At 70.5% G+C, this 55,956-nt stretch carries 52 protein-coding genes and 1 tRNA gene (1 of these 53 running past the window's edge); 25 read left to right on the top strand and 28 right to left on the bottom strand.

Features of this window, described 5'->3' with window-relative positions:
* From rho to ACIBCK_RS28525, 7 genes are all read right to left on the bottom strand, one after another.
* Nucleotides 1-868, bottom strand: partial view of a transcription termination factor Rho gene (gene rho, locus ACIBCK_RS28495; protein ID WP_399394792.1) — the 5' portion only. 1,205 nt of this gene lie to the left of the window's left edge; 868 of the gene's 2,073 nt are visible here — the first part of the coding sequence; the start codon lies at nt 866-868; its stop codon lies beyond the left edge, outside the window.
* 372 nt (nt 869-1,240) lie between these two features.
* Nucleotides 1,241-2,158 (bottom strand): homoserine kinase, encoded by a 918-nt coding sequence (thrB, locus tag ACIBCK_RS28500; RefSeq protein WP_399394794.1) that lies wholly within the window; start codon nt 2,156-2,158, stop codon nt 1,241-1,243.
* Nucleotides 2,159-2,426: 268 nt separating this feature from the next.
* Nucleotides 2,427-3,485 carry a threonine synthase gene (thrC, locus tag ACIBCK_RS28505; protein WP_399394796.1) on the bottom strand — a complete coding sequence of 353 codons (1,059 nt, stop codon included), beginning with the start codon at nt 3,483-3,485 and terminating at the stop codon, nt 2,427-2,429.
* 6 nt (nt 3,486-3,491) lie between these two features.
* A complete protein-coding gene (locus ACIBCK_RS28510) occupies nt 3,492-4,784 on the bottom strand; it encodes a homoserine dehydrogenase (protein WP_399394798.1) in 1,293 nt (430 codons plus the stop codon).
* Nucleotides 4,785-4,922: 138 nt separating this feature from the next.
* Complete coding sequence (gene lysA, locus ACIBCK_RS28515) at nt 4,923-6,314, bottom strand: diaminopimelate decarboxylase (RefSeq protein WP_399394799.1); 1,392 nt, start codon at nt 6,312-6,314, stop codon at nt 4,923-4,925.
* A gap of 85 nt (nt 6,315-6,399) precedes the next feature.
* Entirely contained in the window at nt 6,400-7,707 is a 1,308-nt protein-coding gene (nrtL, locus tag ACIBCK_RS28520; RefSeq protein ID WP_399394801.1) for an ArgS-related anticodon-binding protein NrtL, read from the bottom strand.
* A gap of 253 nt (nt 7,708-7,960) precedes the next feature.
* The gene (locus ACIBCK_RS28525; RefSeq protein ID WP_399394803.1) at nt 7,961-8,479 is read right to left on the bottom strand and encodes a PleD family two-component system response regulator; all 519 of its coding nucleotides are present in this window, start codon (nt 8,477-8,479) and stop codon (nt 7,961-7,963) included.
* Between the two features lie 160 nt (nt 8,480-8,639).
* On the opposite strand from ACIBCK_RS28525, the gene ACIBCK_RS28530 reads away from it, so the two are divergent.
* Nucleotides 8,640-8,711 (top strand) — tRNA-Arg (locus tag ACIBCK_RS28530).
* Between the two features lie 305 nt (nt 8,712-9,016).
* Here ACIBCK_RS28530 and ACIBCK_RS28535 read toward each other — a convergent pair.
* The gene (locus ACIBCK_RS28535) at nt 9,017-9,412 is read right to left on the bottom strand and encodes a hypothetical protein (RefSeq protein ID WP_399394804.1); all 396 of its coding nucleotides are present in this window, start codon (nt 9,410-9,412) and stop codon (nt 9,017-9,019) included.
* A 10-nt stretch (nt 9,413-9,422) separates the two neighbouring features.
* Entirely contained in the window at nt 9,423-10,160 is a 738-nt protein-coding gene (locus ACIBCK_RS28540) for a hypothetical protein (protein WP_399394805.1), read from the bottom strand.
* A 339-nt stretch (nt 10,161-10,499) separates the two neighbouring features.
* Between ACIBCK_RS28540 and ACIBCK_RS28545 the strand changes: the two genes are divergently transcribed.
* Nucleotides 10,500-11,081: a dihydrofolate reductase family protein gene (locus ACIBCK_RS28545; RefSeq protein WP_399394807.1), complete on the top strand. Its 582-nt coding sequence runs from the start codon at nt 10,500-10,502 to the stop codon at nt 11,079-11,081.
* On the opposite strand, the gene ACIBCK_RS28550 is transcribed toward ACIBCK_RS28545, so the two are convergent.
* From ACIBCK_RS28550 to ACIBCK_RS28560, 3 genes are all read right to left on the bottom strand, one after another.
* Complete coding sequence (locus ACIBCK_RS28550) at nt 11,069-12,424, bottom strand: DUF1254 domain-containing protein (RefSeq protein WP_399394808.1); 1,356 nt, start codon at nt 12,422-12,424, stop codon at nt 11,069-11,071. The genes ACIBCK_RS28545 and ACIBCK_RS28550 overlap by 13 nt on opposite strands.
* Nucleotides 12,425-12,588: 164 nt before the next feature.
* The gene (locus ACIBCK_RS28555) at nt 12,589-12,858 is read right to left on the bottom strand and encodes a type B 50S ribosomal protein L31 (protein ID WP_399394811.1); all 270 of its coding nucleotides are present in this window, start codon (nt 12,856-12,858) and stop codon (nt 12,589-12,591) included.
* Nucleotides 12,859-13,432: 574 nt separating this feature from the next.
* On the bottom strand, nt 13,433-14,413 hold the full coding sequence (locus ACIBCK_RS28560) for a Ku protein (protein WP_399394813.1): 981 nt from the start codon (nt 14,411-14,413) through the stop codon (nt 13,433-13,435).
* 69 nt (nt 14,414-14,482) lie between these two features.
* On the opposite strand from ACIBCK_RS28560, the gene ligD reads away from it, so the two are divergent.
* Together ligD and ACIBCK_RS28570 are read left to right on the top strand one after the other, a co-directional pair.
* Nucleotides 14,483-15,370 carry a non-homologous end-joining DNA ligase gene (gene ligD / locus ACIBCK_RS28565; protein ID WP_399394815.1) on the top strand — a complete coding sequence of 296 codons (888 nt, stop codon included), beginning with the start codon at nt 14,483-14,485 and terminating at the stop codon, nt 15,368-15,370.
* A gap of 127 nt (nt 15,371-15,497) precedes the next feature.
* Nucleotides 15,498-15,926 carry a nuclear transport factor 2 family protein gene (locus ACIBCK_RS28570; RefSeq protein ID WP_399394817.1) on the top strand — a complete coding sequence of 143 codons (429 nt, stop codon included), beginning with the start codon at nt 15,498-15,500 and terminating at the stop codon, nt 15,924-15,926.
* A gap of 51 nt (nt 15,927-15,977) precedes the next feature.
* Here ACIBCK_RS28570 and ACIBCK_RS28575 read toward each other — a convergent pair whose 3' ends face one another.
* On the bottom strand, nt 15,978-16,784 hold the full coding sequence (locus ACIBCK_RS28575) for a nuclease-related domain-containing protein (RefSeq protein ID WP_399394819.1): 807 nt from the start codon (nt 16,782-16,784) through the stop codon (nt 15,978-15,980).
* 264 nt (nt 16,785-17,048) lie between these two features.
* On the opposite strand from ACIBCK_RS28575, the gene ACIBCK_RS28580 reads away from it, so the two are divergent.
* The 7 genes from ACIBCK_RS28580 to ACIBCK_RS28610 all read left to right on the top strand — a co-directional run bounded on the left by ACIBCK_RS28580 (nt 17,049) and on the right by ACIBCK_RS28610 (nt 23,640).
* The gene (locus ACIBCK_RS28580; protein ID WP_399394820.1) at nt 17,049-17,396 is read left to right on the top strand and encodes a hypothetical protein; all 348 of its coding nucleotides are present in this window, start codon (nt 17,049-17,051) and stop codon (nt 17,394-17,396) included.
* A gap of 114 nt (nt 17,397-17,510) precedes the next feature.
* Nucleotides 17,511-18,101, top strand: coding sequence for a class F sortase (locus ACIBCK_RS28585; RefSeq protein WP_399395314.1), 591 nt, complete (start codon nt 17,511-17,513; stop codon nt 18,099-18,101).
* A gap of 101 nt (nt 18,102-18,202) precedes the next feature.
* Complete coding sequence (locus ACIBCK_RS28590) at nt 18,203-18,964, top strand: hypothetical protein (protein ID WP_399394822.1); 762 nt, start codon at nt 18,203-18,205, stop codon at nt 18,962-18,964.
* Complete coding sequence (locus tag ACIBCK_RS28595; protein ID WP_399394824.1) at nt 18,961-20,262, top strand: ATP-binding protein; 1,302 nt, start codon at nt 18,961-18,963, stop codon at nt 20,260-20,262. Before ACIBCK_RS28590 ends, ACIBCK_RS28595 begins: the two co-directional genes overlap by 4 nt.
* A 130-nt stretch (nt 20,263-20,392) precedes the next feature.
* Complete coding sequence (locus ACIBCK_RS28600) at nt 20,393-20,755, top strand: SH3 domain-containing protein (protein WP_399394826.1); 363 nt, start codon at nt 20,393-20,395, stop codon at nt 20,753-20,755.
* A 63-nt stretch (nt 20,756-20,818) separates the two neighbouring features.
* Entirely contained in the window at nt 20,819-22,183 is a 1,365-nt protein-coding gene (locus tag ACIBCK_RS28605) for an FtsW/RodA/SpoVE family cell cycle protein (protein ID WP_399394828.1), read from the top strand.
* Nucleotides 22,180-23,640 (top strand): penicillin-binding transpeptidase domain-containing protein, encoded by a 1,461-nt coding sequence (locus ACIBCK_RS28610; RefSeq protein ID WP_399394830.1) that lies wholly within the window; start codon nt 22,180-22,182, stop codon nt 23,638-23,640. The genes ACIBCK_RS28605 and ACIBCK_RS28610 overlap by 4 nt, the downstream gene beginning before the upstream one ends.
* Before the next feature lie 37 nt (nt 23,641-23,677).
* On the opposite strand, the gene ACIBCK_RS28615 is transcribed toward ACIBCK_RS28610, so the two are convergent.
* Entirely contained in the window at nt 23,678-24,784 is a 1,107-nt protein-coding gene (locus ACIBCK_RS28615; RefSeq protein ID WP_399394832.1) for a ferritin-like domain-containing protein, read from the bottom strand.
* A gap of 185 nt (nt 24,785-24,969) precedes the next feature.
* Here ACIBCK_RS28615 and ACIBCK_RS28620 point away from each other — a divergent pair, with 185 nt between their 5' ends.
* From ACIBCK_RS28620 to ACIBCK_RS28635, 4 genes are all read left to right on the top strand, one after another.
* Nucleotides 24,970-25,908, top strand: coding sequence for a diiron oxygenase (locus ACIBCK_RS28620; RefSeq protein WP_399394834.1), 939 nt, complete (start codon nt 24,970-24,972; stop codon nt 25,906-25,908).
* A 59-nt stretch (nt 25,909-25,967) separates the two neighbouring features.
* Nucleotides 25,968-26,696, top strand: coding sequence for a TetR/AcrR family transcriptional regulator (locus ACIBCK_RS28625; protein WP_399394836.1), 729 nt, complete (start codon nt 25,968-25,970; stop codon nt 26,694-26,696).
* Between the two features lie 33 nt (nt 26,697-26,729).
* A complete protein-coding gene (locus tag ACIBCK_RS28630) occupies nt 26,730-27,008 on the top strand; it encodes a hypothetical protein (RefSeq protein ID WP_399394838.1) in 279 nt (92 codons plus the stop codon).
* Nucleotides 27,009-27,158: 150 nt separating this feature from the next.
* Nucleotides 27,159-28,319, top strand: a complete 1,161-nt coding sequence (locus ACIBCK_RS28635; RefSeq protein WP_399394840.1) for an NlpC/P60 family protein — start codon at nt 27,159-27,161, stop codon at nt 28,317-28,319.
* Nucleotides 28,320-28,418: 99 nt separating this feature from the next.
* On the opposite strand, the gene ACIBCK_RS28640 is transcribed toward ACIBCK_RS28635, so the two are convergent.
* From ACIBCK_RS28640 to ACIBCK_RS28660, 5 genes are read right to left on the bottom strand one after another with little or no spacing between them, the layout of a single operon-like run.
* Complete coding sequence (locus ACIBCK_RS28640) at nt 28,419-29,654, bottom strand: styrene monooxygenase/indole monooxygenase family protein (RefSeq protein ID WP_399394842.1); 1,236 nt, start codon at nt 29,652-29,654, stop codon at nt 28,419-28,421.
* Between the two features lie 33 nt (nt 29,655-29,687).
* Entirely contained in the window at nt 29,688-30,317 is a 630-nt protein-coding gene (locus ACIBCK_RS28645; protein ID WP_399394843.1) for a GTP-binding protein, read from the bottom strand.
* Nucleotides 30,298-30,699 (bottom strand): DUF742 domain-containing protein, encoded by a 402-nt coding sequence (locus ACIBCK_RS28650; protein ID WP_399394845.1) that lies wholly within the window; start codon nt 30,697-30,699, stop codon nt 30,298-30,300. Before ACIBCK_RS28650 ends, ACIBCK_RS28645 begins: the two co-directional genes overlap by 20 nt.
* Nucleotides 30,696-31,229 (bottom strand): roadblock/LC7 domain-containing protein, encoded by a 534-nt coding sequence (locus tag ACIBCK_RS28655; RefSeq protein ID WP_399394847.1) that lies wholly within the window; start codon nt 31,227-31,229, stop codon nt 30,696-30,698. Before ACIBCK_RS28655 ends, ACIBCK_RS28650 begins: the two co-directional genes overlap by 4 nt.
* An 8-nt stretch (nt 31,230-31,237) precedes the next feature.
* Nucleotides 31,238-34,015, bottom strand: coding sequence for a nitrate- and nitrite sensing domain-containing protein (locus tag ACIBCK_RS28660; protein ID WP_399394849.1), 2,778 nt, complete (start codon nt 34,013-34,015; stop codon nt 31,238-31,240).
* A 356-nt stretch (nt 34,016-34,371) separates the two neighbouring features.
* On the opposite strand from ACIBCK_RS28660, the gene ACIBCK_RS28665 reads away from it, so the two are divergent.
* The gene (locus ACIBCK_RS28665; protein ID WP_399394851.1) at nt 34,372-35,217 is read left to right on the top strand and encodes a hypothetical protein; all 846 of its coding nucleotides are present in this window, start codon (nt 34,372-34,374) and stop codon (nt 35,215-35,217) included.
* A gap of 150 nt (nt 35,218-35,367) precedes the next feature.
* Here the strand turns inward: ACIBCK_RS28665 and ACIBCK_RS28670 are convergent, their stop codons facing one another.
* Nucleotides 35,368-35,880 carry a MarR family winged helix-turn-helix transcriptional regulator gene (locus ACIBCK_RS28670; protein WP_399394852.1) on the bottom strand — a complete coding sequence of 171 codons (513 nt, stop codon included), beginning with the start codon at nt 35,878-35,880 and terminating at the stop codon, nt 35,368-35,370.
* A gap of 279 nt (nt 35,881-36,159) precedes the next feature.
* Between ACIBCK_RS28670 and ACIBCK_RS28675 the strand changes: the two genes are divergently transcribed.
* Nucleotides 36,160-37,002, top strand: a complete 843-nt coding sequence (locus ACIBCK_RS28675; RefSeq protein WP_399394854.1) for a lysozyme — start codon at nt 36,160-36,162, stop codon at nt 37,000-37,002.
* A 72-nt stretch (nt 37,003-37,074) separates the two neighbouring features.
* Here the strand turns inward: ACIBCK_RS28675 and lon are convergent, their stop codons facing one another.
* Both lon and ACIBCK_RS28685 read right to left on the bottom strand, forming a co-directional pair.
* Complete coding sequence (gene lon, locus ACIBCK_RS28680; RefSeq protein WP_399394855.1) at nt 37,075-39,498, bottom strand: endopeptidase La; 2,424 nt, start codon at nt 39,496-39,498, stop codon at nt 37,075-37,077.
* 117 nt (nt 39,499-39,615) lie between these two features.
* Nucleotides 39,616-40,368, bottom strand: a complete 753-nt coding sequence (locus tag ACIBCK_RS28685) for a rhomboid-like protein (RefSeq protein ID WP_399394857.1) — start codon at nt 40,366-40,368, stop codon at nt 39,616-39,618.
* A 164-nt stretch (nt 40,369-40,532) separates the two neighbouring features.
* Between ACIBCK_RS28685 and ACIBCK_RS28690 the strand changes: the two genes are divergently transcribed.
* The 5 genes from ACIBCK_RS28690 (at nt 40,533) to ACIBCK_RS28710 (ending at nt 47,532) form a co-directional block, all read left to right on the top strand.
* Nucleotides 40,533-41,237 (top strand): spermidine synthase, encoded by a 705-nt coding sequence (locus ACIBCK_RS28690; RefSeq protein WP_399394858.1) that lies wholly within the window; start codon nt 40,533-40,535, stop codon nt 41,235-41,237.
* A gap of 65 nt (nt 41,238-41,302) precedes the next feature.
* Nucleotides 41,303-42,043, top strand: a complete 741-nt coding sequence (locus ACIBCK_RS28695) for a response regulator transcription factor (RefSeq protein ID WP_399394859.1) — start codon at nt 41,303-41,305, stop codon at nt 42,041-42,043.
* 13 nt (nt 42,044-42,056) lie between these two features.
* A complete protein-coding gene (locus ACIBCK_RS28700) occupies nt 42,057-43,142 on the top strand; it encodes a sensor histidine kinase (RefSeq protein ID WP_399394861.1) in 1,086 nt (361 codons plus the stop codon).
* 259 nt (nt 43,143-43,401) lie between these two features.
* On the top strand, nt 43,402-47,202 hold the full coding sequence (locus ACIBCK_RS28705; protein WP_399394863.1) for a multifunctional oxoglutarate decarboxylase/oxoglutarate dehydrogenase thiamine pyrophosphate-binding subunit/dihydrolipoyllysine-residue succinyltransferase subunit: 3,801 nt from the start codon (nt 43,402-43,404) through the stop codon (nt 47,200-47,202).
* Between the two features lie 147 nt (nt 47,203-47,349).
* Nucleotides 47,350-47,532, top strand: a complete 183-nt coding sequence (locus ACIBCK_RS28710) for a DUF6104 family protein (protein ID WP_003961784.1) — start codon at nt 47,350-47,352, stop codon at nt 47,530-47,532.
* Nucleotides 47,533-47,549: 17 nt separating this feature from the next.
* Here ACIBCK_RS28710 and ACIBCK_RS28715 read toward each other — a convergent pair whose 3' ends face one another.
* Nucleotides 47,550-48,455, bottom strand: a complete 906-nt coding sequence (locus ACIBCK_RS28715; protein ID WP_399394865.1) for a TIGR03620 family F420-dependent LLM class oxidoreductase — start codon at nt 48,453-48,455, stop codon at nt 47,550-47,552.
* A 105-nt stretch (nt 48,456-48,560) separates the two neighbouring features.
* Between ACIBCK_RS28715 and ACIBCK_RS28720 the strand changes: the two genes are divergently transcribed.
* Complete coding sequence (locus ACIBCK_RS28720) at nt 48,561-49,166, top strand: TetR/AcrR family transcriptional regulator (protein WP_399394866.1); 606 nt, start codon at nt 48,561-48,563, stop codon at nt 49,164-49,166.
* 29 nt (nt 49,167-49,195) lie between these two features.
* Here the strand turns inward: ACIBCK_RS28720 and ACIBCK_RS28725 are convergent, their stop codons facing one another.
* A complete protein-coding gene (locus tag ACIBCK_RS28725; protein WP_399394868.1) occupies nt 49,196-50,035 on the bottom strand; it encodes a hypothetical protein in 840 nt (279 codons plus the stop codon).
* A gap of 139 nt (nt 50,036-50,174) precedes the next feature.
* Here ACIBCK_RS28725 and ACIBCK_RS28730 point away from each other — a divergent pair, with 139 nt between their 5' ends.
* Together ACIBCK_RS28730 and ACIBCK_RS28735 are read left to right on the top strand one after the other, a co-directional pair.
* Nucleotides 50,175-51,140, top strand: a complete 966-nt coding sequence (locus tag ACIBCK_RS28730) for a DUF4097 family beta strand repeat-containing protein (RefSeq protein ID WP_399394870.1) — start codon at nt 50,175-50,177, stop codon at nt 51,138-51,140.
* 1 nt (nt 51,141) lies between these two features.
* Entirely contained in the window at nt 51,142-52,245 is a 1,104-nt protein-coding gene (locus ACIBCK_RS28735; RefSeq protein WP_399394872.1) for a helix-turn-helix transcriptional regulator, read from the top strand.
* Between the two features lie 75 nt (nt 52,246-52,320).
* On the opposite strand, the gene ACIBCK_RS28740 is transcribed toward ACIBCK_RS28735, so the two are convergent.
* The 4 genes from ACIBCK_RS28740 to ACIBCK_RS28755 form a co-directional block, all read right to left on the bottom strand.
* Nucleotides 52,321-52,890 (bottom strand): Clp protease N-terminal domain-containing protein, encoded by a 570-nt coding sequence (locus tag ACIBCK_RS28740; RefSeq protein ID WP_399394874.1) that lies wholly within the window; start codon nt 52,888-52,890, stop codon nt 52,321-52,323.
* Nucleotides 52,890-53,099: a helix-turn-helix domain-containing protein gene (locus tag ACIBCK_RS28745; protein ID WP_361833496.1), complete on the bottom strand. Its 210-nt coding sequence runs from the start codon at nt 53,097-53,099 to the stop codon at nt 52,890-52,892. The genes ACIBCK_RS28740 and ACIBCK_RS28745 overlap by 1 nt, the downstream gene beginning before the upstream one ends.
* 55 nt (nt 53,100-53,154) lie before the next feature.
* A complete protein-coding gene (locus tag ACIBCK_RS28750; RefSeq protein WP_399394876.1) occupies nt 53,155-54,120 on the bottom strand; it encodes a zinc-binding dehydrogenase in 966 nt (321 codons plus the stop codon).
* 128 nt (nt 54,121-54,248) lie between these two features.
* Complete coding sequence (locus ACIBCK_RS28755) at nt 54,249-55,463, bottom strand: NADP-dependent malic enzyme (protein ID WP_399394878.1); 1,215 nt, start codon at nt 55,461-55,463, stop codon at nt 54,249-54,251.
* Between the last annotated feature and the right edge of the window lie 493 nt (nt 55,464-55,956).

The raw sequence follows: 55,956 nt of genomic DNA on the forward strand, positions 1-55,956 counted from the left end.
GGTCGCGGTAACGGCCACGGCGCCCGCGGCGGCCACCGGCCTCGTCGTCGAAGTCGTCCTGCGGCCCGTTGTCCCGCTGGTCGCGCTGGTCGCGCTGCTGACGGTCCTGGCGGTCGCCGCGGTCCTGGCGGTCCTGACGGCCGCCGCCCTGCTGACGGTTGCCACCCTGCTGCTCGTCGCCCTTGTTGCCACGGCGGTCGCGGTCGCGGCCTCGGCCCTGGCGGTCACGGCGCTCGCGGCGGCCGTCGGCGTTGTTGTCACCGGAGCCGTCGCCCTTGGCCTCGGACTGCGTGTCCGTCTTGGCCTCGCTCTTGTCGTTCTTGGCGTCGCTCTTCGGCTCGCTCTTCGCCTCGGCGGTGACCGTCTCGGGGCTGCCCGCGTCGGCGGTGGCACGGCGACGGCCGCGACGCTCGCCCTTGTCGGCACCCGCGGGCTGGCCCGGGATGTCGATCTGCTGCTGGGCGGCCTCATCGGCCTTGGCGCCGGCCGGCTCGGCCTTGTCGGCCTTGCTCGCCTTGGCGGTCTTCTCCGTGCTCGCCGCGGTCTCCTCGCCCGTCCGGGCCTTCGAGGTCGCGCGGCGCTTGGGCTTGGTCTCGGCGTCCGAGGACGGCGCGGCGCTCTTCGCGGGGGCACCGCCCCCGGCCTGCGCCTCCTTGATGACCTCGATCAGCTGGCTCTTGCGCATGCGCGCAGTGCCCTTGATACCGAGGCCGGATGCGACCTGCTGCAGTTCCGCCAGCACCATGCCATCGAGGCCGGTGCCGCGGCGCCGCCGGGATCCGGCCGAAGCACCGGTGGCAGGCGCCGCAGAGGCGTCCGTGGCGGGCGTGTCGGCAGTCACGCCCATCAGATCGGTGGTGTCGCTCACGAAGGGTCCTTCCCTGGAGCGGACGTCGGCCTGTCTGGCTCGGCGACCGGTTGTGCTGTCCGGAGGTCCTTTGGTGTGTGGACCGTGCCGGGGCGGTGGTCCGCCAACGCGCGGCGGAAGAATTCACTGGTGATGGCGAGTCCCGGTGAGGTGCCACTGAAGTGCGGTGTCACTCGGCTCGGTCACGCCGGTTCCGGAGCGTGCTCGGCACCGCTCAGTGCGGGGCACAGAGCAGTTTGGGAGGCTCCCGGAAGGATGGATGTCCCGGACGGGGACACGAAGCACCTCGCCATGGTGGGGTCGGGTGCAGACTTGAGGTTAACACTACCGGATCCAACAAACATTCCCCCTCTCTCATCCGGCTACCAGGTGTCAGGGAGCAAGCGGCAGCACGCTCGCACCGGTCGCGTCGAGCGCCAGGCGATTGGCCGCCCAGCCCTCTCCCGCAAGGCGTGCGACCTTGTCCGCCGCACTCTCATCGGCCAGCGCGAGGACCGTGGGTCCCGCGCCGGAGATCATCGCCGGTACTCCGTCCGTGCGCAGGCGCTCGACCAGTGCGGCGCTCTCGGGCATGGCGGGTGCGCGGTACTCCTGGTGGAGCCGGTCCTCGGTGGCGGGGAGCAGCAGCTCGGGGCGCCTGGTCAGGGCCTCGACGAGCAGTGCGGCGCGGCCCGCGTTGGCGGCGGCGTCGACATGCGGGACGGTGCGCGGGAGCAGTCCGCGCGCGGTCTCGGTGAGGACGGGCTTCGCCGGCACGAAGACCACCGGAACGATGGAATCCGCCGGGTCCATCCTGATCGCGCGTGCCGCTCCCCCCTCCATCCAGGAGAGCGTGAAGCCGCCGAGCAGACAGGCGGCGACGTTGTCGGGGTGGCCCTCGATCTCGGTGGCGAGCTCCAACAGGGCGTTGTCGTCGAGCCGGGCGTCGCCGCCTATCGTCACGGCGCGCGCGGCGACGATGCCCGCGCAGATGGCGGCGGACGACGAGCCGAGGCCCCGGCCGTGCGGAATGCGGTTGGCACAGACGATTTCGAGCCCGCGCGGCTGACCGCCGAGCAGGTCGAAGGCGGTGCGCAGGGAACGTACCAACAGATGCGACTCGTCGCGTGGGAGCGTCTCGCTGCCCTCACCTGCGATGTCGATGTTCAGTCCGGTGTCGGCCACCCGCACGACGACGTCGTCGTACAGACCCAGCGACAGGCCGAGGGCGTCGAAGCCCGGGCCGAGGTTGGCGCTGGTGGCGGGGACGCGCACCCGGACGGCGGCGGCGCGGAACGCGGGACCGGCCATCGCTCGATGACTCTCCTTGAGCTGCGATCTTTTGAGGACTTGCCACGTGATGAGGCACTACCCGAAGGCCGCTCTGCGGCAGCACCGCGGCATATGCGGCGGGGCGGGTTCGGTACAGCCTATCGAAGGAAGGTTCTGTGGCGACATAGGGCGCACAGGAGGCGCACGATGCGTGTCGTAAGCCCCCTGTGCACCCCCTATACGGAGTTGCGGGTTTTCCGGACGGATATGCCCGCCCCGCGGCCCGCGGTAACGCGGACCGGCGTGATCAGGCCAGACCGAGGCGCTCGGCCGCGGCGGCCGAGTCGACCGGGACCGTGACCGGCTGCGGTGCGCCCGCGACGGCCCAGTCCGGGTCCTTGAGGCCGTTACCGGTGACGGTGCAGACGATGCGCTGCCCCTTGTCGACCTTGCCCTGCTCGGCCGCCTTCAGCAGACCGGCGACCGAAGCGGCCGACGCCGGCTCGACGAAGACACCCTCCTGGGACGCCAACAGCTTGTAGGCGCGCAGGATCTCACGGTCCGTCACCTCGTCGATGAAGCCGTCCGACTCGTCGCGCGCGTCGAGGGCGTGCTGCCACGACGCGGGGTTGCCGATGCGAATCGCGGTGGCGATCGTCGACGGGTCCTTGACGATCTCGCCGCGCACGATGGGCGCGGAGCCGGAGGCCTGGAAGCCCCACATGCGGGGAGTGCGCGACGAGATCGAGTCGGCGGCGTACTCCTTGTAGCCCTTCCAATAGGCCGTGATGTTGCCCGCGTTGCCCACCGGGAGCACGTGGATGTCGGGGGCGTCACCGAGCGCGTCGACGATCTCGAACGAGGCCGTCTTCTGGCCCTCGATGCGGAACGGGTTGACCGAATTGACCAGCGCCACCGGGTAGTTCTCGGAGAGGGCGCGGGCGAGGTTCAGGCAGTCGTCGAAGTTGCCGTCGACCTGGAGGATCTTCGAGCCGTAGACGAGCGCCTGGCCCATCTTGCCGAGCGCGATCTTGCCCTGCGGCACGAGGACCGCGCAGACCATGCCCGCGCGCACCGCATAGGCGGCGGCCGAGGCCGAGGTGTTGCCGGTGGAGGCGCAGATGACGGCCTTGGCGCCCTCCTCCTTGGCCTTGGTGATCGCCATCGTCATGCCGCGGTCCTTGAAGGACCCGGTCGGGTTGGCGCCCTCGACCTTGAGATGGACCTCGCAGCCCGTGCGCTCGGAGAGCACCTGCGCGGGTACGAGCGGCGTGCCGCCCTCGCGAAGCGTCACGACCGGCGTCGTGCCGGAGACCGGAAGACGGTCCCGGTACTCCTCGATGATTCCGCGCCACTGGTGGGTCATTGCTGGTTACTCTCCTTCAACCCGCATGATGCTGGCGACACCACGCACGGTGTCGAGGTTCCGCAGCGCCTCGACGGTGCCGGTGAGGGCGGCGTCGGGCGCGCGGTGGGTGACGACGACGAGAGAGGCCTCGCCGTCCTTGCCCGTCTGACGGACCGTATCGATCGATACGCCGTGCTCGGCGAAGACCGTCGCGACCTGGGCGAGAACACCCGGCTTGTCGGCCACGTCGAGGCTGATGTGGTAGCGCGTGACGACCTCGCCCATGGAACTCACGGGCAGCTGGGTGTACGCGGATTCGCCGGGCCCGGTGGCTTCGCCGAGCTTGTTCCGGCAGACGGCGACGAGGTCGCCGAGCACGGCCGACGCGGTGGGGGAACCACCCGCGCCGGGACCGTAGAACATGAGCTGACCCGCGGCCTCCGCTTCCACGAAGACGGCGTTGTACGCCTCGCGCACCGAGGCCAGCGGATGGCTGAGCGGAATCATCGCGGGGTGCACGCGCGCGGTGACGGAGCCGCCGTGGGCGGCCCGCTCACAGATGGCGAGCAGCTTGATGGTGCAGCCCATGCGCTTCGCGGACGCGAAGTCGGCGGCGGTCACCTCGGTCATGCCCTCGCGGTAGACGTCGTCGAGACGCACGCGCGTGTGGAAGGCGATGCCGGCGAGGATCGCGGCCTTGGCCGCGGCGTCGAAGCCTTCGACGTCGGCGGTCGGGTCGGCTTCCGCGTACCCGAGGGCGGTGGCCTCGTCGAGGGCTTCCTGATAGCCGGCACCGGTGGTGTCCATGGCATCGAGGATGAAGTTGGTGGTCCCGTTCACGATCCCCAGGACACGATTGACCTTGTCCCCGACCAGCGACTCGCGAAGCGGCCGGATCAGCGGAATCGCACCGGCGACGGCAGCCTCGTAGTAGAGATCCCGGCCGTGCTCCTCGGCGGCGGCGTGCAGCGCGGCGCCGTCCTGCGCGATGAGCGCCTTGTTGGCGGAGACGACGGACGCGCCGTGCGCGAAGGCGGTGGTGATGAGGGCCCTGGCGGGCTCGATGCCCCCGATGACCTCGACGACGACATCAATGTCACCACGTTTGACCAGCGCGGTCGCGTCCGTGGTGACGAGTGAGGGGTCGATTCCGTCCCGCACCTTCGACGGCCTGCGGACGGCCACCCCGGCGAGCTCCACCGGGGCACCGATCCGGGCCGTGAGGTCGTCGGCGTGCGTCGTCATGATGCGCGCCACCTCTGAGCCGACAACCCCACAGCCCAGCAGCGCCACCTTCAGCGGACGCGTACGCATCATCCGACCTCACTTCTCATACATCTACGATGGGACCAGTCTCACCCACCCGTCGGCAGTTTCTATGCCCTGTCCGAATGGTGAGACATCTATTTCACAGACCGATACATCATCGATCGCTGTTTCCAGGCCGATATTTCCTCAGCCGACATCAAGTCGCAGGAGATCTTCCTCCGTCTCGCGGCGGACGATGACCCGCGCCTCACCCTCTCGCACGGCGACGACCGGCGGGCGCAGGGCGTGGTTGTAATTGCTCGCCATGGAACGGCAGTACGCGCCGGTCGCGGGCACGGCGATCAGATCACCGGGTGCGATGTCGGCGGGCAGGAACGCGTCCTTCACCACGATGTCCCCGCTCTCGCAGTGCTTGCCGACGACGCGCACGAGCATGGGCTCCGCGTCGGACTCCCGCGACACGAGGGCCACGCTGTACTCGGCGTCATAGAGAGCCGTACGGATGTTGTCGGACATGCCGCCGTCGACGGAGACGTACGTACGCAGTCCTTCGAGCGGCTTGATGGTGCCGACCTCGTACAGGGTGAAGGCGGTCGGCCCGACGATGGCGCGGCCGGGCTCGACGGAGATGCGCGGCGTCCGGAGGTTCGCGGCCTCGCACTCACGCGTGACGATCTCGCCGAGCGCCTTGGCGATCTCGTGCGGCTCGCGGGGGTCGTCCTCGGGGGTGTAGGCGATGCCGAGTCCGCCGCCGAGGTCGATCTCGGGAAGCTCGACGCCGTGCTCATCACGAATCTCGGCGAGCAACTGGACCACGCGCCGGGCGGAGACCTCGAACCCGGCCATGTCGAAGATCTGCGACCCGATGTGCGAGTGCACGCCGATGAGCTCGAGTCCATCGAGCTGGAGTGCCCGCCGCACCGCCTCGGCGGCCTGTCCCCCCGCCAGCGCGATGCCGAACTTCTGGTCCTCGTGAGCGGTGGCGATGAACTCGTGCGTGTGGGCCTCGACGCCGACGGTCACGCGGATCTGCACGCGCTGACGGACACCGAGCCGGTCGGCGATGTGGGCGACGCGCACGATCTCCTGGAAGGAGTCGAGCACGATGCGCCCCACGCCGGCCTCGACGGCCCGCTCGATCTCTTCCTCGGTCTTGTTGTTGCCGTGGAAGGCGATGCGGTCGGCGGGCATGCCGGCAGCGAGGGCGGTGGCGAGTTCGCCGCCGCTGCACACGTCCAGGTTGAGCCCTTCCTCGTGCAGCCACTTCACGATCGCCCGCGAGAGGAAGGCCTTCCCGGCGTAGAAGACATCGGCGTCGGCCCCGAAGGCGCCGCGCCAGGCGTGGCAGCGGGCGCGGAAGTCGGCCTCGTCGAGGAAGTAGGCGGGGGTGCCGAACTCCTCGGCGAGCCGGGTCACGGGGATCCCGCCGACGGTGACGACACCGTCCGCGTCACGCCCGACGGTCTGCGCCCAGACCTTCGGATCGAGGGAGTTCAGGTCGGCGGCCGGGGCGGTGTAGTGCCCTTCGGGCAGTACGTCGGCGTGGCGGGGCCCGGCGGGGTGTGCGGAACGGCTCATGTCGCGGTCGTCTCTCTCACTTCGGTCACGTACGTCACGTAAGCCACTCCGGTCGTGTCAGTCACGTCCATCGCGTCCTCACGTGTCACAAGTACTCGGGGGCGCTGATGCCGAGCAGGGACAGGCCGCCTGCGAGCACCGTCCCGGCGGCTTCGGCGAGCGCGAGCCGGGCACGGTGGGCGGCCGAGGGTTTCTCGTCCCCGAGCGGCAGCACGCCGGGCTGAAAGGCGAGGAAGGCATCGGCGACGACGACCAGATGCCGGGCGAGCCGATCGGGCGCGCGGTGCCGGGCGGCGGCGGCCAGGATGCGGGGGTAGTCGGCAAGCGCATCAAGCAGCGCACGCGCTTCACCCCCCGCGACGCCCCCGACCTCGGAGCCGAAGCCGAGCCCGCCTGCGTTACGGCTGAGCGCACGGACCCGGGAGTAGGCGTACCGCACACGGAAGAGGGGGTTACTCGCCCGCTGGACGAGGTGCTCACCACTGATGCGGACGCGGTCGTGAGCGGCGGGGAAGAGAAGGGCCCAACGGGCGGCGTCGGGGCCCAGGGGGGTGGGGGTGGAGGGGGCGGGGAGGGGGTGGAGGGGTGTGGGGGTGGTGGCGGGGAGCATCCCGTGGGCGTCGATGTGTACGCCGAGGGTGGCCCATTCGGGGTCGGGGGCTTCGTCGCAGGTGAGGCGGACGGTGGTGCCCTGGGAGAGGAGGATGCGGCGGACGGCGTCGGCTAGGACGGCGGCGCGGATTTCTTGGGGGATGTGGAGGTGGGCGTGGCCGGGGGTGGCGTGGCCAGGGGTGGCGGGGCCGGGGCTGGCGTGGCCGTGGCCGGCGGGGCCGGGGGTGGCGGGGCCGTGGCCGGCGGGGCCGTGGCCGGCGTCGCCGGGGGTGGCGGGGCCGGGGTGGGTATCGCTGGGGCTGGCTTGTTCGAGGTGGGTGCCTCCCGGGCTGGCGTGACCAGGGTCGGCGTGTCCGGGGGTGGCATCACCGGGGCGGACGTGACCAGAGTCGGCGTGCCCGGGGCGGACGTGGCCGTAGGAGGCGCCTTGCGTGAGGACGTCGCGTACGAGGGCGGCGGAGTCGCTGCCGGGGTTCCGCGGGTCGCTGCGCTCCAGGGTGATGTTGAGGAAGCCGGGCCCGGTGATGTCGACGACGGCGATGCCGGGCTCGCCGGTGAGCCGCGGGGAGAGCACTTCGGCGACTTGCCGGGGAGGCCGCCCGGCGGCGCGGGCGACCTGCAGGGCGACGTTCGTGGCGTAGTCCCCGCACCCACCGGGCCGAGGACGCTCAACGACGACCCGCTCCGCCACGCCCACGTCCCCAAGGCCACTGAGCTCCCCGTCATCGACGGCGCGACGCATGGCGCGCAGCACGGTGCGGGAGAGCTCGACGGGGGTCACGGGACAAGCGTATGGGAGGAGGGGGGTGGGCACGCGACCTGGTTTCCCGATGGTCCGGGATGTGGACGCCGGGCCCGGATTCAGCGCCGGGGCGGGCGCAGACACGGCGAGGCCCCGGTCCGGCCCCGCCCTGCCGAGCGGCCCGGCAGGCAGGGCGACGCCCCGGTCACCCCGCAGGGCGCCAAGCAGCCCGGCATGGCGGTGACGGGTACGGCTTCGGTCGCGGGGGATGGCAGGCAGAGCGCGGGCGGGGTCAGGCGCCGGGGCGGCCGGCGCGCTCGGCTTCTCCGGCGGCCCCGGACTCACCCCCGAGGGCGCCATGCCCCCCGTCACCACCACCACTGCCGTGTTCTCTCAACTGCCTTACGATCCCCAGCAGTTCGGCAGGTTCGAAAGGCTTGGCGAGGAAGGCGTCCACGCCGACCTCAAGCCCGCCGGCCACCTCGTACTGGGTGCACGCACTGACAATGACGATGGGCAGATCCCGGGTCCGCGGATCGGAGCGCAGCCGAGCGGCGGTACGCAGACCGTCGAGGCGGGGCATCACCACGTCCAGGGTGACGACATCGGGTCTGACCTGGTTCACCACGTCCAGGCATTCGGCACCATCAGCCGCGGTCACGACCTCGAAGCCCTCCAGCTCGAGGTTGACCCTGATCAGCTGCCGGATGACCTTGTTGTCGTCCACAACAAGCACGCGGCCTGACACGCCTGACACAACTCGAGAGTAGGTCCGCCCCCGCCACCGCGTCCGGGTTTTCCCCACTTCCACCCCCTGCGGGGGAACGCGCGACGGAGCCAAGGGTGACGTCTGGGACGCAGGGTGCGGATGCATCCGCTCCCACGGCCCCGGAGTGCGGAAATACCTGTTCATAGGGAGCCGTTCAGAGCTGGTAGGGTTCTACACGTCGCGGCGCAACCCGCATCGACACGCCCCCGTAGCTCAGGGGATAGAGCAACGGCCTCCGGAGCCGTGTGCGCAGGTTCGAATCCTGCCGGGGGCACCTTGCAGAAGGTGCCCAAGACCCCGTCACCAGCGGAAACGCTGAGGCCGGGGTCTTCGCGTATGTGCAGGCAGATGCAGCACGAAGCGTAGACCGGACCCGTGCGCAGATGCTCGCCACGCTCGACGGCGCTCGGAGCGACCTCGCGCGCTTACTGGCTGCGGAAGGGGCCCGGAGAGGCGACCCAATCGGCTGAGTTCATGGACTGAGCGCACAGAACTGCGAGGCCCCTGAACCGGCTTCGTCCGGCCCGTTGTCCGGCGCGAGCGGCCCGCCGGAGCCGGCGGGCCGCTCGCGTCAGGGTGTCAGCCGATGAGGCCGACGGAGACCAGGCCGCCTCCGGCAGCGATCGCGTAGGCGATCCCCCGCTGCCATCGAGTCACCGCTCCCGGGCGCCCCGACGTCGCCAGCACCATGACGGAGTTGGCGGCGAAGGCCGGGAGCAGGATGCCGAACAGCGCGAAGGTACCGACGGCGGGCAGGGTCAGTTCCACGCGCGTCGTCACCGCGGCGACCACCATGGCGACAGCGGCCACCGCGTACAAGACCCCCGACACATGTGTGATGTCGTCCCGCTTCTGCGGAGCGGGCCCCCGGTTCTTGTAGTGGTTCCAATGACGCCGCTCCGTACCGAACCGGGCCAGCGCCATGACCACCACCTCGACCACCAGGGCGATCACTGCGACATGCTCGATCGTCATTGCCCTCACCTCACTTTGAGCAGGCGCTGGAGATCGCGCTGATGCCGATGAACGCCTTCACGGCCTCGCGCTCCTTGGAGCCGACGTGCTTGCCGTTGACGAAGCGCCAGATGATGTTGGCGGTCTTCTTCGCTCCGTACCTCTTGAAGAGCGCCACGGCCCGGGCCACCTTGATGCTGGACCCGGCCGGCACGAAGGAGATGAAAACGGCGGCGACGGCCGCCCCGCACTTGACCGCGAACTTGGTCGTGTCCCACCATCCGCGCAGCGCTATGCCGTTCTGCTTCCCCGTGGCATCGACAGCGCCGACACCGGCGCCGGTGTCGAGCTGGGCCAGGGCAGCGTTGCGTACCTCCTCATTGGTCAGGAGGGGCCGGAGTGCGGCCTGGGCCTCGGTGTCCTCCGGGTACGCCGTCCGCACGATCTGCTCGGCGCTCGGCTTGGCGGGCAGGTTCGCCAAGCGCTTCTGGACGTCCTCGGCGTTGGGGGCAGGCCTGGTGAGAGAGACGTTGATGGCGGCCGCGAACTGCTCCTCGGTCACACCGAGTTCGGCTATCCCCTTCGCGATCGCGGCGGCCTGTTCCTGCTCTTCCGACGTGAAACCGGTGGAGGCAGGGGGCTCCGGGGCCAACTGCGCCGCGTGGGCGCCCGTGCCGGCGGCGAGGATGGCCCCCGCGGTGACTGCCGCTACGAGCATGCCGTTGGCGCGGGTCAATGCGCGGTACGGCCGGGTGGTGCTGGTGGTCATGTGGGGACTGCTCCATATCTGAGACACGCATCTGGGCACCGTTCCCCCACCCCTGACCGCAGTCAGGGGCGTCGCACCCAGTTGATCATCGTCAATGTGATCATTTGTGCCCCACCGACGCTGTGCCGGAAGCCACAATTCCGGCTCACCATTTCCTCAAATGTCGCTATTGGCCAGGCAGGCCGCTGGTGCACAATCCGGTCAACCTGTGCGCAGCAGCGTCGACGTCATCGGCCTGTTCATCCCGGTCTTCGGCGGCACCGATGAGTCTCGTCGGCTGCGGGGGTCTGTACTAGCGACGTTGGCGTTACGTGATCAGCCGCACGCTAGGAGAGCGTCATGACCGTCACCTACACCTTTGATGTCTTCAGCAGCCTCGACGGCTACGGTGCCGCCAGTGGTGACTGGACCGGCTACTGGGGCAAGCAGGGGCCCGAGCTTCTCGATCATCGGCTTGCCCTGTACAGCCAGGAACAGCGGATGGTTTTCGGGGCCAACACCTATCGGGCGTTCGCGCAGATGCTGGCTTCGAGCACCGCCGATTCCGATGTGCGTGACCCGTGGGTCACGCGGATGCGGAACCTGCCGACCACCGTGGTGTCGAAGACGTTGGAAGGGCCACTCGACTGGCCGGACGCGGACCTCGCGAACGGTGACGCCGTCGATGTCGTCGCCCGGCTCAAGAAGGAGTCCGACGTGCCGCTGCGCTCGCACGGCAGCCTGTCCATGAACCGGGCGCTGCTGGCCGCCGGTCTGGTCGACCGCGTCCAGGTGACGCTCTTCCCCGTGATCACCGGCCGGACCGGGCTCGACCCGATCTTCCGGGGCTCCGCCGACTTCGACCTCGAGCTGATCGACCGCACGACCCTCGACGGTCACATTCAGGAACTCATCTACCGGCCCGTCCTTCACTCGGCCTGACGCCGGCGGATCGGCGGCACCTCGTACGTCCCGTCGAAGACCGCTGCGTGCGGCGTGTACATCCGCAGGATGGGGCGGAAGTTCCCGCCGGGGGTGGGCAGCCAGTTGGCGGCCGTCTTGTCGTCGGCGGGGCGCTGCGGCTGGAGGCGCAGGGTGAGGGAGCCGTCATCGTCGTAGCTCAGGCCCGGGGTGCGGTCGCCGATGGAGTAACGGGCTACGGGGTTATCGACCAGGTAGTAGTCCGGCAGGTCGTACATCGTGATCGACCAGAACGCGTCCACCGGCGGCGGCTTCTCGAAGCGCAGGGTGTAGGACTGGCCGCCGTCCAGGGGCCGGCCGTCGCCGTCGTCATACGTCATCGCGTACGCGGCCTCGTAGCCGTGGTTGCCCCAGAGCGCGGTGCGGGCCGAGGTGGCGCGCACCATGCGGCCCAACTCCCGGTCCGTGTAGATCCATTGGGGGTCCTTGTGCGTGCCGACCTCGAAGTGGTCGGCGTTGTAATCGAAGGCGTGGTACGTCAGCTTCCAGCCGTTCTGCTCGGGGATGTCCCCCTGCATCGAGGCGGACTCGACCTTCTCCTTGCCCGCGGCGAATCCCGCGCGCAGCGCATTGGCCAGGTCGGGCTCGGGTGACGCGTAGGGGCTCTGCGCGTCCAGCAGGCCCAGCGGGGCGAACCGCTGCTGATACGCGAGGTCGGCCGGCGCGGGCGGGAAGGCGGCCATGCGGGCCCGCAGCTTCTCGTAGAAGAGCAGCTCCGGTTCGCCTTCGGGGATGTACGTGTGGGTCGGCAGCCCGTGGGACTCCCCGGATGCCGTCCAGTACGGCTCCAGGTGGGTGTCCTCCTGCAGTGCCTGCACCGCCGCGACGTCGTCCGGGCCCGCGCAGGCCCACCGGCCGACGATCGTCGCCACCTCGGTCGGCACGGCGATGCGGGTGGCGCCCAGGGGGACCTCCTCGTCCCAGCCGGGCGGGGTGAGCAGGAAGCTGGCCGCGCCGGTGCCGGTCGCGCGGCGGCCCACGTACGCGAAGTTGTTGGTCCAGGCGTCGACGAACTGCAGGACGTAGTAGCGGCCGTCCGTGTCCGGCACCGTCAGGAGCTGGGCGCCGCCGGAGAGGTCCAGCTGGGCCAGCGAGTAGATGGTGTCGTTGTTGACGCTCACGAAGGTGTCGTCCGGGCCCGCGAGCCGGCTCGCGTGGCTGAACTCGTTGAACGGCGCGGGGGAGAGCGTGCCCATGCCCGTGCGGGAGACGCGGTCGACTTCGTCGAGGTTGAGCACCATCGGGTAGCCGTAGATGTACGCCTCGGCCGCCAGCGCCTGGAGATCGGTCGTGCCGTCGGTCATGCCCGCCGCCTTCGTGTGATCAAGCTCGTTCGTCGTCGTTCGTGGTCGTTCGTGGTCGTGGTCGCTATGCGTTCTTCGCGATCGTGATCAAGGCTCTACGGACATCGTCGGGGCGTCGTGTCCCTCATGCCACTCATGCGGCGCGTGCGGCGTGGCGTGCGCCCTCATGCCTCCGGTGTGGCCGGGGGTGCCTGATCGCCGTAGCGGCGTTCGAACTTGGCGACCTGGCCTTCGGAGTCCACGACTCGGGCGCGGCCCGTGTTGAAGGGGTGGCTCTCGGAGGAGATCTCCACCTCCACCAGCGGGTACGTCTCGCCGTCGTCCCACTCGATGGTCTGGTCGCTCTCCGCGGTGGAACGGGTGAGGAAGGCGTAGCCCGCCGAGCGGTCCCGGAAGACGACGGGCCGGTAGTTGCTGTCCTTGTCCTTGGTCATGGCTCCAGGTTCCCCGCGTACGTGCGTGGGGGCGAGCCTGGGGGCGCCACGTGGGTTGCGTCCGTCGCTTGAACCGTCATCCCCCTGTGCCCGTCGGCGCCCCGCCTCCTGTGCCTGAGCGGACAGGCCTTTCCCGCCCACCCGCCCGATTGCCCCGCAGCCTCCCCTGACCGAACAAGCCTTTCCCACCCACCCACCCGATTGCCCCGGGGTGCCACCGGGGGGGGCGGACAGGAAGGGGTGGGTGGGCGACGTCCAGCCCGGTGACGGGTGAGTGAGCTACCCACTAGCCCGACGGTGCATTGCGACCTTCACCACGGCAGCTCGACTCTCGCGCACCGGTAGTCGGCAACTCACGCGAGGGGACGTGCCGGTATGTCTGCCCGGAGCACGGTTCGCGGCACTCCGGGAGCGAAGTAGCCCCGCGGCCACCGGACGATAGCGAGGACGGACATACCGGCGCGGCCCCGCACCCAAAGGCGGACCAACTCCGCAGCCGCACGCACCCGCAGCCGGCACTGAGACGCGAGAGGACGCTTCAGGTGCCGGGCCTTGCACCCGCCACCCACCCGCTCTAAGCCGTCGTTCGCTTCTTTGCTGTCTTCTTTGCTGCCGGCTTCTTCGTCGTCGACTTCTTCGCCTGCGTCGTCTTCTTCGCCGTCGACTTCTTGCCGCCGACCTCCTTCGGCGTCGTCTTCGCCGCCGCCCGCTTGTGGGCGCCCCGCTTCAGCGGGGTCACCTTCGCCGGCGCCCCGCCCCCGTTCCCGCTCCCGCTCCCGCCCCCCGCAGCCGCGCGCACGCTCTTCTCCAGTGCCGCCATCAGGTCGATCACCTTGCCCCCGCCGGAGTCCCCGTCAGCAGCCGGCTCCGTCGGGAGCGTGCCCTCCGCCTTGGCGGTGATGAGTTGCTCCACCGCCGCGCGGTAGTCGTCGTGGAGGGTGGAGACGTCGACCTCCCCCAGCGTGTCCATCAGGGCGTCCGCCAAGTCCAGCTCAGCGTCCCGCACCGTGGCCCTGGCGTCCGGAGCCGCGTCCTCCGGGGAGCGGATCTCGTCCGGCCACAGCAGACCGTGCATCGCGATCACGTCGTCCACCACCCTGAGCATCCCCAGCCGCTCCCGGCCCCGCAGCGCGTACCTGGCGACCGCCACCTTCCGGCTCCGCTTCAGCGCCTCCCGCAGGAGCGTGTACGGCTTCGCCGCGGGCACTCCATTGGCCGACAAGTAGTACGCCGTGTCCATCTGCATGGGATCGACCGCGTCCGCGGGCACGAAGGCGACGATCTCGATCGTCTTGGCCGTCGGGATCGGCAGTGCGGCCAGATCCTCGTCCGTGATCGGGATGATCGTGCCGTCCGCGTCCTCGTACCCCTTGCCGATCTCCGCGGACGTCACCTCCCGCTCCTCCAGCTCGCACACCTTGCGGTAGCGGACCCGGCCGCCGTCCTCCACGTGGATCTGCCGGAAGGACACCGAGTGGTTCTCGGTGGCGTTCATGAGCTTGATCGGGATGCTGACCAAGCCGAAGGAGATCGCACCGTTCCATATGGATCGCACGTCAGGCACCTCTCAGCAGCCGAGCACCGTTTCAGGGTGGTTCGTCCCTATTCGTGGGAGTCTCATCGTATGACGCCGATCACCGAGGTGGAGGGGCGACGGCTTTCCCTCAGCAATCTCGACAAGGTCCTCTACTCCGCGTCCGGCTTCACCAAGGGCGAGATGCTGCACTACTACGCCAGCACGGCCGAGGCCCTTCTCCCCCATCTCCGCAACCGCCCCCTCTCCTTTCTGCGCTTCCCGGACGGGCCGGACGGCCAGCGCTTCTTCGCCAAGAACGTGCCCCCGGGCACCCCCGACTGGGTGCATACCGCCGACGTGCCGCGCTCGGACGGGGACACCCGGCAGATCGTCGTGAACGACCTGGCCTCGCTGATGTGGGCGGGCAACCTCGTGACCGAGTTCCACACCCCGCAGTGGCAGGAGGACGCCCCGGCCATGGCCGACCGGCTCGTGCTCGACCTGGATCCTGGCGAGCCCGCCACCATCGTCGAGTGCTGCCGGGCAGGCCTCTGGCTGCGCGAGCGCCTCCGGGCCGACGGCCTGCACGCGTATGCGAAGACCTCGGGATCCAAGGGCCTGCACCTGCTCTGCGCCCTGGAACCGACGCCCTCGGAGGACGTCACCGCGTACGCGAAGAAACTCGCCCAGGAAGCCGAGGCCGAGCTGCCCGACCTCGTCGTCCATCGGATGACCCGCAGCCTGCGCCCCGGCAAGGTCTTCGTCGATTTCAGCCAGAACGCCGCGGCGAAGACGACCGCCACCCCCTACACCCTGCGCGCCCGCCAGGAGCCGACGGTGTCCACCCCCGTGACCTGGGATGAAGTCGAGGCGTGCGACGACCCGGCACAGCTGGTCTTCCTGGCCGCCGACATCGCCGCCCGCCTCCAGCGGCACGGGGATCTGCTGGACCCACTCACCGACCCGGGGCGAGGTCGGCCACTCCCCCACAGTTAGAGCGCGATCGACAGCCAGGGCGTGACCGACAATCAGAACGTGACCGGCGTCACGTCTAATCAAGTTTGACTACCACCCGAATCGAGCATATCTTCCTCCACGTAGTCAAACTTGATCAGGAGCCCGCATGACCGTACTGCCCGAGACCGGATACATCGCGACCGACGAGGACCGCGTGAGCCTCGCCGCCTGGTTCGCCGAGTACGACGCACACAGCGCAAGGCGCGATGTGGAGCGCATGGCCGACCTGGCCGTCTTCCCGCTCAACCTGGTCAGCGACGACTCCGCGGGCGACGGACGCTCCGCGCAGTGGGACCGGGAACAGTTCGTCGCGACCATGACGCATGTGATGGGGGACGGGAGCGAGGACATCACCTTCGAGTCCACGCGCACGCCCGTCTTCCTCTCCCCCGCCATGGCCGTGGTCTTCACCGACTCGGTGATGACCGCGAACGGCGAGACGCAGCAGCTGCGGTACGCCGACATCCTGCTGAGGCGGGGCGGGGCCTGGGCGTTCCAGACCATGATCCAGGGGGGCTGGGGGGACAACCTGTAATCCACAACCTGTAATCCTCCGCCCCCGACCCCCCGACCCCCCGACTGACTCTCAGACCCGCAGCCACGTACGCCGGTCGCGGGCCATCGCGTGCAGCGCCTCGACATCGGCCGGTTTCAGTACGCCGCCGGTGCTCGCGAGCGCCGACACCGCCCCGTCGCGCACGATCCGCACCTCGCGCGGCGGGGCCGCCGTGACGTCCAGACCCGTCGCCCCGCAGAGGGCGAGGACCGGGTGGATCTCGGCGGTCAGCGCGAAGGAGGCCCGGTCGGCGTCGGCGCGCAGCTCCCTCAGGAGTGGACGCGGGTCCGCGCGGCCGACCGTGACCATCGGGTCGGCGACGCATACCCGCTGCTTGCGGGCGGCGAGGGTGTGCACGCTGAACAGGCCGCCGGGGCCGATCAGAAGGTGGTGGATACGGGCGCCGCCCGGCAGCGGCACCGAGTGCAGGGTGTGCCAGCCGCCGCCTTCGAGGCCGTCCAGCACATCGGCGATGGTCTGCTCGGCGGCGAGGGCCCGTTGCCGCGGGTCGGTGCGCAGCCTGCGGGCGGGGGCCGGGTCGCGGTCGAGGTCGATCAGGAGTGCCTCGCCGGGGCGGTTCGGGGCGAGGTCATCGTCCGGGTGGAGCGCGAGGCGGGCCAGCTCGGCCGGGGTGGGGACCGGCGGTGGGCCTATCGAGTAGCCGCCGGTCAGGAAGGGCGCGAGGGCGCGCAGCACGGCTTCCCTGTGCTCCTCGCCGAGCAGGTTCACGCGGGACGACTCCCTCTCGTACCACGCCACGCTTCTGCCGTCCGTGAGGCAGACGTAGAGCCTCTCCTGTCCATGCCGCCAGGCCGGTATGACGCGCAGTCCGCTCATGCACCATCACCCCACGGACCATGGGAGCAGCAAGGACATGCCTTGGGCAAGAACCTGGGCGAGGCGGAAGGAAGTTGAGCCATCCGTTGCGGCGCTCGTCACGGCGGCGACTCCGTGCCGCCTCCCCGGTGATGGCTCGCTGTTACATAGCTGACGAATTGCCGCAATGCCGGACATCTAGCTTCATAGGTGCCTCCTCCGATCCCCTCGCCCCTCCGCCCCCCAGCCGTCAGCCGTCACCGTCAGCCGTAAGGACCGCCCCCCATGAGCAGCCACCACCGCACCCACCCCCGCGCCCTCCTCCTCCGTTCCGCCGCCGTGACCGCCGTCGTCGGTGGCGCGCTCCTCATGCCCGCCGCGGCCGCCGTCGCGGACACGCCCGCACAGGCGGAGAGCACGGAGAGCACGGAGAGCACGAAAAGCACGGAGAGCACGCGGACGGTGGCACCGGCCGCCCCCGGCACCCACACCCCCGAAGGCGGGGTCAAGGCCGGCACCGAGGGGTTCCACAGCGGCGACCCGGTGTTCATCGCCGTCGGTGGCGCCATGGCGGCGGGCGGTGCGGCCGGTCTCGGGTACGCGATGCTGCGCCGCGGCCGCACCGACGCCTGAGCCCCCTCCCCCACGCACCCCGCAGGAGCCGCCGTGAGCACCCCCACCGAACAAGCCCCCGCGCCCGCCCCCGCCCCGGAGCCCGCCCCCGTAAAGCGCCGCCACACCACCCGCATCGCCGCGGCCGCCGCGCTGACCGTCGCCCTCGGCATCGGCCTGATCGCCTGCGGCCAGGGCTCCGGCAAGGACCCCGCGCCCGACGTCAAGGTCAACAACGCCACGGCATCACCGGCGGCCGAGCCGAACGCCCCGATGGACAAGTCCCGGCCGACGGGCCTGCGGATACCGGCGGCCGGCGTCGACGCGAAGTCGATGCTCGACCTCGGCGTGGGCGCGGACGACGCGCTCGAAGTGCCGCCCGTGGACAAGGCGGACGAGCCGGGCTGGTGGACCGGTGGTGTGACCCCCGGCGAGAAGGGGGCGGCCGTCCTGGTCGCGCACTACGACACCGCGCAGGGGCCCGCGCTGATGAAGAACGTGGCGAAGGTGAGAATGGGGGACACGATCGAGGTGCCGCGAGCGGACGGGAGTACCGCGACGTTCAAGGTGCGCGAGATCGAGCAGGTCGACAAAAAGAACTTCCCCACCCATAAGGTGTATGGGGCGACCGACCGGCCCGAGCTGCGCCTGCTGACCTGTGGCGGGCCGATCAAGGACGGTCACCGCACCGACAACATCATTCTCTACGCCGACCTCGCGCCGTAGCCGGCCCCGGGCAACGGGACCCGGACTCCGCGGCGCCGCAACCGAACTCGCGCCGCAGCCGAGCAGCCCACGGGCCCGCTCCACCGGCAGGCAGGAGTGCAGTGCACCGGAGCCGTCTCGCGCTCACCGCAGGCCTCGTCCTGTCCGCCGCCCTGCTGGCCGGCGGCTGCGGCGACCCCGGCGGCCTGCGCGGGGCGGGATCCACGCCCGACGCCCAGGCGCCCACGCGTCTGTGGCCGAAGCTGCCGCCCCCGTCGGCGCCCGCCGAGGACTACGGCACGATAGAGAGCCTGCCGGTCAAGGGCGTCGACGTACCGGGCGGGGATCTGCGCAAGGCGAATCCGGTGGCCGTCGCCAAGGCGGACTTCGACGAGAATCCGGGGATGTACAGCCGTTCGGACGCGGTCTACAAACAGACGGCCGAGCAGCTGGCGAAGTGCGACACCCGTGATGGCGAGGGCGGCGACGGCGAGTGCCCCGTCCTGAACGCCTACTACCGGGACCTCACCGGTGACGGCAAGGACGACCTCATCGTCGGTATCCGGCTGGCCAAGGGGCACGCCGAGAATCTGGACATTCGCGCCTACGCCGTGGAGAAGCGGCAGCTGACGCAGATCATGGAGATGGGGGACGCGGTGCTCGGTGTCGAGCTGGCCGGTCATGAGGTGATCGTCCGGGCCGTCTCCGGCATGCAGGGATACGAGTACCGCACCGTCTGGTCCTGGGACTCCCACCAGAAGACCATGCTGCCGACGACCGACGAGATCGTGCGCTCCCCGAACGCGCCGAAGAGGAAACCGTCGCGCAAGCCCGAGCCCGCGGCGAGCGCGCGCCCCCTCCCGACCCCGAGCGAAAGCCGATGAGCCACCGGCTGCCGCACGGGCCGCGGCTCCCCTCCTGGACGGCGACCCTGACGTGGAAGGCCGCGGTCTTCATCACCGTCATGTGCTGCGCGCTCGCGGCGCTGCTCGGCGCGCTCGTGCACGTCTCGGTGACCAACCAGACGGTGGGCCAGGCGCGCGAGCACGCCCTCACCCGGCTCGACGACGCCACCGCGGCGTTCGAGGCGGGCGACGAGCTCGGTCCCGGCGCGGCGATCGATCCGCCGGGCCTTCCCGAACAGCTGCGGGAGCTCGCGGTGGACGGGGAGCGCGGCACGATGGTCGCCGCGCAGGACGCCAGGCCGACGATGTGGGCCGCGGGGCCCGCCGCGGGACGGCGTGCCATCGCCGTCCGGGTCGACTACGCCCAGGGTGCCCGCACCATCGACGGACTCGACCGGGCGATCCTCGGTTCCTCGGTGCTCGCGATCGGGGCGACGCTGCTGCTCGGGGCGTTCTCCGTGACGCGCGTGACGCGGCGTCTGCACCAGACGGCGACGGTGGCCCGCCGGATCAGCGCCGGTGACCTGGACGCCCGCGTGAACGACCCGCGTACCCGTGAACCCTCGCGCCACCAGGACGAGGTGGCCGCGGTCTCCGGGGCGCTCGACACGATGGCGTCCTCGATGCAGGGCAAGCTCCAGAGCGAGCAGCGGTTCACCGCGGACGTGGCGCACGAGCTGCGTACGCCGCTGACGGGTCTGCACGCGGCGGCGGAGCTGCTGCCGCCGGGCCGCCCCACCGAGCTGGTGCGCGACCGGGTCGCCGCGCTGCGGACCCTCACCGAGGACCTTCTGGAGATCTCCCGGCTCGACGCGAAGAGCGAGCGCGTGGACCTGGACGACCACCATCTCGCCCCACTGGCCGAGCGCGCCGTGCGGGGTTCGGGAGTTGATGCCGAGCTGGTCGTCGTACGCGATGTCTGTGTGGAGACCGACCGGCGGCGTCTTGAGCGGGTGCTCGGGAATCTCATCGCCAACGCGGACAAGCACGGGCGGCTGCCCATCGTGCTGACCGTCGACGGGCCCGTGGTCTCGGTGCGCGACCACGGCGACGGATACCCCGACTACCTGGTGGAACACGGGCCGCAGCGGTTCCGCACCGAGGGGACGACCAGGGGCCACGGCCTCGGTCTGACGATCGCGTTGGGCCAGACGGCGGTGCTCGGAGCGCAGCTCACGTTCACCAACGCGGCCGACGGAGGCGCGGTGGCGACCCTGACGCTGCCGTACGAGGAGTGCGCGGGGAACGGTGCCAGGGGCGCCGACGGGGCGGTCTGACGGGCGGTTTGACGCCGTGTGACCTTTTGCGCGCCCGTCGTGCCGATTTTAGTGTGAATTGCGGCCTATGCCCCTCGTTCCCGGGGCCTGAGGCCGCATCACATCCGCCCTCGTCCCCAGAGGAGTCCCCGTGTCCCTTCGGCCCACCTCCGCCACCGCCCGGCTCGGCATACTGGCCGCCGGCAGCGCGCTCGCCGCCCTCACCCTCACCGGCCCGGCCGTCGCGGCCGGCGACAGCGACACCAACAGTCACCCGCGCGTCTACAAGGGCCGCGTCATCGCCAAGGGCGGACTGCTGCTGCGCACCTCCCCGCACCGGGGCAGCAAGGTGATCCGCAGCGTTCCGTACGGCAAGGTCGTCTCGATCTACTGCAAGACGACCGGTGACCATGTGTCCGGCAACAACCGCTGGTACCTGCTCACCAACGGCACCTGGGCGTGGGGCGCCGCGCACTACATCTCGAACATCGGGACCGCGCCGCGCTGGTGCTGACGCACCACAAGCGCACGGTGACATAAACGGACATTGGGGCCTATCGCTTGCTACGTTCCGGGCATGACCCGAACAGCAGCGGCGCCCCCTTCCGTTCCCGCTGTTCGCGTGCCCCGGCGCCGTGGCACCGAGGTCGCCCTGATCGTCGTGGCCGTCCTGCTCTCGGTCTACGGCTACTGCGACGTCGGCCTCGCCAAGAACGGCACCGTCCCGCCCGGCGCCGCCGGTTACGGCGCCGGGCTCGGCGTGCTCGCGCTCGTGGCGCACCTCGCGGTCCGCTTCCGCGCGCCCTTCGCCGATCCGCTGCTCCTGCCGATCGCGGTGCTCCTCAACGGCCTGGGTCTCGTCCTGATCTACCGGCTCGACCTGGAGACCCCCGGCGACGAGGCGGCGCCCACGCAACTCATCTGGTCCACCGTCGGCGTGGCGCTCTTCATCGGCGTCGTGGTCTTCCTGCGCGACCACCGGGTGCTCCAGCGGTACGCGTACATCTGCGTCGTCGCCGCGCTGGTCCTGATGATCGTGCCGATCTTCTTCCCGGCCGTGAACGGCGCCCGGATCTGGATCCGGATCGGCGGATTCTCCATCCAGCCCGGTGAGTTCGCCAAGATCCTGCTCGCGATCTTCTTCGCCAGCTATCTCTCCGCCAACCGCAACGCCCTCGCCTACACCGGCCGTACGGTCTGGAAGCTGACGAAGCTCCAGCTGCCGACCGGGCGTGTGCTCGGCCCGATCGTCGCGATCTGGCTCCTGAGCGTCGGGGTCCTGGTCCTCGAACGGGACCTCGGCACCTCGCTGCTCTTCTTCGGCCTCTTCGTGATCCTGCTGTACGTCGCGACGGGGCGCACCGGCTGGATCGCGGTCGGCCTGGTGCTCGCCGGGATCGGGGCGTACACCGTCGGCTCGCTCGAACCCCACGTGCACAGCCGCGTCGAGGACTGGCTGCACCCCTTCGCCTCCATCGACGCGGGTGAGGGGCCGAACCAACTCGCCCAGTCCCTCTTCGCGTTCGCGGCCGGCGGGATGCTCGGGACCGGGCTCGGGCTCGGGCACTCCATCCTCATCGGCTTCGCCGCCAAATCCGACTTCATCCTGGCGACGGCGGGCGAGGAGCTGGGCCTCGCGGGCCTCGCCGCGATCTTCTTGTTGTACGCACTGCTGGTGGAGCGCGGCTTCCGGGCGGGGCTCGCGCTGCGGGACGCGTTCGGGCGGCTGCTCGCGGTCGGGCTCGCCTCGATCGTCGCGCTCCAGGTGTTCGTGATCGCGGGCGGGGTGAGCGGGCTGATCCCGCTGACCGGCATGGCGATGCCGTTCCTCGCGCAGGGCGGTTCGTCGGTCGTCACCAACTGGATCATCGTGGCGCTGCTCATCCGGGTCAGCGACTCGGCGCGCAGCCAGCCGGTCGGGCCCCCAGGGGAGGACACATGACCCGGTACATCCGGCATGCCGCCGCGTTCTGTGCGCTGCTCCTGATCGCCCTGCTCGTGAACGCGACCCGCGTCCAGGTCGTCCAGGCCGAGCACTTCGACGACAACCCCGCCAACCGCCGCCAGGCCATCGTCCGCTTCGGGCAACCGCGCGGCGACATCCTGGTCGACGGCCGCGCGGTCACCGGCTCCAAGGACACCGGGGAGCAGCTCCGCTACGAACGGACGTACAGGAACGGGCCGTTGTACGCCCCGGTGACCGGATACGCCTCGCAGGTCTACGGCACGACCCTCGTGGAGAACGCCGAGGACGACATCCTCTCCGGCACCGACCCGATGCTCGCCCCGCTCCCCCTGTGGAACGACGTCAGCCGGGCGCAGAACCCCGGCGGCATGGTGCGGACCACCATCAAGGCGGCGGCGCAGCAGGCCGCGTACGCCGGGCTCGACGGCAAGAAGGGCGCGGTCGCCGCGATCGAGCCGTCGACCGGGAAGATCCTCGCCCTGGTCAGCACCCCCTCGTACGATCCCGAGCGGCTCTCCGGCACGAGCGGGTCGGTGGCGAAGTCCTGGACGGCGCTGAACGGCAGCGCCGACAAACCCATGCTGAACCGGGCGATCCGCCAGACGTACCCGCCCGGTTCGACGTTCAAGGTGGTGACGGCGGCGGCGGCGCTGGACGCAGGGACGGTCACGGACCTGGACGCCGCCACGAAGTCCCCCAACCCCTACACGCTGCCCGGCACGAGCACGGAGCTGACGAACGAGGTCGAGGGCTGCACGAACGCGACCCTCCGCTACGCCTTCGAGTGGTCCTGCAACACGGTCTTCGCCAAGCTGGGCGCGGACACCGGCCTGGACGACATGCTGGGCACGGCACGGAACTTCGGCTTCAACGACAGCGGCCTGAAGATCCCGTCGTCGGTGGCGGCGAGCAACTTCGACACCTCGATGGACAAGGCGCAGCTGGCACTCTCCGCGATCGGCCAGTACGACACGAGGGCGACGCCCCTGCAGATGGCGATGGTCTCGGCGGCGGTGGCCAACGGCGGGCAGGTGCAGTCGCCGAACCTGGTGGACGAGACCACGACGGACGACGGCGACGTGGTGCGCAACACCGGCACCGACTCCCTCCACCAGGCGATGAACCCGGCCACGGCGATGCAGCTGCGGGAGATGATGACCGACGTGGTCAAGGAGGGCACGGGCGGCAACGCGGCGATCCCCGGCGTGACGGTGGGCGGCAAGACGGGCACGGCCCAGCACGGCATCGACAACTCCGGTACGCCGTACGCGTGGTTCATCTCCTGGGCCCAGAAATCCGGCGAGGCACAACCGTCGGTGGCGGTAGCGGTGGTGGTGGAGGACGCGGCGGCGGACCGGGGCGACATCAGCGGCGGCGGCAGCGCGGCACCGATCGCCAGGGCGGTGATGGAGGCGGTGCTCGGGGGGTCCTGAGGAGATCACCGACGGGCCCCGGCCGGGGCCCGCGGCCCTACTGTCCTTCGCCCGCGGCGATCATGTCCTCCACCTCCGCCACACGCTCCCCCTCCTCCGCCGCGAACCGTTCCGCGTCCAGTTTTTCGGCGATCTCCTCGTCCTGGGCCATCAGTTGGTCGAGGTTGGCGTTGCCCATGTCGAAGACGCCCATGTCGACGTACGCCTCCTGGAGGCGCTTGCCCCACAGGCCGATGTCCTTGACGCACGGGACGATGCGGCTGAAGAGCAACTGGCGGAACAGGGCGAGGAATTCGGAGTTCTCGCTGCATTCCTCGGCCTCCGCCTTCGGGATGCCGAAGTTCTCCAGGACCTCGACGCCGCGCAGGCGGTCGCGCATCAAGTAGCAGCCCTCGATGACGAATTCCTCGCGCTCGCGCAGTTCCGCGTCGGAGAGGTGTTTGTAGTAGTCCCGCAGGGCCATGCGGCCGAAGGCCACGTGCCGGGCCTCGTCCTGCATGACGTACGCGAGGATCTGCTTGGGCAGCGGCTTGTCCGTCGTGTCGCGGATCATGCCGAAGGCGGCGAGGGCCAGCCCCTCGATCAGGACCTGCATGCCGAGGTAGGGCATGTCCCAGCGGGAGTCGCGCAGGGTGTCGCCGAGCAGCGACTGGAGGTTGTCGTTGATCGGGTAGAGCATGCCGATCTTGTCGTGCAGGAAGCGGCCGTAGACCTCCGCGTGCCGCGCCTCGTCCATGGTCTGGGTCGCGGAGTAGAACTTGGCGTCCAGGTCGGGGACGGACTCCACGATGCGCGCCGCGCACACCATCGCACCCTGCTCACCGTGCAGGAACTGGCTGAACTGCCAGGAGGCGTAGTGCTTGCGCAGCTCGCCTTTGTCCCGCTCCGTCATCTTCGCCCAGTGACGGGTGCCGTAGAGGGAGAGGGACTCGTCGGGGGTGCCCAGGGGGTCGTACGGGTCGACCTCCAGGTCCCAGGCGATGCGCTTGGCCCCGTCCCACTGCTTGTCCTTGCCCTTCTGGTAGAGGGCGAGCAGCCGGGCACGGCCCTCGTCGTACTCCCAGCTGAAGCGGGCCGCGCCGTTCGCCGGTATCTGCCAGATGGTCTGGTCCGGGGGGTTCGTGTACAGCTCGTGCGTGGACACTGACGGCTCCTAAGAATTGACCTGGGACGCTCCGTAATCGCTTGTACTGATTGGTAGTTGGCAGGCTCACACGGTCGTAGACGTCGGGTCAACAAGTCGTGCGCAAGGGATTGACGCCCTTGCTGACAGGCAGTCTCATAAGTCGTGACCGCCGGTAACTGTGACGACGAGGCAGGGGCAGAGTCATGACGATCAGCACGCAGGACGCGGCGATCGAAGGGCTGCGGGACGCGCTCGGAGCGCTCAAGGACCGGGAGCAGGTGGCCGAGCGGCTGCTCGACTCCTCCGCCAAGCACTCCTTCGACCCCGACAAGGAGCTGGACTGGGAGGCACCCTTCGAGGAGGGCAAGTGGTTCTGGCCCCCGGAGCTGCTCTCCCTGTACGGCACGCCGATGTGGCGGCGGATGAGCGAGGAGCAGCGCATCGCGCTCTCCCAGCACGAGGCCGCCGCGCTCGCCTCGCTCGGCATCTGGTTCGAGCTGATCCTGATGCAGCTGCTCGTACGGCACGTCTACGACAAGCCGGCGACGAGCGCGCACGTGCGCTATGCCCTGACCGAGATCGAGGACGAGTGCCGGCACTCGAAGATGTTCGCGCGCCTGATCACGCGCGGGGACACCCCGTACTACCCGGTCAGCACCGTGCACCGGAACCTCGGCCGGCTCTTCAAGACCATCTCCACGACGCCCGGTTCGTTCACGGCGACGCTGCTCGGCGAGGAGATCCTCGACTGGATGCAGCGCCTGACGTTCCCGGACGAGCGCGTCCAGACGCTGGTGCGCGGCGTCACGCGGATCCACGTCGTGGAGGAGGCGCGCCATGTGCGGTACGCCCGTGAGGAGCTGCGGCGCCAGATGGTGACGGCGCCGCGCTGGTCCCAGGAGTTCACCCGCCTCACCTCCGGCGAGTTCGCCCGCGTCTTCTCCATCGCCTTCATCAACCCCGATGTCTACACGAACGTCGGCCTGGACAAGCGCGAGGCCATGGCCCAGGTCAAGGCGAGCGCGCACCGCCGCGAGATCATGCAGACGGGAGCCAAGCGTCTTACCGACTTCCTGGACGACATCGGGGTGCTGCGGGGCGCGGGACGGCGGCTGTGGAAGAGCTCGGGCCTGCTGGCGTAGCGAAGAGGGTACGCGGGGTTCCTGGGCGCTTGTTCGAAAGGGCGGTTACGCTGCGAGGCATGACCTCGCCTGCTCCCACCCGCGCGTACCGGCGCCTCAGTGTCGAAGAGCGGCAGCGGCAGCTCAAGGAGGCCGCCCTGTCCCTCTTCGCGGTGCGCGCACCCGACGAGGTCTCCCTCGACGACGTCGCGGAGGCGGCCGGCGTCTCCCGGCCGCTCGTCTACCGCTACTTCCCGGGCGGCAAGCAGCAGTTGTACGAGGCCGCGCTGCGCTCCGCCGCCGACGAGCTGGAGCAGTGCTTCGCCGAGCCTCCGGAGGGTCCGCTCACCCAGCGCCTGGCGAACGCCCTCGACCGCTACCTCGCCTTCGTCGACCAGCACGACGCGGGGTTCAGCGCGCTGCTCCAGGGCGGCAGCGTCGTGGAGACCTCGCGGACCACGGCCATCGTGGACGAGGTGCGCAGGACGGCCGCCGAGCACATCCTGGCCCACCTGGAGGTCGTGGGCGCCACGGGTCCGCGGCTGCGGATGACCGTGCGGATGTGGATCACCTCCGTTGAGGCGGCGTCCCTGATCTGGCTCGACGAGGAGAAGCAGCCGCCGCTCGACGAGTTGCGGGACTGGCTGGTCGAGCAGTTCATGGCGGTCCTGGTGGCCTCCGCGGGCCGCGACCCGCAGACCGCGGAGGCGGTACGGGTCGCGCTGACCATGGAGACGTCGGAGGGACCCGCGGGCTCGCTCGCCCGGCGGGTGCTTCCCGTGGTGAGCGACGCGGCGCACCTGCTGTGACGCGCGGCGGGCGGCTGCTGTGACACTGGCCGGGTGAAGAGCGAAGACACCCCCTTCGTGGGTGGCCCCCTGGACGGCCGCGTCCTGCCCATCCTGCTCGGCCCGACCGGCCACCCCCCGAAGGTGTACCGCGTCCCCGTGCCGGACGAGGCGGGGGGCCCGCCGACCGTGCTCGTGTACCGCCGGGTGGCCAAGGCCGGGGGCAAGCGGCTCGGCCTGCACCAGGGCTGGACGTACGAGTACGACCCCGAGGGCGACAAGGCCGGGCCCGGCTTGAAGTGGCCCTGGTCGAAGCCGGGCGGGGCGGCCTGAGCGTCTCCTCCGCAAGGGTGCCGCGCCGTGGGACCCTGGACGAGTGACCGCATTGCGCCAACCCGCGCACCTTCCGGAGGCGGGCAGCTCCGGGGCACCTGATGCTCACGGTGCGGGGCGGAACCGCCGCCGCGCGCCGGAGGTGATGGCATGTCAGGCAGGTTGCTGCGATGGGTCGGTACGGGTGCCGCGGTCGGGGCGCTGCTCACGCCCGCCTACCCGGCGTACGCCGTCCCGGGGCCCGACGGCGCCGGGGAGCGCTCGGTGTCCGATCTCCTGACGGACCTTCAGGAGCTGTACCGGAAGGCCGAGGAGTCGACGGAGACGTACAACGCGACCGCGGAGAAGCTGAAGGAGCAGCGCGCGGAGGTCAAGCGCCTCAACGGCCACCTGACCCGCGCACGGACCTCGGTGCGCGAGAGCCGTGGCGCGGCGGGCCGCTTCGCGCGCCAGCAGTACCAGGGCAGAACGAACATCTCCCCCTACGTACATCTCCTGCTGGCCCGCAACCCGCAGCAGGCCCTCGATCAGGGGCATGTGATCGGCCGGGCGTCGGCGGAGCGCGCCGCGACGGTGGGCCGACTGGTCGGCGGCGAGAAGAAGGCATCCGATCTGGCGTCCGAGGCGGAGAAAGCCCTGGAGACCCAACTCGCCCTCGCCGCACGCCAGAAGGAAGCGCGGGACACGGTCAAGGGCCAGTTGAAGGAGGTCGAGGAACTGCTCGCCTCCCTGAGCGCGGAACAACTGGAGGACCTGGCGCGGGCGGAGCAGGAGGGCATGGCCGAGTCCCAGCAGAAGTTCCTGAAGTCGGGCTCCCTGAGCGGGTCCCAGGGCTCCGCCGCGCCGACCCGGCCGCCGTCCCGGCGAGGGGACAAGGCGCTCTCCTACGCCGTGCGGCAGATCGGCAAGCCGTACAAGTGGGGCGCCGAGGGCCCCAAGGCCTTCGACTGCTCGGGTCTTACCTCGCAGGCATGGGCCAAGGCGGGAAAGGAGATCCCCCGCACGTCGCAGGAGCAGTGGGCGCAGCTGCGCCGGGTCTCGCTGCGCAAGCTGCGGCCGGGCGACCTGATCGTCTACTTCCCCAAGGCCACGCATGTGGCGCTGTACCTGGGCGACGGCATGGTGATCCAGGCCCCGCGCCCGGGTGCCAAGGTCAAGGTCTCCCCCATCGCCGCGAACCCCGTGCGGGGAGCGGTACGCCCCGACCCCTCGGCAAAGCCCATGAAGGGCTACGAGCCACCGAAGCTGCCGCGCGGGGCCCTGAACGGCGGCGACACGGGGTACGGGGCGGCGGGGGCGCCGCGGGGGTAGGGCCGGGCGCCCGGGGGCACGCGCCCCGGGACACACGCCCCGGGGCGCGCGGCTGACCGCGAGGACCGGGTCCGCGGGAGAGTGCCGGACCAGCGGCTGTCAGGCGTCGGTGAGTGAACCCAGGTATGCGCCCGTCTTCTCCGGCTCGTAGAAGAAGTTCTCGAAGTCCGACGGGTCGTTGAAGCCGTTCGCGAAGCGGTCCGCGGCCGGCTGGAGCTGGCCCGCGGCGCCGATCAGGTTCAGGACGTGCTCCGGCGGCGGGGACAGCATCGCGTTCGTCCACTTGGTGACGTGCTGAGCCGTGTCCCAGTACCGGTCGAACGTGGTCTGCATCCACTCCTCGTCGAACGGCTTGTCGCCGTGCGAGAGGATCGAGGAGAGGTACGAAGCGGCGCACTTGGAGGCCGAGTTGGAGCCCTGGCCCGTGATCGGGTCGTTGGCCACCACTACGTCGGCGACGCCGAGGACCAGGCCGCCGCCCGGCAGGCGGCCGATCGGCTTGCGGACCGTCGGGGCATAGCGGCCGGACAGCGTGCCGCCCGCGTCCGTGAGTTCGACCTTCGTTGCCCGCGCGTACTCCCACGGGGTGTACTTCTCCAGGAGTTCGAGGGTCAGCGCGAGGTGCTCGGAGGGATCCTTGACGCCCTGGAAGACGTCCAGCGGGCCGCCCGGCACGCCCTCCCAGAACAGGATGTCCGCGCGCCCGGACGTGGTGAGGGTCGGCATGACGAAGAGTTCACCCACACCCGGCACGAGGTTGCACCGCACCGCGTCGAACTCGGGGTGCTCGGGACGCGGACCCATGCCGTGGACGTACGCGACGGCCAGCGCGCGCTGCGCGGTGTCGTACGGGGAGCGCGAGGCGTCCCGCTCGAACATCGAGACCAGTTCGCCCTTGCCCGCGGAGACGAGCACCAGGTCGTACGTGCGGGAGAAGAAGTCGAGGTCCGAGACCGCAGCGCCGTGGATGACCAGCTGGCCGCCCCGCTGCGCGAACGTCTCCATCCAGCCCGCCATCTTCACGCGCTGGTCGACGGACTGGGCGAAGCCGTCCAGCTTGCCGACCCAGTCGATGACGCGGGAGGAGTCGGGCCCGGCGACCGAGACGCCGACGCCCTCGATCTTCGGGGCCTGCGACTCCCAGAAGTTCAGCTGGAGGTCGCGCTCGTGCTGCAGCGCCGTGTGGAACATGCACTGCGTGGACATCACACGGCCGGACCGGACCTCGTCCGCCGTGCGGTTGGACATCAGGGTGACCTCGTACCCCTGCGACTGGAGTCCGAGGGCGATCTGGAGCCCGGCCTGACCGGCTCCGACGACGAGTATCTTCCGCATGCGGCAACTTCTCCTACGGGGTCAATGCAAGAACTATTCAGGGGTTGCTGCGAGGGCGTGGCCCACCAGCGAGAGCAGCGACTCGATCACCGAGATCCGCTGCCTCGCGTCCATGATCAGCACCGGTATGTGCGGCGGGATCGTCAGCGCCTCACGGACGTCCGAGGACTCGAACTCCTCGGTGCCGTCGAAGTGGTTGACGGCCACGATGTACGGAAGCCCGCAGCTCTCGAAGTAGTCGAGCGCCGGGAAGCAGTCGGACAGACGGCGGGTGTCGGCGAGGACGACCGCGCCGATCGCGCCGCGCACCAGGTCGTCCCACATGAACCAGAAGCGCTGCTGCCCCGGCGTACCGAAGAGGTAGAGCACGAGGTCGTCGTCGAGCGTGATCCGGCCGAAGTCCATGGCGACCGTGGTCGTGGTCTTGTCCGGGGTCGACGTGAGGTCGTCCGTGTCCTCGCTCGCCTGCGTCATCAGCGCCTCCGTCTGGAGGGGCGTGATCTCGGAGACCGCGGTGACCAGGGTCGTCTTGCCGACGCCGAAACCGCCCGCCACCACGATCTTCGTCGCGATCGGGGCGCGGGTGCGGTCCGTCTGCCAGGCCTGGAGGTTCTCGTCCGGGTCGGGGCCCGGGTGCCGGATTTCAGAGACGGCGGAGTCCACTGAGCACCCTTTCGAGCAGTGCGCGGTCCGGCTGTCCCGGGCCGTGGCCCGTTCCGTACACGCGGATCTTTCCCTGGTCTGCGAGGTCGCTGAGCAGTACGCGGACCACACCGAGCGGCATCTTCAACAGCGCGGCGATCTCCGCGACCGTACGCATACGGCGGCAGATCTCGACGATGGCCCGCATCTCCGGCATCACTCGGGCGATGGCGTTGCCCTGCGGCAGCTCGCGGCGCTCCTCGGGGGCTTCGAGGGCGGCGACGAACGTCTCGACGAGCAGGACGTGGCCGAAGCGGGTGCGGCCGCCGGTGAGGGAGTACGGCCGTACGCGGGCGGGTTTGCGATCGCCGCCGCGCTGCGGCAGCTTCCCGGGCTTGCTCATCGGACGCTCTCCATCGACTGGCGCAGCTCGCTGCGGAGTTCGGGGGTGAGGACATGCCCGGCGCGGCCGACGAAGAGCGCCATGTGGTACGCGACGACGCTCATGTCGCAGTCCGGGGTGGCGTGCACGCCGAGCAGTGAGCCGTCGCTGATCGACATGACGAAGAGGCTGCCCTCCTCCATCGCGACGACGGTCTGCTTGACCGGTCCCGCGTCCATCAGCTTGGCGGCGCCGATGCACAGGGAACCGAGGCCGGACACGATGGTGGCGAGGTCCGCGCTGGAACCTCTGGGTCCCGAACTGTTGTCGACCGCCTCCTCGTTGTTCCGGGCGGGGTCGGAGGAGAGCAGGAGCAGACCGTCGGAGGAGACCACGGCGACCGAGAGCAGCCCTGGCACCTCCTCGACGAGGTTCGTCAGCAGCCAGTGCAGGTTGCGGGCTTCGCTGCTCAGTCCGAACGCGGCGGAGGTGCCGCCGGCGGTGGAGCTGCCGGTGGATTTACTGCCGGTGGAAGAACTGGGCGAGCGCATGGGCGCAGTCAACTACTTGCCTCCTCGACTGTGTCCCCCATGTTTTCGGTCTCTTCACTGCGTTCGTTACGTTCGGTCAGCTCGGCCTCTACGTCGCGGCGGCCGCTGATGGCTCCCTGATGGAATCCCCCGAGCCGCTTGCGCAGCGCTTCGGCGTCGACGGAGCCGCGCGCCTTGGGCACGGTCGGCTCGGGCGCGGTGATCTTCGGCGTGCGCTTGGGGAGGCCCTTGTCGGTGACGCGCTCCCACTTGGGGGCAGGGGCAGGGTCGGGGGCGGCCTCCGGCTCAGGGCCGTCCTGCTGTGCCTCCGCTTCGGGCTCCTCGGGGGCTTCCGGAGGGGTCAGCTCCAGAGTCGTTTCAGGCGAAGCCGCGGGCTCAGATTCAGACTCCGCCTCCCGCACGGCGTGCTCCGCGGCTGCGATCAGCGGATCCTCGTCGCCCCCCGCGGCAGCGGTCAGCGCCGAGCGGCCCGGCAGCACGTTGGAGTTGGCCTCGGCCTCCGAGCCCGGCAGGTGCAGGGCAGGCGCCCCGCCGGCCACCGGCACACCGACCGGCGGCGCCGGTACCGCGGGCGCCGCGGCGAGGATCGACTTCGGCAGGACGACGACCGCCGCGACACCGCCCTGCTTCTGCTCACGCAGCCGGACCCGGGCCCCGTGCCGCGCGGCGAGCCGGGCCACGACGTAGAGGCCGAGCCCGAGCCCGTCCCCGCTCTCTTGGTCGTACGCGTCGTCGGGACGGAAGTCCGCGAGGCGGGAGTTGAGCTCCTCCATACGGTCCTCGGTTACCCCTATGCCCTCGTCCTGAACGGAGAGCATGACCTCGCCGCTCTCCAGGAGCCAGCCGGAGACCTCGACGGAGGCGTCCGGCGGCGAGAACGAGGTCGCGTTCTCCAGGAGTTCGGCGACCAGGTGGCTGATGTCGTCCGCGGCGAAGCCCGCGACATGCGCGTGCGGCGGCAGCGTGGCGATGCGCACCCGCTCGTACCGCTCGATCTCGGAGACGGCGGCCCGTACGACGTCGACCAGCGGGACCGGGCCGGGGTGCTGGTGGCCGTGCTCGGCGCCGGCGAGGACCAGGAGGTTCTCGCTGTGGCGGCGCATGACCGTGGCGAAGTGGTCGAGCTTGAAGAGCGTGGCGAGACGGTCGGGGTCCTGCTCGCGGTCCTCGAGGTTCTCGATGACGGCGAGCTGCCGCTCGACCAGGCCGAGGGTGCGCAGGGCCAGATTGACGAACGTGCCGTGGATGGACTGGCGTACGCGCTCCAAGTGGGCGGCGGCCTCGGCCAGTTCGGTGCGCAGGGTCTCGCGCTCGTCGGCCATGGACCGGCGCTGCCCGATGAGGTGCTTGCGGTCCGCTTCGAGCGTGGTGAGGCGCTCGGTGAGGGCGGCCGCGTGCTCGTGCAGCGCGTTGACGGACCGTACGACCTGGGCGAACTCGTCGTCGCGGCCCGTGAAGCGGATCGGCTCCTGGGGCGCGGGCTCGTGGGCGAGGCGGCCCGAGCCGATGCGCAGGACGGCGAGCGGGCGGGTCAGGCTGCGGGCCATCGCCATGGAGACGCCGACCGCGACGAGCAGCGTGACGCCGATGAGCGCGACGCGGATCTCCAGGGCCGTCACGTCGTCGTCGCGCAGCCCGGCGAGGTCCTTGGTGCGCTGCACCGTGAGCGCGGACTCGGCGCCGCGCATCATCTCGATGCGGGCCGAGAGCGCGGTGTCGAGCTTCTTGCGGTCGTAGCCGAGCTCGGTGGTGGAGAGCTTGGGCTGGTCGGTGAGGCGGGAGAGGTACTTCTCGGCCGTCGTCACCTCATGGCCCGTGACGGCCGATTCGTACGTAGTGCGGGCGCCGTCCGTGGCCGCGTCCCGGAAGTCGGCGAGGGCCGCCTCCGCGCGGGTGTGGGCCTGCTGGGCGGCGGCGCTGAGGGCGTCGCGGCTCTTGCCGGCGGCGGGGGACTCGTCGACCACCGTGGTGGGGAGGCCGGTGACGGGGTCGACGGTGGTGCTGGTCTCCGTGGAGCGCGGGACGGCGAGGGTGGCGAGGAGCAGGCCGCGGGCGCTCGCCGCCTGTTCGACGGCGTGGTCCAGGTCCGCGAGGGCGTAGGCGCCGGAGCCCGCGCGTGGCGGGGTCTTCTCGGCGAGTTCGCGGGTCAGGCCGTGCAGTTCGGTGATGACGTTCGAGTACGCCGTGTGGGCTTGCAGAGCGGTGCTCTTGCCGGTGAGCGCCGCTCTGCGCACAGCGCCGATGTCGGCGAGGTCCGACAGCAGTCCGGCCGGGGCGTCGGCCGTGCGCAGCTCCTCGATCTGGCGGTCCACGCGGGCGCTGCGGCTCTCGGAGAGCCCCTTGCCCTGCGGGCGGCCCGCCGCGATGAACGAGGTGACCTCGTCGCGCTCGTCGGCCAGCGAGTGGCCGAGGGAGACGGCGTCCTGGGTGCGCTCGGCGAGGGTCACCAGTTGCTGTGCGTCGTTCAGTTGCCCGGACGCGGCGACGATGGCGGGCGCCCCGGCCCCGGCGATGGCGGCGGCCACCACCGCGACGGCGACGATCAGCCGATTGCGTACGCGCGCGGTGGGCTTGGAGTTGACCGACTTCACGGGCTTCGCGGGCTTCGAGCCCTCAGGAGACGTCACCGCGGGGGCGGTGTGCTCCCCCGCCGCGGGCTCGGAGGTCTCTCCCGCTGTGGGCTCGGGCGGGCGCTCTGTAGGGGTGGTCGCGCCCGGCGTGGCCCCTTCGGAAGCCGTCTGCTTGCCCTTGCGCCCAGGCCGCATCTTCTGCACCGGTGCTCGCATTCTTGTTTTCCGTCTGCCCATGGGCCCGGGTGACGATCCGTCAACACACGCGCCCCCCGGTACGGCTCCAGACCCTTCCAGTGCCGATGGGTGGCAGTCGTGCATCACATGCCTGGCCACCCGAAGGAGTGAACATCGGCGGGGAGTTGGCGAGCAAGTCACGGCCGGGGCCGAAAGTCCCGGTCACGGTGCGCCGGTTGGACGTCGAACGCAGGCTTTGGCAGGATGCGCCGCCACACGCCGCTGGAAGCGATCATTCCGACTGAAATCCGGCGTCTGACCTGCTGGTCCGGGCCAACCCCCGGCTCTCCGCGACCTCCGGATGACCTTGTGAAGGCCTCGTGCAGACTGGCCGGATGCGTATCGAACTCGCCACCGAGCCCGGCGACCCCGCACGCCCCAACGAGGACTATGCCGCGGTGATTCTTCCCGCGGCCGGACAAGGCGGATCGCTCGTCCTTCTGGACGGGGTGACTCCACCGGTCGGAGACGACGGCTGTCTGCATTCCGTCCCTTGGTTCACGGCGCGACTCGGGGGCGCACTGGGGGAACTGTCCGTTTCACGGCGGGATATGACACTCTCTGAGATCCTCGCGGCGGCGATCGTGCGCACCGCGGAGGCGCATTGTCAAACTTGTGACCTTTCTCACCCGCGTACGCCTCAGGCGACCGTGATTCTGGTGCGTTGGGACGAGGAACGGGTCGAGCACCTCGTCCTGTCCGACTCGGCGCTCCTGATGGCGGGCCCGGACGGTCTGGTCACGCCGGTGCTCGACGAGCGCCTCGCGCAACTGCCGCCGACGATCCGCGCGATGCGCGACGCGGTGCGCGCGCTGCCGCGGGGCTCCGCCGAGCGCGAGGAGGCAGGCCGCGCGTACGGCGCCGCCGTCGAGGCCCTGCGGAACGCGGAGGACGGCTTCTTCACCGCCGCCGCGGACCCTTCGGCGGCGGAGCGGGCGGTCACCGGAACCCGGCCGCGCGCCGAGGTGTCGGCGGTGGCGGCCCTGACGGACGGGGTCGGGCGCTGGGTCGAGACGTTCCGGCAGGGCGACTGGGCGGAGTGCTTCGCGCTACTGCGGAAGGACGGCCCGCAGCGCCTGGTGGACCGGGTGCGGGAGCTGGAGCGAGCGGACCCGGACGGCACGGGATTCCCGCGGGGCAAGCGGCATGACGACGCGGCGGTCGTCTACGCGGAGCTGTAGCCCCGAAAGGGGCGCGAGGAACGGCGCGAGCAACCACACCCAACCCGCAGATGGCAGAGGACAGACGCCCCCCAAGGGGCGCGGGGAACTGCGCGAGCAACCACAACCCACCCGCAGACAGAATCGCGCCCCCCGACAACGCCCCGCCCCTCAAGACTCCGGGGACTCGTTCAGCTGCCGCAGCAAGCGGGCAAGCTCCGCCACCTCCGTGCGGTCCCACCCGGCCAGCTTCCGCACGTACCGCTCACGCCGCCCCGCCCGCACCGTACGGAACCGGGCGCCGCCCTCCTCCGTGAGGTGCACCAACCACGCCCGCCCGTCGGCGGGATCGGGCTCGCGGGCGACGAGCCCGAGCTCCTCCAGCGCCCGCAGCTGGCGGCTCATCGTCGCCTTGCCGACGCCGATGTACGCGGCGAGCTCCGTGGCCCGCTGCGGGCCCGAGTCGTCGAGGCACACCAGGAGTCCGTATGCGGCGGGCTCCAGGTCGGGGTGGACCTGGCGCGCCATCTCCCCGGACGAGGCACGTGCCCGGCGCAGCAGCAGCGTCAACTCGCGCTCCAGGGAGAGGAACTCACGGTCGACACCCCTGTTCACGTCGACTCCCCCGTTCACGTCGACTCCCCCGTCGTTCTCGCCCTCGTGCACTTCAGCTCCAGCACCCATGGCACGCTTTCTTTCCGGATCATGAAAACTTTCCGCCCCGCACGGCGGCAGAGGTCCGCGTCGGCCCATCGCCGCAGCTCGCCCAGTATTTCGCAACGCCTCGACGGGTCACGCCGAGGACACCGCCGCTGGAGTAGACCAACGGCAGAGACCGAACCCTCTTCCCAGCCTCGGGTCTACGTGCGTAGCGTCGTAGATGACATGTTCACACCACGAACCTGTCGACAGGTCCCCCCACGAGCTCCATCGAGCTCACCCGAGGCCTACGGAGGCACGCACATGCCCGTGCACAGACCCGGAACGCCCCGCCGCTCCCGCTGGTCAGCGGCCGCAGTCCTGCTCTCAGTCCTCTCCGCCCTCTCCCTCCTCCTCACGCTGCCCGGCGCCGCACAGGCCGCCGGCGGCGATGACACACCGGCCCGCGGCTCCGCCCGGATGGGCCAGGGCGTCATCGAGCACGACGGGCAGGGCAGTCTGCCGCGCGGCGGCGACGCCGTACAGACCGAAGGCGTCGACGTCAGCAGCCATCAGGGCAACGTCGCCTGGGCGACGCTCTGGAACAGCGGCGTGAAGTGGTCCTACGTGAAGGCCACCGAGGGCACGTACTACAAGAACCCGTACTTCGCCCAGCAGTACAACGGTTCGTACAACGTGGGCATGATCCGCGGCGCCTACCACTTCGCCACGCCCGACACCACGAGCGGCGCCACCCAGGCCAACTACTTCGTGGACAACGGCGGCGGCTGGTCCCGCGACGGCAAGACGCTGCCGGGCGCGCTCGACATCGAGTGGAATCCGTACGGGGCGGCCTGCTTCGGCAAGTCACAGTCCGCGATGGTCACCTGGATCCGTGACTTCCTGAACCAGTACAAGGCGCGCACCGGGCGGCACGCGGTGATCTACACGGCCACCAGCTGGTGGAAGCAGTGCACCGGCAACTACGGCGGCTTCGCCGCCAACAACCCGCTGTGGATCGCGCGTTACAACACATCGCCGGGTGAGCTGCCCGCGGGCTGGGGCGTCCAGACGATGTGGCAGTACACCTCGACCGGCCCGACGGTCGGGGACCACAACAAGTTCAACGGCGCCCTGGACCGGGTCGTGGCGCTCGCCAACGGCTGAGTCCGCGCCATCCGGCACACGGGCCCGGGACCCCTCGCGGGGCCCCGGGCCTGCGCATACCGGCCTCCTCCGTCACGCGGCGGCCGGAACCCTCACCTCGGCCTCCGTCAGGGCCAGTTCGAGCACCTGACGGACGTCCGTCACCGGGTGCACGTCCAGCTTCTGCAGGATCTCCTCGGGGACGTCGTCCAGGTCGGCCTCGTTCCGCTTCGGGATGATCACCGTGGTGATCCCGGCGCGATGCGCGGCGAGCAGCTTCTGCTTGACGCCGCCGATCGGCAGGACGCGCCCGGTCAGCGACACCTCGCCGGTCATGGCCACATCCGTACGGACGAGTCGGCCGCTGAGCAGCGACGCGAGGGCGGTCGTCATGGTGACGCCCGCGCTCGGCCCGTCCTTGGGGACCGCGCCCGCCGGGAAGTGGATGTGCACGCCGCGTTCCTTCAGGTCGGCGACGGGCAGCTCCAGTTCGGCGCCGCGCGAGCGCAGGAAGGAGAGCGCGATCTGCGCGGACTCCTTCATCACGTCACCGAGCTGACCGGTCAGGGTCAGTCCCGCCGCACCCGTCTCCGGGTCGGCCAGCGACGCCTCGACGAACAGGACGTCGCCGCCCGCGCCGGTGACCGCGAGCCCGGTCGCCACACCCGGCACCGCCGTGCGCCGCTCGGCCGGGTCCTGCGCCGACTCGGGCACGTGGTGCGGGCGCCCGATGAGGCCGCGCAGATCGTCGTCGCCGACGGTGAACGGCAGCTCCCGCTCGCCCAGTTCGTGCTGCGCCGCGACCTTGCGGAGCAGCCGCGCCACGGACCGCTCCAGATTCCGTACGCCCGCTTCCCGGGTGTACTCCCCCGCGAGCTTGCGCAGCGCGCTCTCGTCCAGGGTCACCTCGTCCGTCTCCAGGCCCGCGCGCTCCAGCTGGCGGGGGAGCAGGTGGTCACGGGCGATGACGACCTTCTCGTCCTCGGTGTACCCGTCGAGCCTGACCAGCTCCATGCGGTCCAGCAGGGCCTCGGGGATGGATTCGAGGACGTTCGCCGTCGCCAGGAACACCACGTCGCTCAGGTCGAGCTCGACCTCCAGGTAGTGGTCGCGGAAGGTGTGGTTCTGCGCCGGGTCGAGGACTTCGAGGAGGGCGGCGGCCGGGTCGCCCCGGAAGTCGGAGCCCACCTTGTCGATCTCGTCGAGGAGCACGACCGGGTTCATGGACCCGGCCTCCTTGATGGCCCGCACGATCCGGCCGGGCAGCGCCCCGACGTACGTACGCCGGTGTCCGCGGATCTCCGCCTCGTCGCGTACGCCGCCGAGCGCGACCCGCACGAACTTGCGGCCCATGGCGTGCGCGACGGACTCGCCGAGGCTGGTCTTTCCGACGCCGGGCGGCCCGACCAGGGCGAGCACAGCACCACCCCGGCGGCCGCCGACGACCCCGAGGCCGCGGTCGGAGCGCCGCTTGCGCACCGCGAGGTACTCGGTGATGCGCTCCTTCACGTCCTGAAGGCCCGCGTGCTCGGCGTCCAGGATCTCCTGGGCGCCCTTGATGTCGTACTCGTCCTCGGTGCGTTCGTTCCAGGGCAGTTCGAGGACGGTGTCGAGCCAGGTCCTGATCCAGGAGCCCTCGGGCGACTGGTCGCTGGACCGCTCCAGCTTGTCGACCTCCTTGAGGGCGGCCTCCCGTACGTTCTCGGGGAGGTCGGCGGCCTCGACGCGGGTGCGGTAGTCGTCGGACTCCTCTCCGTCCTGCTCGCCGTTGATCTCGCGCAGCTCCTTGCGCACCGCGTCGAGCTGGCGCCGCAGCAGGAACTCGCGCTGCTGCTTGTCGACGCCTTCCTGGACGTCCTTGGCGATGGACTCGGCGACATCCTGCTCGGCGAGGTGGTCGCGCAGCTGCTCGGTGGCGAGCTTGAGGCGGGCGACCGGGTCACCGGTCTCCAGGAGCTCGATCTTCTGATCGGTGGAGAGGAAAGGGGAGTATCCGGAGTTGTCGGCGAGCGCGGAGACGTCGTCGATCTGCGTGACGCGGTCCACGACCTGCCAGGCGCCGCGCTTCTTGAGCCAGCTGGTGGCGAGCGCCTTGTACTCCTTGACCAGTTCGGCAACCGCTCCGGGGAGGGGGTCGGGCACGGTCTCGTCGACCTTGACGCCCTCCACCCAGAGCGCGGCGCCCGGCCCGGTCGTGCCGGCGCCGATGCGCACGCGGCCACGGCCGCGGATCAGGGCGCCGGGGTCACCGTCGGAGAGGCGGCCGACCTGCTCGACGGTGCCCAGGACGCCGGTCGCTGCGTACGTCCCGTCGATGCGCGGAACAAGAAGGACCTGCGGCTTGCTGCTCCCATCGGAACGGGCGGCGGCCTGCGCCGCCTCGACCGCGGCGCGCACCTCGGTGTCGGACAGGTCGAACGGAACCACCATGCCGGGCAGGACAACCTCGTCGTCGAGCGGCAGCACGGGCAGTGTCAGCGGTGTGGACGGCTTCGACTCGGCGGACTCAGTAGTCATGATCTCCCCTTCGGCATTCAAGTTGAGCTATGTGGACTCAATGCTCGTGAGTCCTTGAATGTTCCCCAAGGGATGTTCGCTGTGAGCGATCACTTCGACACGTGCGCGCGGGGCCCGTCAGGCGGACCGGCGCCACCGCCGCACCAGTGGCCACGTGGCGACGCCGATCGACAGCGCGAGCAGGTGGCCCCAATTCGTCATCGGGTCCGTGAACGCGATCAGGTCGTCGATCAGCATTCCGCCGAACCCGGCGAGCACCAGCCACCGCAGCCACGGCCGGAAGAGCCCCGCCAGCGCGCCGACGCTCGCCGCGACACCGAAGCTGATGCCGTAGTCCAGGCGGTGCAGTGAGCTGTCGGGCAGATGACCCGCGAGGACGGAGAGGCCGACCGGAACCTCGGTCGCGAGGGTGGCCACGACATGGCCGAGCAGGAAGACACCCGCCGTCCGCAACGCCCCGATGCGGCGCTCCAGAGCCGTCAGGACGAGCAGGAAGCCGATCGCGTACGGCGACGCGATGCCGCCCGCGATCCAGAGCGCGCTGGCCACCAGGACGAGCAGCGGCTCCTGCGCCAGGTGCGCGACATCCGTGCTGGAGTGCCGGTGCAGTGCGGAGACGAGGGACGGGTCCGCGTACGAGGCCAGGAGCGACGTGACGGCGAGGACCGCGGCATAGGTGAACGTGAAGGGCGTGCCCGTGGGGGTCGGCAGGACGCGCCACAGACCGGCGACCCGCTGGCGCCGACCGGGCGCCGGCATCTCGGGGGTCATCGCCTCGGGTGCGCGCTCCCGTTGTCGCGGGATGCCGTCCAGGGTGGGCGGGGCCGTCTCCTCGGGCGCCGCGGGGGCAGCCGACACGCTCAGGTCCAAGGTGAGACGCTCCTTCCGTCATGTCCACCCTTTGCCGATCTTTCCGGCAGTGTCTATGACCCGTGCCACGGCCCAGGACACGTGAGACGCAAATCACAGCAACCCGAAAGGCCGTCCTCGCGTCCCCCTCGAACCGCACCTCCACCGGTCATACCCTGACCGCCATGCACCCCCACACCACCGCCCCCGTCGTCATCGACAGGCGTGAGGGCCCGTACGGAGAAGTCGTCCTGCGGCGCCATGGTGCGCTCCTGCAGATCATCGCCAACGGCTGCTTCCTGATGGACACTTCGGACGGCCGCTCGGAGCGGCTGCTCGTCGACGCGGCGTACGGCGCGCTCGGCGACCCCGGGGAGCCGGACCTGCTCATCGGCGGTCTGGGCGTCGGCTTCTCCCTCGCCCACGCGGCGGCCGATCCGCGCTGGGGCCGCATCACGGTCGTGGAGCGCGAGCAGGCCGTCATCGACTGGCACTGCTCAGGCGTGGACGCCCCGCTGGCCGAGCTCTCGGGCGCCGCGCTGGCCGATCCGCGCACCGAGATTCTGCACACAGACCTGGTGGCGCACATCTTCGGCACCGACGCCCTCGGCGGCGCCCCGAGGACGTACGACGCGCTCTGTCTCGACATCGACAACGGTCCGGACTGGACGGTGACGGAGGACAACAACTCCCTCTATTCGGCTGCCGGTCTGGCTGCCTGTCAGGCCCGCCTCAAGCCCGGTGGAGTGCTCGCCGTGTGGTCGGCCCAGCCCTCGTCCGCTTTCGACTTCGCTCTACGGAATGCCGGATTCCAGTCGGTACGGACGGAAGAGATCCCCGTTGCCCGAGGCGTACCCGACGTGGTTCATCTCGGCGTAAGCGCTGCGTAGCCGAGGTGCCTTCGCGACCCGTACCCTGCTGGTCGAACACAAGCGATCAGTGTCAGGGGCGGGCGATGGAGCAGACACACACCTCCCACAACGGTGCGACGGCGGCAATGCCAGGCGCCCAGCGCCGGGTTCTGGTGGTCGAGGACGACTCGACGATCGTCGACGCCATCGCCGCCCGGCTACGCGCCGAGGGTTTCGTAGTGCAAACGGCGATGGACGGTCCTTCGGCGGTCGACACCGCGCAGGCCTGGCAGCCCGATCTGCTGATCCTGGACATCATGCTGCCGGGCTTCGACGGGCTTGAAGTGTGCCGCCGGGTGCAGGCCCAGCGGCCGGTCCCGGTCCTCATGCTGACGGCGCGCGACGACGAGACGGACATGCTGGTCGGGCTGGGCGTCGGCGCCGACGACTACATGACCAAGCCGTTCTCCATGCGGGAGCTCGCGGCCCGCGTGCACGTCCTGCTGCGCAGGGTCGAGCGGGCCGCCCTGGCCGCGACCACCCCGCGCAGCGGCATCCTGCGGCTCGGCGAGCTGGAGATCGACCACGCCCAGCGGCGCGTCAGGGTCCGCAGCGAGGACGTCCATCTGACGCCGACGGAGTTCGACCTCCTCGTCTGCCTGGCCAACACACCGCGTGCGGTCCTCTCCCGCGAGCAGCTGCTCGCCGAGGTGTGGGACTGGGCGGACGCGTCGGGCACCCGGACCGTCGACAGCCACATCAAGGCGCTGCGCCGGAAGATCGGCGCCGAGCGGATCCGTACGGTGCACGGCGTCGGGTACGCCCTGGAGACCCCGACCCCCTGAGGTGACCGCTCCGATGACAGGTCCCTTCGGCGGGCTGCGGCCGTTCTCCATCAAGACCAAGCTCGGCACCCTGGTGGTCGTCTCGGTCTTCATCACCACGGGTCTGCTGATGGTGGCGATGAAGACGGAGACGGAGCTGCGCTTCATCACCGTCTTCTCGGTGATCGCCACGCTGCTGATCACGCAGTTCGTGGCGCACAGCCTCACCGCGCCCCTGGACGAGATGAACTCCGTGGCGCGTGCCGTCTCGCACGGCGACTACACGCGCCGGGTGCGCGGCGCCGACCGCCGCGACGAGCTGGGCGACGTGGCCACCACGATCAACCGCATGGCGGACGACCTGGAGGCCCAGGACCAGCAGCGCAAGGAGCTGGTCGCCAACGTCTCGCACGAACTGCGCACCCCCATCGCGGCGCTGCGCGCGGTCCTGGAGAACGTCGTCGACGGGGTCTCCGCCGCCGACCCGGAGACCATGCGTACGGCCCTGAAGCAGACGGAGCGGCTCGGGCGGCTCGTGGAGACGCTGCTCGACCTCTCCCGCCTGGACAACGGCGTCGTACCGCTGCACGCCCGCCGCTTCGAGGTGTGGCCCTACCTGTCGGGCGTCCTGAAGGAGGCCAACATGGTGGCCTCCGCGCGCGCGGGCATCGCGTCCGGCTCCGGCAGCCACACGCGCACGGACGTGCATCTGCACCTGGACGTCACGCCGCCCGAGCTGACCGCGCACGCGGACGCCGAGCGGCTGCACCAGGTCGTGGCCAACCTCATCGACAACGCGGTCAAGCACAGCCCGCCGCACGGCCGCGTCACCGTACGCGCCCGGCGCGGCCTCTACCCCGAGTCACTGGACCTGGAGGTCCTCGACGAGGGCCCCGGCATCCCGAAGTCGGAGTGGCACCGGGTCTTCGAGCGCTTCAACCGCGGCAGCCACGCCAACACGCCTCCGTCGGGCCCCGGCAGCGACGGCGGCACCGGGCTCGGGCTCGCCATCGCGCGCTGGGCGGTCGATCTGCACGGCGGGCACATCGGGGTGGCTGAATCCCCTCGCGGCTGCCGCATCCAGGTCACTCTTCCGGGCCTGCCCGAAGTGCGAAGTTGACGTAGGGTTCGAAACGGAAGCGATTCGCGGGCGCATCGGAAGCGCGCCCGGGTGACGCCACCGCGCAGGGCACGGCCCGCGCGGCCCTCCTGCGTTCCGGAACCTCGCTTGTTTCCCGCCATTTACGCCGCCGAAACCATCCGCCCGATGTGACTTACGCGACGGATGACGGGCCCGGCCTGCACCTGGCGGCGATGGAGGCGTAGCCTTGATTCCCGCTGTCCATCACCTTGTGAAGCGGAAGAGGGCGGTTACCGCCGTGTCGTCACAGTCCCCCAGTAGCTCGAGCATCTCGACCGACCAAGACGGGCAAGGCAAGAGCCCTGCTGCTGCCTTCGGTCCCAATGAGTGGCTCGTCGACGAGATCTATCAGCAGTACCTCCAGGACCCGAATTCGGTCGACCGAGCCTGGTGGGACTTCTTCGCCGACTACAAGCCAGGAGCGGGCAGCTCACCTGCCGCCGCCCCGGCCAAGCCGGCGGGTGACGCAGCCGCGGGGGCTGCGGCCACCACGTCCCCCGCAGCTCCTGCCGCAGCCGCTCCGGCCGCTCCGGCGAAGCCCGCGTCCGCCGCGCCCGCAGCCCCGGCTGCGAAGCCCGCGGCAGCCGCTCCGGCCCCCGCCGCCAAGCCCGCCGCCGCGAAGCCCGCCGCCAAGGCGGAGCCCGCGGCCCCTGCTGAAACGGCCCCGGCAGGACCCGAGTACGTGACGCTGCGCGGCCCCGCCGCCGCCGTTGCGAAGAACATGAACGCCTCCGTGGAGGTCCCGACGGCGACGTCGGTCCGCGCGGTCCCGGTGAAGCTGCTCTTCGACAACCGCATCGTCATCAACAACCACCTCAAGCGCGCCCGCGGCGGGAAGATCTCCTTCACGCACCTCATCGGGTACGCGATGGTGCAGGCCATCAAGGCCATGCCGTCGATGAACTACTCCTTCGTGCAGAAGGACGGCAAGCCGACGCTGGTCAAGCCGGAGCACGTGAACTTCGGCCTCGCCATCGACCTCGTGAAGCCGAACGGCGACCGCCAGCTGGTCGTCGCGGGCATCAAGAAGGCCGAGACGCTGAACTTCTTCGAGTTCTGGCAGGCCTACGAGGACATCGTCCGCCGCGCTCGCGACGGCAAGCTCGGCATGGACGACTTCACCGGCGTCACGGTCTCGCTGACCAACCCCGGTGGCCTCGGCACCGTCCACTCGGTCCCCCGCCTGATGCCCGGACAGTCGGTCATCATGGGCGTCGGCTCGATGGACTACCCCGCGGAGTTCCAGGGCACCTCCCAGGACACCCTGAACAAGCTCGGCATCTCGAAGGTCATGACGCTCACGTCGACCTACGACCACCGGGTGATCCAGGGCGCCGCCTCCGGCGAGTTCCTGCGCATCGTCGCGAACCTGCTCCTCGGCGAGAACGACTTCTACGACGAGATCTTCAAGGCGCTGCGCATCCCGTACGAGCCGGTCCGCTGGCTCAAGGACATCGACGCCTCGCACGACGACGACGTCACGAAGGCCGCCCGCGTCTTCGAGCTGATCCACTCCTACCGCGTCCGCGGCCACGTCATGGCCGACACGGACCCGCTGGAGTACAAGCAGCGCAAGCACCCCGACCTGGACATCACCGAGCACGGCCTCACCCTGTGGGACCTGGAGCGCGAGTTCGCGGTCGGCGGCTTCGCCGGCAAGTCGATGATGAAGCTGCGCGACGTCCTCGGCGTCCTGCGCGACTCGTACTGCCGCACCACCGGCATCGAGTTCATGCACATCCAGGACCCGAAGCAGCGCAAGTGGCTCCAGGACCGCATCGAGCGCACCCACGCCACGAAGCCCGAGCGCGAGGAGCAGCTGCGCATCCTGCGCCGCCTGAACGCCGCCGAGGCCTTCGAGACGTTCCTCCAGACGAAGTACGTCGGCCAGAAGCGCTTCTCCCTGGAGGGCGGCGAGTCCGTCATCCCGCTGCTCGACGCCGTCATCGACAGCGCCGCCGAGTCGCGCCTGGACGAGGTCGTCATCGGCATGGCCCACCGCGGCCGCCTGAACGTCCTCGCGAACATCGTGGGCAAGTCGTACGCCCAGATCTTCCGCGAGTTCGAGGGCAACATGGACCCCAAGTCCATGCACGGCTCCGGCGACGTGAAGTACCACCTGGGCGCCGAGGGCACCTTCACCGGCCTGGACGGCGAGCAGATCAACGTCTCGCTCGCGGCGAACCCGTCCCACCTGGAGACGGTCGACCCGATCATCGAGGGCATCGTCCGCGCCAAGCAGGACATCATCAACAAGGGCGGCACGGACTTCACGGTCCTGCCGGTCGCCCTGCACGGTGACGCGGCCTTCGCGGGCCAGGGTGTGGTCGCCGAGACGCTGAACATGTCGCAGCTGCGGGGTTACCGCACCGGTGGCACGGTCCACATCGTCATCAACAACCAGGTCGGCTTCACCGCCGCCCCGGAGTCGTCGCGCTCATCCATGTACGCCACGGACGTGGCCCGCATGATCGAGGCGCCGATCTTCCACGTGAACGGCGACGACCCCGAGGCCGTCGTGCGCATCGCGCGGCTCGCGTTCGAGTTCCGTCAGGCGTTCAACAAGGACGTCGTGATCGACCTCATCTGCTACCGCCGCCGCGGTCACAACGAGTCGGACAACCCGGCGTTCACGCAGCCGCTGATGTACGACCTGATCGACAAGAAGCGCTCGGTGCGCAAGCTCTACACCGAGTCGCTCATCGGTCGCGGCGACATCACCCTGGAAGAGGCCGAGCAGGCGCTCCAGGACTTCCAGGGGCAGCTGGAGAAGGTCTTCACGGAGGTCCGCGAGGCCATCTCGCAGCCCGCCGAGGCCGAGGTCCCGGCCCCGGAGGCCGAGTTCCCGGTGAACGTCGACACGTCGATCACCCAGGAAGTCGTCAAGCGGATCGCCGAGTCCCAGGTCAACATCCCCGACCGGGTCACCGTCCACCCGCGTCTACTGCCGCAGCTGCAGCGCCGCGCGTCGATGGTCGAGGAAGACACGATCGACTGGGGCATGGGCGAGACCCTCGCCATCGGTTCGCTCCTTCTTGAGGGCACCCCGGTGCGTCTCTCGGGCCAGGACTCGCGTCGTGGCACGTTCGGTCAGCGCCACGCGGTCCTCATCGACCGTGAGACGGGCGAGGACTTCACGCCGCTCCTGTACCTCTCCGAGGACCAGGCGCGCTACAACGTGTACGACTCGCTGCTCTCCGAGTACGCGGTCATGGGCTTCGAGTACGGCTACTCGCTGGCCCGTCCCGAGTCCCTCGTCATGTGGGAAGCGCAGTTCGGTGACTTCGTCAACGGCGCGCAGACGGTGGTGGACGAGTACATCTCGGCCGCCGAGCAGAAGTGGAACCAGCACTCCGGCGTCACGCTGCTGCTTCCGCACGGCTACGAGGGCCAGGGCCCGGACCACAGTTCCGCCCGCATCGAGCGCTTCCTCCAGCTGTGCGCGCAGAACAACATGACGGTCGCGATGCCGACCCTCCCGTCGAACTACTTCCACCTCCTGCGGTGGCAGGTGCACAACCCGCACCACAAGCCGCTGGTGGTCTTCACCCCGAAGTCGATGCTGCGCCTCAAGGCGGCGGCCTCGAAGACGGAGGAGTTCACGACGGGTGGCTTCCGCCCGGTCATCGGCGACGACACGGTCGAGGCGTCGGCGGTCCGCAAGGTCGTCTTCTGCGCCGGCAAGCTGTACTACGACCTCGAGGCCGAGCGGAAGAAGCGCGGCGACACGGGCACCGCGATCATCCGCATCGAGCGTCTGTACCCGCTGCCGGGTGCGGAGCTCCAGGCGGAGATCGCCAAGTACCCGAACGCCGAGAAGTACCTGTGGGCGCAGGAGGAGCCGGCGAACCAGGGCGCGTGGCCCTTCATCGCCCTCAACCTCATCGACCACCTGGACCTGGCGGTCGGCGCGGACATCCCGCACGGCGAGCGCCTGCGCCGCATCTCGCGGCCGCACGGCTCGTCCCCGGCGGTCGGCTCGAAGAAGCGCCACGAGCAGGAGCAGGAGCAGCTCCTTCGCGAGGTCTTCGAGGCGTGAGCCTGAACAGCTGAACAGTCCGTACGCCGGTGGGCCCGGCCCCGAGTGCTTGTCACCCGGGGCCGGGCCCACCGGCGTACCGGCTTATCCTGGACGTCCGTCCAGCACACATCGACCGTCAGTCGTTCTTGAATCGCGGAGCCTGTCTTGTACTTCACCGACCGTGGCATCGAGGAACTGGAGAAGCGGCGCGGCGAGGAGGAAGTCACCTTCGAGTGGCTCGCCGAACAGCTCCGCACCTTCGTGGACCTCAACCCCGACTTCGAGGTCCCGGTCGAACGCCTGGCGACGTGGCTGGCCCGTCTGGACGACGAGGACGAGGACGAGTAGGCAGCGTCACGGCCGCGTCACCCGCCCACGAGTGCCGGGGCCAGCTCGCGCCACTGGGGCAGCGGCAGCTCTCCCGGTTCACCTGTCAGCACCTGTACGCAGACGTGGTCGGCGCCTGCCGCGAAGTGTTCCTCCACGCGCGCGTGGAGCGCGTCGACGTCTCCGTACGCGACGATCGCGTCCACCAGACGGCGGCTCGGCCCGCCCTCGGTGTCCTCCTCGCCGAACCCCATCCGCCGTACGTTCGCGGCCTGATGGGGCGCGTTGGCCACATAGCCCGCGACGTGCGCGGCCGCCACCTCGCGTGCCCGCGCCACATCGGTGTCCAGTACGACGGCCTGCTCGACGCCCAGGAACGCGTCCGGCCCCATGATCTTGCGTGCGAGGGCGGTGTGCTCGACGGTCACGAAGTACGGGTGGGCGCCCGAGGTGCGTTCCGCCGCGAGCCCCAGCATCTTCGGGCCGAGGGCGGCGAGCACCCGGCGCGGGGCGGGGTCGGGTACGGGACCTTGGGCGGGGGCGGCGTCCATGGCGTCGAGGTAGCGGCGCATGGTCGTCAGGGCCTTGCCGCGCGTGGGGATGGGGAAGCCGTTCACCTCGGGGACGCTCTCGTCGACCCGGTGGCCGCCGAGCCCCAGCAGATACCGCCCGGGGAAAGCCTCGCCCAGCGTGCGCTCGGCGGTGGCCATGGCGAGCGGCTCCCGAAAGGCGATGTTGGCGATGCCGGACGCGACGACCATGCGCCGGGTCGCCCCGAGCAGCAGCCAGGCCTGTCCCACCGCGTCACGCCCGAACGCCTCCCCGTACCAGAGCGCCCCATACCCCAACTCCTCGATCTCCGCGGCGGCTTCCCGTACGCGCCCGGCGGGCTGCCCGTCGAAGTCGAAGGTCCAGATCCCCATGCGTCCCAGCGGACCGGTCATCCCATGCTCCCCACCGACCGTTCCGGAGAACCTCTCCGGATACTGCTCGGCTACGATACGGAGAACTTCTCCAGATAGCTACCCACCCCGGCGAGAGGACGGCTCATGACCGACGGCACCCGGGCCGCGACCGGGGCTGCGCGGCAGCCCCGCGCGGACGCGCTCCGCAACCGCGAACGGATCGTGGCGGCGGCGCGTGAGGCGTACGCCGAGGCGGGACCGGAGGTCTCCCTCAACGAGATCGCCCGCCGGTCGGGCGTGGGACCCGGCACGCTCTACCGCCACTTCCCCAGCCGTGCCGCTCTCCTGACCGCGGTGCTCAAGGACCGCATCGACGCACTGTGCGGCCGCGCGGAGGAACTCATCGCGACCGACTCCACGCACTGCGCGGACGAAGCGCTGGACGACTGGCTCCGCGCGTTTCTGGCACACGCGCGCGTGCATCACGGCCTGGGCAGTGCCTTGATGGTCGAAGAGCTGGAGGCCCCGGACGGCCTGGGCTTCGACTGCCATCAGCGCATCCGCGACACGGCGACGAGCCTGCTGACCCGAGCACAGACCGAGGGCACGGCCCGCGAGGACCTGCTCCCCGCCGACATGGTCCAACTGGTGGTGGGAATCGCCCTGTCGACCCCGGGCAGCACGACGGACCCCGGCCAGCCGGACCGCCTGCTGGCCCTCGCCTTGGACGCGATCCACACGCGCGGCTAGCGCCCGTCCGCAACGGGGGGCGAGGACCGTCAGCCCTGCCCGGCCCCCGCCTCCGCCGCCCGCACCCTGTCGTACGCGAGGCCCAGCGAGCCGTGGACCAGTAGGAGCGTTCCCGCGGTGGCCCAGCCGCCGCTGCGTTGTCGTGCGGCCCAGACCAGGAGCGGTAGCGCGGTGGCCATCTGCGCCACGGCCAGCGCGCGGGCCCGGGGGCCTCGTAGCCACGGTCCGAGCGGGCCCTGCTCCACCACGTCGAGTTCCGCCCGCACCGCGTCCCGCCACCCGGCCCACTCGACCTCCCGTACCCCCGGCGCCACTCGCGCCACCGCGCACAGCCGGTCCGCTGGTTCACCGGGGCCGAGGCCGGACGGGAGCGTCACGCCTGCCCGCGCGAGGACGGCGAGCAGGCCCAGTAGCCGCGCGCGGGCGTCGGACTCCGTGTCGGGGCGTCCCAAGGCCTCCAGGGACTGCATGTCCAGGACCGGGTCGAGGCCGAGGCGTGTGGCGAAGGTGCGCAGGGCCTCGTCCTCGCCTACGGGCGTCCCGTTCGCGAGCCATACGTACTCGACGGTGCGCCGGAAGCCTGCCGCCAGGGTGCAGCCCGAGCGGTCGGCGTCCCACCACAGCGCGAGCACCGGCCAGTTCGACCCGACGGCGAGCGCGGTGGCCCAGCCGGTGAGCACCCGGTCCACCGGCTCGCCACCGTGCGCCCAGGGCTTGCCCTCGGGCACGAGCACGCTCCACTCGGCGCCCGCGGGGGCGAGCAGCATCTGTTCGCGCAGCAGGCGGGCGGCGGGCTCGACCACGTCGGGTTCGGCCCGGCAGAGCAGCAGCGCACCGGCGGCGGCGTGCTCGAAAGCTTCGGACGACATGGGCCCCACGCTAGGTCAAATCGGCGCATTCAGCGCAGAGAAGCGAAGGTGTCTTGACTTTCCGTAACCACGATATATCGTGTATTCGAGAGACGCGATATGGCGCGTTCCGCCCCGCCCGCCCGAGGAGGTCAGCCCGATGTCAGAGTGGTCCGTCGCCGAGTCCCAGAAGCTCACGTTCGACGCCCCCGTGGAGACCCTCCGTGTGCGCGTGGTCAACGGAACAGTGAACGTCGTGGGCACCGACGAAGTTTCCGCCCGGCTCGAGGTCTCCGAGATCGAGGGGCCGCCCTTGACCGTCACGCAGGCCGACGGCACCCTGACCGTCGCGTATGACGACCTGCCCTGGCAGGGCTTCCTCAAGTGGCTCGACGGCAAGGGCTGGCGCCGCAGTGCCGTGGTCTCCCTGGCCGTCCCCGCGGGCACCCGTGTCGAGGTGGGCGTGATCGGGGCGGGCGCCGTGGTCTCGGGGATCGAGGGGAGCACGGAGGTCAAGGGTGTCACCGGCGACACGACCCTCGTCGGTCTCTCGGGCCGGGTGCGCGCCCACACGGTCTCGGGCAGCGTGGAGGCACAGGGCATCACCGGCGACCTGCGGTTCAACTCGGTCTCCGGCGACCTGACGGTCTTCGAGGGCGCGGGCTCCTCCATTCGGGCCGATTCGGTGAGCGGCTCGATGATCGTGGACCTCGACCCGGCGGGCGGCCCGACCGACGTCGGCCTGAAGAGCATCTCGGGCGAGATCGCGATACGGCTGCCGCATCCGACGGACGCCGATGTCGAGGCGAACACCGCGAGCGGCTCGGTGTCCACCGCGTTCGAGGATCTGCGGGTCAGCGGCCAGTGGGGGGCGAAGAAGATCACCGGCCGGCTGGGCTCGGGCAGCGGAAAGCTCAAGGCCACGACGGTCTCGGGGTCCATCGCGCTGCTGCGCAGGCCACCGACGGAGGAGGATCTGTCGGACGAGGCCCCGCCGGCCACACCCGCGACGGACCCGACGGACTCCACGGACCCGACGGACTCCGCGGACTCGACGGACCCGTCGCGCCCGACCGACACTTCCCCGGCCGACGACGCCGCCCCGACCGACAAGAAGGTGCTCTGAGATGGCCCCCGTGTTCGCCCACGGCCGACTGCGCCTGTACCTGCTCAAGCTCCTCGACGAGGCGCCGCGCCACGGCTATGAGGTGATCCGCCTCTTGGAGGAGCGCTTCCAGGGGCTGTACGCACCTTCGGCCGGCACGGTCTACCCGCGCCTGGCGAAGCTGGAGGCCGAGGGCCTGGTCACACACACCACGGAGGGCGGCCGCAAGGTGTACGCCATCACGGACGCGGGCCGCGCCGAACTGGCCGACCGCAGCGGTGAGCTGGCCGATCTGGAGCTGGAGATCCGCGACTCCGTCGTCGAGCTCGCCGCCGAGATCCGGGACGGCGTGCGGGGCGCGGCCGGTGAGCTCCGCCGTGAGATGCGGGAGGCGGCCAGGGAGGCGCGCGCTTCGGGCGGCGGGCCCGAGGGCACGAGCAGCACCGGCACCAGCTCCCGAACCGGCCCGCGCTCAAGCTCAAGCTCCGGCAAGCCCTTCCCCGATCCCTCGGACTTCTTCGACGGCTCCTGGGGCGACAACGAAGGCTGGCGGCAGGCCAAGGAGGAGTTCAAGCGCGCCAAGCAGGAGTGGAAGGAACAGGCCCGGCGGGCGAAGGACGAGAGCCGCAGGGCACGCGAGGAGGCCCAGCGCGCCCGCCGCCAGGCCGAGGCCGCGCAGGAGACCGCGCGCGCCCAGGCGCAGGAGGAGGTGCAGCGCATCGCACGGCGCGTCCAGGACCAGGTGCAGGACCACTTCGCGCGGGGCGACTGGCCGACGGGGGTGCGCGAGGGCCTGACGGAACTGGCCAAGGAGTTCGGCGAGTTCGGCAAGGACCTGGGCAAGGACTTCGGCCGCAAGGGGCCGCGATCCACCGCCGAGGAGCCCAAGTTCACGTCCGCCCCCAAGGACGTGGTCCCCACGGAGTACGTCCCGGAGTGGGCCCAGGAGGACACCACCGGTCATCCGTCACGGGATCTGGACCGGCTCCTGGATCGTTTCCGTGACGACATCCGTGACGCGGCCCGGGACCACGGCGTGACGGAGGATCAACTGCGCGACGCCCGCCGCCATTTGTCGTCGGCTGCCGCACACATCGCCGCGACCCTGCGCACACCGAAGGACTGACCTGGGCGGCCACGCTGGTCACGCAAGCCGCCCAGGCCGGCAGCCCCGGCAGCCCCGTCGGCCTGCGGCCTATGCCTACGCGGCGCCCTCGCCGTACAGCACCCGCTCCACCGACGCATGGGTCACGCCATGGTCCGCGAGGACCTCGCTGACAGGGCCGGGGCGGACGGTCAGGGCGAACAGGATGTGCTCGTCACCGATGTGCCGGTCCCGGCGCGCGGTGGCGATGCGCAGGGACTTCTCCAGGGTGTCCTTGGCCTCGCGGGTGAACGGCAGATGCCCGCTCCAGCCCCGGCCCCGCCCCGGGCGCCCGGCCCCGCGGCCGCCCGCCAACGCGCCCACCCCGTGGGTCTCCTCGACCCGGGAGACGATCTCGGACACGTCGATGCCGAGTTCGGCCAGCGCCGCCGCGTCGGCCTGCGAGAGACCCCCGCGGCGCCGCGCCTCGCCCAGCGCGCCCTCGATCGACTCCCGGCGGCGCACGGCGCCGAGCGAGGCCAGGGCGAAGGACGCCCGGCTGGCCTCGCGGTCGAGCAGCGCGAGGAGCATGTGCCCGTCGTCGACGGAGGCCGCGCCCTCGCCATCGGCATGCTCGACCGCGCCTTTGACCACGGCGCGGGCGTCCTTCGTGAACCGCTCGAACATCACTGCCTCCCGTACTTCTTGTGCACGGCCTGCCTGCTCACTCCGAGCTCCGCGGCGATCCCCTGCCACGACCAGCCCTGCCGGCGCGCACTGCGCACCTGCACGGCCTCCAACTGCTCCACCAGCCTCCGCAGCGCGGAGACGGCCCGCAGTCCGACGCGTGGGTCACGGTCACCCGCACGCTCGGCGAGATCCGTAGCTTCGGTCATGCATGTCAACTTACGTTGACAAGAGGCGGATGTCAATCAAAGTTGACGCTCCAGGTCACCCGACTTCGAGCACGATCTTCCCGAACACGTCGCCGGACTCCACGCGCTCGAAGCCCTCACGCGCCCGGTCGAGCGGCAGCACCTCGTCGATCACGGGGCGCACCCCCGTGGCCGCGCAGAAGGACAGCAGGTCCTCCAGTTCGTCCTTGGACCCCATCGTCGAACCGACGATCTTCAGCTCCAGGAAGAAGACCCGGGTCAGCTCCGCGTGCGAGGGCCGGTCACCGCTGGTCGCGCCCGAGATCACCAGAGTGCCGCCCGGCTTGAGGGACTTGACGGAGTGCGACCACGTCGCCGCCCCCACCGTCTCGATGACGGCGTCCACCCGCTCCGGCAGCCGCGCCCCGGACTCGACGGCCTCCACCGCGCCCAGCTCCAGGGCCCGCTTCCGCTTGGCCTCGTCGCGGCTCGTGGCGAAGACGCGGAGCCCCGCCGCCTTGCCGAGCACGATCGCGGCCGTCGCGACACCGCCGCCCGCGCCCTGCACGAGGACCGAATCCCCGGGGCGCACACCGGCATTGGTGAACAGCATGCGGTACGCGGTGAGCCACGCGGTCGGCAGGCAGGCCGCCTCGGCGAACGACAGTTCCTTCGGCTTCGGCAGCACGTTCCACGTGGGGACGGACACCTGCTCGGCGAACGTCCCCTGGTACTTCTCGGTCAGGATCGACCGGCCTTCGCCCACGTCGACCCCGTACCCGCTCTGGCCGATGACGGAGTGCAGGACGACCTCGTTGCCGTGCTCGTCGATCCCCGCGGCGTCACAGCCGAGGATCATCGGCAGCCTCCCCTCAGGGAGGCCGACCCCGCGCAGGGACCACAGGTCATGGTGGTTGAGGGAGGCGGCCCGGACGTTCACGGTCGACCAGCCGGGCCTGGCCTCGGGGGCGGGACGCTCCCCCAACTCAAGGCCGCTGAGCGGCTGGTCACGGTCGATGCGGGCGGCGTAGGCAGCGAACATGGGGCAGACGATAGGCCGCGGGCCTACCCGGGCGTAACCACGCACGACTGTGACACGCGCCGCGCCCCCGCCTCGTACGCGAAGGGGGCGTACGAAACGGGGGCGCGGTCACGCCGTGGAGGCACCGATCAGCGTCGCGCCACGCCCTCGGCCCGAGCGGCCGCCGCAACGGCCGCGGTGACCGCCGGGGCGACCCGCTCGTCGAACGGCGAGGGGATCACGTAGTCGGCGGAGAGCTCGTCGCCCACCACGCCGGCCAGCGCCTCCGCAGCGGCGATCTTCATCGTCTCGGTGATCCGCGAAGCCCGCACCTGCAGCGCGCCCGCGAAGATGCCGGGGAAGGCGAGCACGTTGTTGATCTGGTTCGGGTAGTCCGAGCGCCCGGTCGCGACGACAGCCGCGTACTTGTGGGCGATGTCGGGGTGCACCTCGGGGTTCGGGTTGGCCATGGCGAACACGAACGAGTTCGGCGCCATGGAGGCGACCGCGGGCTCGGGGACGGTGCCGCCCGAGACGCCGATGAACACGTCCGCACCCGCGAGGGCGCTCTCCAGCGAACCGCTGAGCCCCGCCTTGTTGGTGATCTCCGCGAGCTCACGCTTGACCGGGGTGAGGTCGTCCCGGTCCAGGCTCACGACGCCCTTGCGGTCCGCGACCGCCACATCGCCGAGGCCCGCCTCGAGCAGGAACTTGGCGATGGCGACACCGGCCGCACCGGCGCCGGAGATCACGGCACGCAGCTCACCGAGCGTGCGCCCGGTGAGCCGTGCCGCGTTCCGCAGCGCGGCGAGCGTCACGACCGCCGTGCCGTGCTGGTCGTCGTGGAAGACCGGAATGTCGAGCCGCTCCTGGAGCTTGCGCTCGATCTCGAAGCAGCGCGGCGCCGAGATGTCCTCGAGGTTCACACCGCCGAAGGACGGTGCCATGCGCACCACGGTCTCGACGATCTCGTCCGCGTCCGTCGTCGCGAGCGCGATCGGCACCGCGTCCACGCCGCCGAACTGCTTGAACAAGATCGCCTTGCCCTCCATCACGGGGAGGGAGGCCTCGGGACCGATGTCTCCGAGGCCGAGCACGGCCGTGCCGTCGGTGACCACGGCCACGACGTTCGACTTCCATGTGTAGTCGTTCACCAGCTCCGGCTGCTCGGCGATCGCGGTGCACACTTTCGCGACGCCGGGCGTGTACGCCAGGGACAGGTCGTCCTTGTCCCGCACGGGCACGGTGGCCTGCACGGCCATCTTGCCGCCACGGTGCAGCGCGAACGCCGGATCGAAGGGCTCTTCAGCGCCTTCGTGACCCGTACTGCTGTCGCTGCGAGGATTGACGATCTCCGCTGCCACTTGTCTTACCCCTTAAGTCTTAAATCATCAGTTGAGGGTGTCCACTCCTGGTTGAGAAGTGGGCGGGCACCGCGTCTGTTCCCCGCCTGTCGGCGGAGGGAGGTACAGACACGCGGGCGCGCCGCACACGCGCCCTGGGCCCCGGATGAGGGGTGTAACGCACCTTTCTACCTGACGGTGCTCGGCACGGGCGAGTGAGATTGGCTACGTGAGGCGCCCGTGGCCGTTGTAGTGGTCCAACAAGAACGGGTGAAGGGCCATGCCCGAATTTCCCGGGGAGGCTCCGCCGCGGGTCCACATCGCGAGATTCACCCGAGATTCACGGAAGATCTCAGATGGCGATACTTCGTTCCCGGTCGGTACGGCCCTGATGTCCCGGCCTGCCCGGATACCGCGCTCACCCGTTATCCGATTTTGACATCTCCGGCACCCAGAATCGGACGGTCCGAATGGCAAGATGCCGTCATCACACGAGGTCGCGACACCCGAAGGT

This window comes from Streptomyces sp. NPDC051218, from assembly GCF_044455475.1.
Classification (GTDB): domain Bacteria; phylum Actinomycetota; class Actinomycetes; order Streptomycetales; family Streptomycetaceae; genus Streptomyces.

Bases quoted from the DNA above. Each gene is read 5' to 3' on its own strand.
- thrB (WP_399394794.1), bottom strand. From the start codon at position 2,158: ATGGCCGGTCCCGCGTTCCGCGCCGCCGCCGTCCGGGTGCGCGTCCCC.
- thrC (WP_399394796.1), bottom strand. From the start codon at position 3,485: ATGACCCACCAGTGGCGCGGAATCATCGAGGAGTACCGGGACCGTCTT.
- ACIBCK_RS28510 (WP_399394798.1), bottom strand. From the start codon at position 4,784: ATGATGCGTACGCGTCCGCTGAAGGTGGCGCTGCTGGGCTGTGGGGTT.
- lysA (WP_399394799.1), bottom strand. From the start codon at position 6,314: ATGAGCCGTTCCGCACACCCCGCCGGGCCCCGCCACGCCGACGTACTG.
- ACIBCK_RS28535 (WP_399394804.1), bottom strand. From the start codon at position 9,412: ATGACGATCGAGCATGTCGCAGTGATCGCCCTGGTGGTCGAGGTGGTG.
- ACIBCK_RS28540 (WP_399394805.1), bottom strand. From the start codon at position 10,160: ATGACCACCAGCACCACCCGGCCGTACCGCGCATTGACCCGCGCCAAC.
- ACIBCK_RS28545 (WP_399394807.1), top strand. From the start codon at position 10,500: ATGACCGTCACCTACACCTTTGATGTCTTCAGCAGCCTCGACGGCTAC.
- ACIBCK_RS28550 (WP_399394808.1), bottom strand. From the start codon at position 12,424: ATGACCGACGGCACGACCGATCTCCAGGCGCTGGCGGCCGAGGCGTAC.
- ACIBCK_RS28555 (WP_399394811.1), bottom strand. From the start codon at position 12,858: ATGACCAAGGACAAGGACAGCAACTACCGGCCCGTCGTCTTCCGGGAC.
- ligD (WP_399394815.1), top strand. From the start codon at position 14,483: ATGACGCCGATCACCGAGGTGGAGGGGCGACGGCTTTCCCTCAGCAAT.
- ACIBCK_RS28570 (WP_399394817.1), top strand. From the start codon at position 15,498: ATGACCGTACTGCCCGAGACCGGATACATCGCGACCGACGAGGACCGC.
- ACIBCK_RS28575 (WP_399394819.1), bottom strand. From the start codon at position 16,784: ATGAGCGGACTGCGCGTCATACCGGCCTGGCGGCATGGACAGGAGAGG.
- ACIBCK_RS28580 (WP_399394820.1), top strand. From the start codon at position 17,049: ATGAGCAGCCACCACCGCACCCACCCCCGCGCCCTCCTCCTCCGTTCC.
- ACIBCK_RS28595 (WP_399394824.1), top strand. From the start codon at position 18,961: ATGAGCCACCGGCTGCCGCACGGGCCGCGGCTCCCCTCCTGGACGGCG.
- ACIBCK_RS28605 (WP_399394828.1), top strand. From the start codon at position 20,819: ATGACCCGAACAGCAGCGGCGCCCCCTTCCGTTCCCGCTGTTCGCGTG.
- ACIBCK_RS28610 (WP_399394830.1), top strand. From the start codon at position 22,180: ATGACCCGGTACATCCGGCATGCCGCCGCGTTCTGTGCGCTGCTCCTG.
- ACIBCK_RS28620 (WP_399394834.1), top strand. From the start codon at position 24,970: ATGACGATCAGCACGCAGGACGCGGCGATCGAAGGGCTGCGGGACGCG.
- ACIBCK_RS28625 (WP_399394836.1), top strand. From the start codon at position 25,968: ATGACCTCGCCTGCTCCCACCCGCGCGTACCGGCGCCTCAGTGTCGAA.
- ACIBCK_RS28635 (WP_399394840.1), top strand. From the start codon at position 27,159: ATGTCAGGCAGGTTGCTGCGATGGGTCGGTACGGGTGCCGCGGTCGGG.
- ACIBCK_RS28640 (WP_399394842.1), bottom strand. From the start codon at position 29,654: ATGCGGAAGATACTCGTCGTCGGAGCCGGTCAGGCCGGGCTCCAGATC.
- ACIBCK_RS28650 (WP_399394845.1), bottom strand. From the start codon at position 30,699: ATGAGCAAGCCCGGGAAGCTGCCGCAGCGCGGCGGCGATCGCAAACCC.
- ACIBCK_RS28655 (WP_399394847.1), bottom strand. From the start codon at position 31,229: ATGCGCTCGCCCAGTTCTTCCACCGGCAGTAAATCCACCGGCAGCTCC.
- ACIBCK_RS28660 (WP_399394849.1), bottom strand. From the start codon at position 34,015: ATGCGAGCACCGGTGCAGAAGATGCGGCCTGGGCGCAAGGGCAAGCAG.
- ACIBCK_RS28665 (WP_399394851.1), top strand. From the start codon at position 34,372: ATGCGTATCGAACTCGCCACCGAGCCCGGCGACCCCGCACGCCCCAAC.
- ACIBCK_RS28670 (WP_399394852.1), bottom strand. From the start codon at position 35,880: ATGGGTGCTGGAGCTGAAGTGCACGAGGGCGAGAACGACGGGGGAGTC.
- ACIBCK_RS28675 (WP_399394854.1), top strand. From the start codon at position 36,160: ATGCCCGTGCACAGACCCGGAACGCCCCGCCGCTCCCGCTGGTCAGCG.
- lon (WP_399394855.1), bottom strand. From the start codon at position 39,498: ATGACTACTGAGTCCGCCGAGTCGAAGCCGTCCACACCGCTGACACTG.
- ACIBCK_RS28690 (WP_399394858.1), top strand. From the start codon at position 40,533: ATGCACCCCCACACCACCGCCCCCGTCGTCATCGACAGGCGTGAGGGC.
- ACIBCK_RS28695 (WP_399394859.1), top strand. From the start codon at position 41,303: ATGGAGCAGACACACACCTCCCACAACGGTGCGACGGCGGCAATGCCA.
- ACIBCK_RS28700 (WP_399394861.1), top strand. From the start codon at position 42,057: ATGACAGGTCCCTTCGGCGGGCTGCGGCCGTTCTCCATCAAGACCAAG.
- ACIBCK_RS28715 (WP_399394865.1), bottom strand. From the start codon at position 48,455: ATGACCGGTCCGCTGGGACGCATGGGGATCTGGACCTTCGACTTCGAC.
- ACIBCK_RS28720 (WP_399394866.1), top strand. From the start codon at position 48,561: ATGACCGACGGCACCCGGGCCGCGACCGGGGCTGCGCGGCAGCCCCGC.
- ACIBCK_RS28725 (WP_399394868.1), bottom strand. From the start codon at position 50,035: ATGTCGTCCGAAGCTTTCGAGCACGCCGCCGCCGGTGCGCTGCTGCTC.
- ACIBCK_RS28730 (WP_399394870.1), top strand. From the start codon at position 50,175: ATGTCAGAGTGGTCCGTCGCCGAGTCCCAGAAGCTCACGTTCGACGCC.
- ACIBCK_RS28735 (WP_399394872.1), top strand. From the start codon at position 51,142: ATGGCCCCCGTGTTCGCCCACGGCCGACTGCGCCTGTACCTGCTCAAG.
- ACIBCK_RS28740 (WP_399394874.1), bottom strand. From the start codon at position 52,890: ATGTTCGAGCGGTTCACGAAGGACGCCCGCGCCGTGGTCAAAGGCGCG.
- ACIBCK_RS28745 (WP_361833496.1), bottom strand. From the start codon at position 53,099: ATGACCGAAGCTACGGATCTCGCCGAGCGTGCGGGTGACCGTGACCCA.
- ACIBCK_RS28750 (WP_399394876.1), bottom strand. From the start codon at position 54,120: ATGTTCGCTGCCTACGCCGCCCGCATCGACCGTGACCAGCCGCTCAGC.